The sequence below is a fragment of the Phyllobacterium bourgognense genome (assembly GCF_003337575.1).
GTDB lineage: Bacteria > Pseudomonadota > Alphaproteobacteria > Rhizobiales > Rhizobiaceae > Phyllobacterium > Phyllobacterium bourgognense.
In genome coordinates, this window is record NZ_QPJM01000020.1 from 1 (window position 1) to 57,671 (window position 57,671).

At 55.8% G+C, this 57,671-nt stretch carries 53 protein-coding genes (1 of these 53 running past the window's edge); 25 read left to right on the forward strand and 28 right to left on the reverse strand.

Features of this window, described 5'->3' with window-relative positions; translation table 11 throughout:
* Positions 1-679 precede the first annotated feature (679 nt).
* From C7476_RS23555 to C7476_RS23590, 8 genes are all read left to right on the forward strand, one after another.
* Complete coding sequence (locus tag C7476_RS23555) at positions 680-1,633, forward strand: alpha/beta fold hydrolase (RefSeq protein WP_114432315.1); 954 nt, start codon at positions 680-682, stop codon at positions 1,631-1,633.
* On the forward strand, positions 1,630-2,817 hold the full coding sequence (locus C7476_RS23560) for a CaiB/BaiF CoA transferase family protein (RefSeq protein WP_114432317.1): 1,188 nt from the start codon (positions 1,630-1,632) through the stop codon (positions 2,815-2,817). Before C7476_RS23555 ends, C7476_RS23560 begins: the two co-directional genes overlap by 4 nt.
* Positions 2,801-4,450 (forward strand): thiamine pyrophosphate-binding protein, encoded by a 1,650-nt coding sequence (locus C7476_RS23565; protein WP_114432319.1) that lies wholly within the window; start codon positions 2,801-2,803, stop codon positions 4,448-4,450. Before C7476_RS23560 ends, C7476_RS23565 begins: the two co-directional genes overlap by 17 nt.
* A gap of 103 nt (positions 4,451-4,553) precedes the next feature.
* Entirely contained in the window at positions 4,554-5,285 is a 732-nt protein-coding gene (locus tag C7476_RS23570) for a glycosyltransferase family 2 protein (RefSeq protein ID WP_114432320.1), read from the forward strand.
* Positions 5,278-5,598: a lipid-A-disaccharide synthase N-terminal domain-containing protein gene (locus tag C7476_RS23575; RefSeq protein ID WP_114432322.1), complete on the forward strand. Its 321-nt coding sequence runs from the start codon at positions 5,278-5,280 to the stop codon at positions 5,596-5,598. The genes C7476_RS23570 and C7476_RS23575 overlap by 8 nt, the downstream gene beginning before the upstream one ends.
* A gap of 13 nt (positions 5,599-5,611) precedes the next feature.
* Positions 5,612-7,297 (forward strand): ArnT family glycosyltransferase, encoded by a 1,686-nt coding sequence (locus C7476_RS23580; protein ID WP_114432401.1) that lies wholly within the window; start codon positions 5,612-5,614, stop codon positions 7,295-7,297.
* 79 nt (positions 7,298-7,376) lie between these two features.
* On the forward strand, positions 7,377-8,435 hold the full coding sequence (locus tag C7476_RS23585) for a hypothetical protein (protein ID WP_114432323.1): 1,059 nt from the start codon (positions 7,377-7,379) through the stop codon (positions 8,433-8,435).
* Between the two features lie 2 nt (positions 8,436-8,437).
* Positions 8,438-9,100, forward strand: a complete 663-nt coding sequence (locus C7476_RS23590; RefSeq protein WP_114432324.1) for a hypothetical protein — start codon at positions 8,438-8,440, stop codon at positions 9,098-9,100.
* Positions 9,101-9,110: 10 nt separating this feature from the next.
* Here C7476_RS23590 and C7476_RS23595 read toward each other — a convergent pair whose 3' ends face one another.
* The 10 genes from C7476_RS23595 to C7476_RS23640 all read right to left on the reverse strand — a co-directional run bounded on the left by C7476_RS23595 (position 9,111) and on the right by C7476_RS23640 (position 18,678).
* On the reverse strand, positions 9,111-10,430 hold the full coding sequence (locus C7476_RS23595; RefSeq protein ID WP_114432325.1) for a UDP-glucose dehydrogenase family protein: 1,320 nt from the start codon (positions 10,428-10,430) through the stop codon (positions 9,111-9,113).
* A gap of 37 nt (positions 10,431-10,467) precedes the next feature.
* Entirely contained in the window at positions 10,468-11,514 is a 1,047-nt protein-coding gene (gene mgrA, locus C7476_RS23600; RefSeq protein WP_114432326.1) for an L-glyceraldehyde 3-phosphate reductase, read from the reverse strand.
* 262 nt (positions 11,515-11,776) lie between these two features.
* Positions 11,777-12,166, reverse strand: a complete 390-nt coding sequence (locus tag C7476_RS23605; RefSeq protein WP_114432327.1) for a type II toxin-antitoxin system HicB family antitoxin — start codon at positions 12,164-12,166, stop codon at positions 11,777-11,779.
* The gene (locus C7476_RS23610) at positions 12,109-12,366 is read right to left on the reverse strand and encodes a type II toxin-antitoxin system HicA family toxin (RefSeq protein WP_342633358.1); all 258 of its coding nucleotides are present in this window, start codon (positions 12,364-12,366) and stop codon (positions 12,109-12,111) included. Before C7476_RS23610 ends, C7476_RS23605 begins: the two co-directional genes overlap by 58 nt.
* Positions 12,367-12,411: 45 nt before the next feature.
* Positions 12,412-13,413, reverse strand: coding sequence for an ABC transporter ATP-binding protein (locus tag C7476_RS23615; RefSeq protein WP_114432329.1), 1,002 nt, complete (start codon positions 13,411-13,413; stop codon positions 12,412-12,414).
* Positions 13,414-13,441: 28 nt separating this feature from the next.
* Positions 13,442-14,500: a Gfo/Idh/MocA family protein gene (locus C7476_RS23620; RefSeq protein WP_114432402.1), complete on the reverse strand. Its 1,059-nt coding sequence runs from the start codon at positions 14,498-14,500 to the stop codon at positions 13,442-13,444.
* Entirely contained in the window at positions 14,500-15,339 is an 840-nt protein-coding gene (locus tag C7476_RS23625) for a carbohydrate ABC transporter permease (RefSeq protein WP_112531782.1), read from the reverse strand. Before C7476_RS23625 ends, C7476_RS23620 begins: the two co-directional genes overlap by 1 nt.
* A gap of 12 nt (positions 15,340-15,351) precedes the next feature.
* Positions 15,352-16,302, reverse strand: coding sequence for a carbohydrate ABC transporter permease (locus tag C7476_RS23630; protein WP_114432330.1), 951 nt, complete (start codon positions 16,300-16,302; stop codon positions 15,352-15,354).
* 150 nt (positions 16,303-16,452) lie between these two features.
* A complete protein-coding gene (locus C7476_RS23635; RefSeq protein WP_114432332.1) occupies positions 16,453-17,712 on the reverse strand; it encodes an ABC transporter substrate-binding protein in 1,260 nt (419 codons plus the stop codon).
* Positions 17,713-17,766: 54 nt separating this feature from the next.
* Positions 17,767-18,678 carry an N-acetylmuramic acid 6-phosphate etherase gene (locus tag C7476_RS23640; protein ID WP_114432334.1) on the reverse strand — a complete coding sequence of 304 codons (912 nt, stop codon included), beginning with the start codon at positions 18,676-18,678 and terminating at the stop codon, positions 17,767-17,769.
* A 200-nt stretch (positions 18,679-18,878) separates the two neighbouring features.
* On the opposite strand from C7476_RS23640, the gene C7476_RS23645 reads away from it, so the two are divergent.
* From C7476_RS23645 to C7476_RS23685, 9 genes are all read left to right on the forward strand, one after another.
* Positions 18,879-19,787: a glucosamine kinase nucleotide-binding domain-containing protein gene (locus C7476_RS23645; protein ID WP_114432404.1), complete on the forward strand. Its 909-nt coding sequence runs from the start codon at positions 18,879-18,881 to the stop codon at positions 19,785-19,787.
* A gap of 242 nt (positions 19,788-20,029) precedes the next feature.
* A complete protein-coding gene (locus C7476_RS23650; protein WP_112531778.1) occupies positions 20,030-20,818 on the forward strand; it encodes a GntR family transcriptional regulator in 789 nt (262 codons plus the stop codon).
* 17 nt (positions 20,819-20,835) lie between these two features.
* Complete coding sequence (locus tag C7476_RS23655) at positions 20,836-21,846, forward strand: SIS domain-containing protein (RefSeq protein WP_114432406.1); 1,011 nt, start codon at positions 20,836-20,838, stop codon at positions 21,844-21,846.
* Positions 21,843-23,003 (forward strand): N-acetylglucosamine-6-phosphate deacetylase, encoded by a 1,161-nt coding sequence (gene nagA / locus C7476_RS23660; RefSeq protein ID WP_114432336.1) that lies wholly within the window; start codon positions 21,843-21,845, stop codon positions 23,001-23,003. Before C7476_RS23655 ends, nagA begins: the two co-directional genes overlap by 4 nt.
* 52 nt (positions 23,004-23,055) lie before the next feature.
* Positions 23,056-23,655, forward strand: coding sequence for a bifunctional nicotinamidase/pyrazinamidase (gene pncA, locus C7476_RS23665; RefSeq protein ID WP_114432337.1), 600 nt, complete (start codon positions 23,056-23,058; stop codon positions 23,653-23,655).
* A gap of 155 nt (positions 23,656-23,810) precedes the next feature.
* Positions 23,811-25,121, forward strand: a complete 1,311-nt coding sequence (ugpB, locus tag C7476_RS23670) for a sn-glycerol-3-phosphate ABC transporter substrate-binding protein UgpB (protein WP_114432339.1) — start codon at positions 23,811-23,813, stop codon at positions 25,119-25,121.
* A gap of 64 nt (positions 25,122-25,185) precedes the next feature.
* Positions 25,186-26,076: a sn-glycerol-3-phosphate ABC transporter permease UgpA gene (gene ugpA, locus C7476_RS23675; RefSeq protein WP_114432340.1), complete on the forward strand. Its 891-nt coding sequence runs from the start codon at positions 25,186-25,188 to the stop codon at positions 26,074-26,076.
* A 9-nt stretch (positions 26,077-26,085) separates the two neighbouring features.
* Positions 26,086-26,934, forward strand: a complete 849-nt coding sequence (gene ugpE / locus C7476_RS23680) for a sn-glycerol-3-phosphate ABC transporter permease UgpE (protein WP_114432342.1) — start codon at positions 26,086-26,088, stop codon at positions 26,932-26,934.
* Between the two features lie 7 nt (positions 26,935-26,941).
* Complete coding sequence (locus tag C7476_RS23685; RefSeq protein WP_114432343.1) at positions 26,942-28,012, forward strand: sn-glycerol-3-phosphate import ATP-binding protein UgpC; 1,071 nt, start codon at positions 26,942-26,944, stop codon at positions 28,010-28,012.
* Between the two features lie 59 nt (positions 28,013-28,071).
* Here C7476_RS23685 and C7476_RS23690 read toward each other — a convergent pair whose 3' ends face one another.
* The 3 genes from C7476_RS23690 to C7476_RS23700 are packed head-to-tail and all read right to left on the reverse strand — an operon-like array spanning position 28,072 to position 30,576.
* The gene (locus C7476_RS23690) at positions 28,072-28,851 is read right to left on the reverse strand and encodes a MetQ/NlpA family ABC transporter substrate-binding protein (RefSeq protein ID WP_114432408.1); all 780 of its coding nucleotides are present in this window, start codon (positions 28,849-28,851) and stop codon (positions 28,072-28,074) included.
* A 29-nt stretch (positions 28,852-28,880) separates the two neighbouring features.
* Positions 28,881-29,546 carry a methionine ABC transporter permease gene (locus C7476_RS23695; RefSeq protein WP_114432344.1) on the reverse strand — a complete coding sequence of 222 codons (666 nt, stop codon included), beginning with the start codon at positions 29,544-29,546 and terminating at the stop codon, positions 28,881-28,883.
* Positions 29,536-30,576 (reverse strand): methionine ABC transporter ATP-binding protein, encoded by a 1,041-nt coding sequence (locus C7476_RS23700; RefSeq protein WP_114432410.1) that lies wholly within the window; start codon positions 30,574-30,576, stop codon positions 29,536-29,538. The genes C7476_RS23695 and C7476_RS23700 overlap by 11 nt, the downstream gene beginning before the upstream one ends.
* Positions 30,577-31,346: 770 nt before the next feature.
* On the opposite strand from C7476_RS23700, the gene C7476_RS23710 reads away from it, so the two are divergent.
* Positions 31,347-33,638 (forward strand): putative bifunctional diguanylate cyclase/phosphodiesterase, encoded by a 2,292-nt coding sequence (locus tag C7476_RS23710; RefSeq protein ID WP_245426512.1) that lies wholly within the window; start codon positions 31,347-31,349, stop codon positions 33,636-33,638.
* Between the two features lie 29 nt (positions 33,639-33,667).
* On the opposite strand, the gene C7476_RS23715 is transcribed toward C7476_RS23710, so the two are convergent.
* The 9 genes from C7476_RS23715 to C7476_RS23755 all read right to left on the reverse strand — a co-directional run bounded on the left by C7476_RS23715 (position 33,668) and on the right by C7476_RS23755 (position 43,836).
* On the reverse strand, positions 33,668-35,488 hold the full coding sequence (locus C7476_RS23715; protein ID WP_114432348.1) for an acyl-CoA thioesterase: 1,821 nt from the start codon (positions 35,486-35,488) through the stop codon (positions 33,668-33,670).
* A gap of 270 nt (positions 35,489-35,758) precedes the next feature.
* Positions 35,759-37,228: an HAL/PAL/TAL family ammonia-lyase gene (locus tag C7476_RS23720; RefSeq protein ID WP_114432349.1), complete on the reverse strand. Its 1,470-nt coding sequence runs from the start codon at positions 37,226-37,228 to the stop codon at positions 35,759-35,761.
* On the reverse strand, positions 37,225-38,226 hold the full coding sequence (locus C7476_RS23725) for an ornithine cyclodeaminase family protein (RefSeq protein ID WP_114432411.1): 1,002 nt from the start codon (positions 38,224-38,226) through the stop codon (positions 37,225-37,227). Before C7476_RS23725 ends, C7476_RS23720 begins: the two co-directional genes overlap by 4 nt.
* A gap of 8 nt (positions 38,227-38,234) precedes the next feature.
* Entirely contained in the window at positions 38,235-39,548 is a 1,314-nt protein-coding gene (locus C7476_RS23730; RefSeq protein WP_114432351.1) for an LLM class flavin-dependent oxidoreductase, read from the reverse strand.
* Entirely contained in the window at positions 39,545-40,618 is a 1,074-nt protein-coding gene (locus tag C7476_RS23735; protein WP_114432352.1) for an LLM class flavin-dependent oxidoreductase, read from the reverse strand. The genes C7476_RS23730 and C7476_RS23735 overlap by 4 nt, the downstream gene beginning before the upstream one ends.
* A gap of 31 nt (positions 40,619-40,649) precedes the next feature.
* Complete coding sequence (locus tag C7476_RS23740) at positions 40,650-41,582, reverse strand: ABC transporter ATP-binding protein (protein WP_114432353.1); 933 nt, start codon at positions 41,580-41,582, stop codon at positions 40,650-40,652.
* Entirely contained in the window at positions 41,579-42,220 is a 642-nt protein-coding gene (locus C7476_RS23745; RefSeq protein WP_114432354.1) for an ABC transporter permease, read from the reverse strand. The genes C7476_RS23740 and C7476_RS23745 overlap by 4 nt, the downstream gene beginning before the upstream one ends.
* A 1-nt stretch (position 42,221) precedes the next feature.
* Positions 42,222-42,842: an ABC transporter permease gene (locus C7476_RS23750; RefSeq protein ID WP_114432356.1), complete on the reverse strand. Its 621-nt coding sequence runs from the start codon at positions 42,840-42,842 to the stop codon at positions 42,222-42,224.
* Positions 42,843-42,954: 112 nt separating this feature from the next.
* A complete protein-coding gene (locus tag C7476_RS23755) occupies positions 42,955-43,836 on the reverse strand; it encodes a glycine betaine ABC transporter substrate-binding protein (protein WP_114432358.1) in 882 nt (293 codons plus the stop codon).
* Positions 43,837-44,083: 247 nt separating this feature from the next.
* Between C7476_RS23755 and C7476_RS23760 the strand changes: the two genes are divergently transcribed.
* A complete protein-coding gene (locus C7476_RS23760; protein WP_114432360.1) occupies positions 44,084-44,578 on the forward strand; it encodes a cupin domain-containing protein in 495 nt (164 codons plus the stop codon).
* Here C7476_RS23760 and C7476_RS23765 read toward each other — a convergent pair.
* Entirely contained in the window at positions 44,575-45,072 is a 498-nt protein-coding gene (locus tag C7476_RS23765; RefSeq protein WP_114432362.1) for a peptide deformylase, read from the reverse strand. The two genes, C7476_RS23760 and C7476_RS23765, sit on opposite strands and share 4 nt — an antisense overlap.
* Before the next feature lie 123 nt (positions 45,073-45,195).
* Between C7476_RS23765 and C7476_RS23770 the strand changes: the two genes are divergently transcribed.
* Positions 45,196-47,379: a sensor histidine kinase gene (locus C7476_RS23770; protein WP_114432364.1), complete on the forward strand. Its 2,184-nt coding sequence runs from the start codon at positions 45,196-45,198 to the stop codon at positions 47,377-47,379.
* Positions 47,380-47,865: 486 nt separating this feature from the next.
* Here the strand turns inward: C7476_RS23770 and C7476_RS23775 are convergent, their stop codons facing one another.
* Positions 47,866-48,309 (reverse strand): hypothetical protein, encoded by a 444-nt coding sequence (locus tag C7476_RS23775; protein WP_245426515.1) that lies wholly within the window; start codon positions 48,307-48,309, stop codon positions 47,866-47,868.
* A gap of 193 nt (positions 48,310-48,502) precedes the next feature.
* On the opposite strand from C7476_RS23775, the gene C7476_RS23780 reads away from it, so the two are divergent.
* Positions 48,503-49,924, forward strand: a complete 1,422-nt coding sequence (locus C7476_RS23780; RefSeq protein ID WP_245426517.1) for a PAS domain S-box protein — start codon at positions 48,503-48,505, stop codon at positions 49,922-49,924.
* Positions 49,925-50,009: 85 nt separating this feature from the next.
* Positions 50,010-50,408 (forward strand): hypothetical protein, encoded by a 399-nt coding sequence (locus tag C7476_RS23785; RefSeq protein ID WP_114432368.1) that lies wholly within the window; start codon positions 50,010-50,012, stop codon positions 50,406-50,408.
* 246 nt (positions 50,409-50,654) lie between these two features.
* Here the strand turns inward: C7476_RS23785 and C7476_RS23790 are convergent, their stop codons facing one another.
* The 3 genes from C7476_RS23790 to C7476_RS29175 form a co-directional block, all read right to left on the reverse strand.
* Positions 50,655-51,239: a GNAT family N-acetyltransferase gene (locus tag C7476_RS23790; protein WP_181872580.1), complete on the reverse strand. Its 585-nt coding sequence runs from the start codon at positions 51,237-51,239 to the stop codon at positions 50,655-50,657.
* 843 nt (positions 51,240-52,082) lie between these two features.
* Positions 52,083-52,577: a DUF3455 domain-containing protein gene (locus tag C7476_RS23805; RefSeq protein WP_181872581.1), complete on the reverse strand. Its 495-nt coding sequence runs from the start codon at positions 52,575-52,577 to the stop codon at positions 52,083-52,085.
* 56 nt (positions 52,578-52,633) lie between these two features.
* On the reverse strand, positions 52,634-52,762 hold the full coding sequence (locus C7476_RS29175) for a hypothetical protein (RefSeq protein ID WP_281032744.1): 129 nt from the start codon (positions 52,760-52,762) through the stop codon (positions 52,634-52,636).
* A gap of 784 nt (positions 52,763-53,546) precedes the next feature.
* On the opposite strand from C7476_RS29175, the gene C7476_RS23810 reads away from it, so the two are divergent.
* The 3 genes from C7476_RS23810 (at position 53,547) to C7476_RS23820 (ending at position 57,134) form a co-directional block, all read left to right on the forward strand.
* On the forward strand, positions 53,547-54,506 hold the full coding sequence (locus tag C7476_RS23810) for a sugar-binding protein (RefSeq protein ID WP_112527662.1): 960 nt from the start codon (positions 53,547-53,549) through the stop codon (positions 54,504-54,506).
* Between the two features lie 78 nt (positions 54,507-54,584).
* Positions 54,585-56,126, forward strand: a complete 1,542-nt coding sequence (locus C7476_RS23815; RefSeq protein ID WP_114432414.1) for a sugar ABC transporter ATP-binding protein — start codon at positions 54,585-54,587, stop codon at positions 56,124-56,126.
* Positions 56,127-56,150: 24 nt separating this feature from the next.
* The gene (locus C7476_RS23820) at positions 56,151-57,134 is read left to right on the forward strand and encodes an ABC transporter permease (RefSeq protein WP_114432375.1); all 984 of its coding nucleotides are present in this window, start codon (positions 56,151-56,153) and stop codon (positions 57,132-57,134) included.
* A 459-nt stretch (positions 57,135-57,593) separates the two neighbouring features.
* Here the strand turns inward: C7476_RS23820 and atzF are convergent, their stop codons facing one another.
* Positions 57,594-57,671, reverse strand: the 3' portion of a protein-coding gene (gene atzF, locus C7476_RS23830) for an allophanate hydrolase (RefSeq protein WP_114432379.1). The gene runs 1,725 nt beyond the window's last position; only the last 78 of its 1,803 coding nucleotides appear in the window; the start codon falls outside the window, past its right edge; it ends in the stop codon at positions 57,594-57,596.

Here is a 57,671-nt window from a genome sequence, read left to right on the forward strand (position 1 = left end):
GCTCCCCATGGAAAGGACGGGCATAGGATAGCCCAGGTTCGGGGAGCGTGGATAAGTGGCCACGATTATTTTTGTTCGGAGGTTGATCGGGGTGCGTTGAAGGGTGGTGATTTGCCGGATGGCAATGCTGCTGCGCCCTTCGACAGGCTCAGGATGAGGCTCACCATGAGGGAGGTGGGTGGGTTGCAGGGGGGATTCTGCAATGTTGGCGATTGTCGTTGCAACACTCTACCTCCCTCATGGTGAGCTTGTCGAACCACGCACAGTGCCTTTGCCAAAAATCCGAATGAGAGATTTGATGGACCACGCACAGCAGCATCATTGCCATCCGGACATCCAAAACGAGCGAAACCGGGCGCGGATATTTCCGTCACCCGGTTTCCCCTCTGGTGCCGCATTCGGGGAGCGTCCTCTTCTCCCCTGAACGGCCATATAACTGGTAGAAACCGAGTGCCTGCGGTTGTTGCGTTTATAACAATCGCGCATTTCAGTCTCTTTCGGAGTGAAGTTCTGAGGCAAGTTTTTATCGATTGCAAGAGCCTTTGCAAAATAAAATTGCATATGTTTTTTCATGATTATTTATTGTGCAGGAACGAAGAAAATTAAGCGGATTTTATCGGAATTTATTGCGCATTGACTATTCGTGCGCCACCACTTCAACTGCGACGGGAGGCAGAGAATGGCATTCGAGGACGTAGAAACGATTGCAAGCGCGACAGGGGCAAAACTTGCGATGCGGTTTTCCGCGGCCGAGGGTCAGGCGCACGCCATCGTCCAGATTAGTCACGGCGTCAGTGAACATTCCCTGCGCTATGCGCGGTTTGCCCGATTCTTGAACGGACAACGTTTTCACGTCTATGCTCACGATCATCGCGGACATGGGCTTACCAAAGCAACTGGCGCTCCGGCAGGACGATTTGCGCAAAGCGACGGGGTCATGCATCTTCTGGACGACGTCGATGCCATCAACGGCCTTGCCAGCAAGCGTCATCCCGACCTTCCCATGATCCTGTTTGGGCATTCTCTCGGCGGATTGATCGCAATGAACTACGTGCTGAAGCATGCAAATAAAGTGGACGCAGCGGCGATCTGGAACGCCAATTTCTCCACCGGACTTCTCGGCCGGATCGCGCAAGGAGTCCTGCGCGCCGAGCGCATGTTTTTAGGATCGGACGTTCCAAGTATGATGCTACCGAAATTCACCTTCCAGCAGTGGGGCCGCAATGTTGCAACCCCCCGTACGGCGTCTGACTGGTTATCGCGTGACCCTGACGAAGTAGATGCCTATCTTGCCGACCCGTTATCCGGCTGGAACCCGACAGTGAGTATGTGGCGCGATATTTTCGACCTCATCTTCACCGGTGCAAATAATTCGCTGTTGGCCAACGTCCCTCGCGACTTACCATTCAATCTCGTCGGCGGTGCCGAAGATCCGGCCACCGAGAAGGGCAAAGCTGTCAGGCAGCTTGAACGCAGAATGAAACAACTTGGATTTTCCAATGTCACAACCAAGATCTACGAGGGTACACGGCATGAAGGCCTCAACGAGATCAACAGGGAGGTAATCATGCGGGATTTTGCGGATTGGGCGAGGGGAACGGTTTCGAAACGAACGAGAGTGCTTGAAATATGACTGATGCTCCTCTGAAGGGTGTGCGCGTCATCGAACTCGCTCGCGTTCTGGCCGGGCCATGGGCCGGACAGGTTCTCGCCGACCTTGGCGCCGATGTCATCAAGGTGGAAAACCCTGCCGGAGGGGACGAAACGCGTGGGTGGGGACCGCCGTTCATCGCGAGCAGCGAGGGCGAAAATCTCGATGCCGCCTATTTTCACTCATGCAACCGTGGCAAGCGTTCGATTACCTTGGATTTCACGACCAAGGAGGGACCGGAAACGGTCAAGGCACTCTGCCGTACGGCAGATGTCGTGCTCGAAAATTTCAAGGTAGGCGGCCTGAAGAAGTACGGCCTCGACTACGCATCTTTGAGCGCCGACAATCCGCGTCTCGTCTATTGTTCGATCACAGGCTTTGGTCAGGACGGTCCGTACGCAGCCCAGGCGGGCTATGACTTCATCATTCAGGGCATGTCCGGGCTGATGTCGGTTACCGGCGAACCCGACCGCGAGCCGCAAAAGGTTGGCCTCGCGGTCGCCGACGTCTTCACCGGGCTCTATTCCGTTATCGCCATTCAGGCAGCGCTGGCCAATGCCGGGAAGACAGGCGAAGGCCAGATGATCGATATGGCCCTGTTCGACGTGCAGTCCGCTGTCATGGCCAACCAGGCGATGAACTATCTTGCGACGGGCAAGAGTCCGCACCGCATGGGCAACGCGCACCCGAATATTTCGCCTTACGAAGTCGTACCGACATCAGACGGTCACATGATCCTGGCCGTCGGCAATGACGGGCAGTTCGCCCGGTTTTGCGGCATTGTCGGGTTGACAAATCTCGCCAGCGATCCTCGCTTCCTGACCAATCGGGCACGACTGGAAAATCGTGGAGCACTGACGGACCTGATCCGGGTCGAAACGCAGAAACGTACTCGCGCCGAGTTGCTCGATGCCTGTTCCCGAAATGCTGTTCCCGCTGGCCCGATCAACCAGATCGGCGAGATGTTCAACGATCCGCAGATCGTGTCACGGCAATTGCGGCTTGACCTCGACGATGGTCACGGCAGCACCATACCTTCGGTGCGCACGCCGATCGTCATGTCGAAAACCCCGCTTTCCTATCAACGGCCTTCGCCACGTCTTGGCGAGCACAGCGCTGAAATACTCGAAGAACTGAAGGATATATCCAATGAAAACGGGCGGTGAATTGATCGTCGAGGCTTTGGCTGCTAATGGCGTCGAGCGGTTGTTTTGCGTGCCGGGTGAAAGCTATCTTGCGGTGCTCGACGCGCTTTACGACGCAAAGATAGGCGTCACCGTTTGCCGGGCCGAAGGCGGAGCCACGATGATGGCGGACGCCTGGGGAAAGCTCACAGGCAAGCCAGGCATCTGCTTTGTCACACGTGGTCCAGGCGCAACCAATGCCTCCCCCGGAATCCACATCGCCAAGCAGGATTCGACGCCACTGATCCTTTTCATTGGCCAGGTGCAACGCGACGCACGTGAGCGCGAGGCCTTTCAGGAAGTCGAGTACCGCCGCTTCTTTGCCGATACAGCGAAATGGGTGGCAGAAATCGACGATGCGCGGCGCATTCCGGAATTCGTCACGCGAGCATTTTCGGTCGCGACCTCGGGGCGCCCAGGACCTGTCGTGCTGGCCTTGCCGGAAGACATGCTGACCGACAAGGTCGAAGCAGTGGCGGCTCAGGGCTGGCAGCCGGTCGAGACGGGTCCTTCTCCGGCCAGTATCGAAAAGCTCGCCGATCTTCTTCAGGGCGCAACACGGCCTTTCGTGATCCTGGGTGGGTCGCGCTGGAATGAAAACGCAGTCCAGTCGATTACGCGCTTTGCCGAGAAATGGCACCTCCCCGTCGGCTGCTCCTTCCGCCGGCAGATGCTGTTCGATCATCTGCATCCGAATTATGCTGGCGACGTCGGGATCGGTATCAATCCGGCTTTGGCGGCGCGCGTGAAAGAAGCCGACGTGTTGCTGCTGATTGGCGGGCGTTTCGGCGAGATGCCGTCGTCCGGCTACACGCTGATAGACAGCCCTTATCCCAAGCAGACTCTGATCCACGTGCATCCAGACGCGGATGAACTTGGACGGGTATATCGCCCAAGCCTCGCGATAAACTCGGCACCTGACATGTTTGCCGAAGCTGTCGAACATCTTGCACCGCCGTCCCATATCAACTGGCCGGGGGAAGCGGAGAATGCGCACAAATCCTATCTCGCCTGGTCGACACCGCCGAAGACCGGACCGGGCAAGGTCGCGATGGGACCAATCATCTCCTATCTTGAGAGCGTGCTGCCTGAGGATGCGATCATGACCAATGGCGCAGGCAACTATGCCACATGGCTGCATCGCTTCCATCGATTCCGCCGCTTTGGCACACAGGCGGCTCCGACATCGGGATCGATGGGCTATGGCCTCCCGGCGGCGGTTGCTGCAAAACAGCTTTATCCAGAGCGAACGGTCGTCTGCTTTGCCGGCGACGGATGCTTCCTGATGAACGGCCAGGATTTTGCGACGGCAGTACAATACAACCTGCCGATTATCGTGCTCGTCATCAACAACAACATCTATGGGACGATTCGTATGCATCAGGAGCGCGAATATCCCGGGCGGGTATCCGCAACGGATCTCACCAATCCGGATTTTGCCATGCTTGCCCGGGCCTATGGCGGCCATGGTGAGACCGTGGACGCCACGGAGGAATTCGAAGGAGCATGGCAACGGGCCGTCGAAAGCGGCAAGCCGGCGATCATTGAAATTCGTCTCGATCCCGAAGCGATTACACCGGCGAAGACTCTCTCCGACATTCGCAACAAGCGTTGACCGAAGGGTTGGCATTACAGCTTCGTAATGCAAATGAGGATGGCACGGCGGCGCTTTCGATGTTATGGAGCGCGCCTGAAGTCCCACTACGAAAGCTTGCAACTTGAGCAATCCGGCAATTACGATCGTCATTCCGTGCCGCAACGAGGCCGCCAATCTAGCCTTTCTCCTCGATGAAGTGGATGCAGCCATGGAAGGCCGCAGCTACGAAGTGATCGTGGTCGACGATGGCTCTACCGACATGACGGGTGAAGCATTGGGCGAGCGGATCAAGGCGGGGAAGCCTCTGCGCCACATTCGTCATGACAAGTCTGCGGGGCAAAGTGCGGCCGTTCGCTCCGGCGTATTCGCGGCAAGGGGTAAGGTCGTGGTCACCATGGATGGCGACGGACAGAACAACCCTGCCTATCTGCCGCGGCTCGCCGATGCACTGCTGCAGGCCGGTCCGGCAATCGGGATCGCAGCCGGGCAGCGTCTAAAGCGTACCGACACGAAACTGAAGCAGTTCGCATCAAAATATGCCAATAAGCTGCGCAGCGCGATCCTGAAGGACAATACGCGCGACAGCGGCTGCGGCCTCAAGGCACTGCATACCCAGCTTTTCCGCGAATTGCCTTTCTTCGATGGCTGGCACCGCTATTTGCCTGCATTGGTGATCCGTGAAGGCTATGGCGTCGTGCATGTCGATGTCCTCGATCGCGAACGCCGTCACGGCAAATCGAACTACGGCATTCTCGATCGCGGTCTGCGCGGTGTCCTCGACCTTTATGGCGTCTGGTGGCTGCGCAAGCGCCGCAAGACCGTCCCAACGATTACGGAGATCAGTCATGGCTGATGCTATTACCAATTGGCTGCACTCGGTTTTCGTGGCCCAATTCGACGCCTGGATTCTGCTGGGCTTTTTTGCGCAGGGCTGTTTCACCATGCGTTTCGTCGTGCAGTGGATTGCCTCCGAACGCGCCAAGCGCAGCGTCGTACCGGTGACGTTCTGGTTCTTCTCGCTGTTCGGCGGCATGCTGCTTTTCGTCTACGCAGTTGTGCGCAAGGATCCGGTGTTCATTGCTGGTCAGGGTCTCGGGCTTATTGTCTATATTCGCAATCTCTGGCTTATCGCGAATGAGAAGAAGGCGATGACGCTGGACACGTGAGTAAGCGATGTTGATGACCTCTTCGGACCTCGTTCCCGGCGGTGGCACAAAACTTCGCGCCAGCCATTATTTGCTGCTGGTTTTCATCTGCCTCGTCTCCTTCGTACCCGGCATCGCCTCGATACCGCCTTTGGATCGGGATGAAGCACGATACGTCCAGGCGACGCACCAGATGGCTGAAAGCGGCGACTATGTCGACATCCGCTTTCAAGATGCATCGCGCTACAAGAAGCCGGTTGGCATTTACTGGCTGCAGAGCGCCGCGCTCAAGCTCACAGGCTACAATAACGATGCGCCGGTATGGGTCTACCGGCTAGTCTCTGTGGCCGGCGCTACGATTGCTGTGCTCGGCACGGCTGCTCTGGGAGCATTCCTTTTTGGCCAAAGCGCCGGCCTTATGGCCGGTGTCGCTCTTGCAGCAATCGTCATGCTTGGTTTCGAGGCCCGGGTGGCAAAGACCGACGCAACGGTGCTGGCGACTGTCGTCATCGCACAGGGTGCGCTCGCATCGATCTGGATGGCAAGCCGCAAGCAGGCCGCAGCCAAATGGGCACCAGCAGTGATCTTCTGGGTGGCAACGGCAGCCGGTGTGTTGATCAAAGGCCCGATCACGCCCTTTGTCAGCCTTTTGACGATGGGCTCTCTCAGCCTTTTCTACCGCGAGTGGCGATGGCTGAAACGCCTGAAGCCATTAAGCGGTATCCTCATCCTGCTTGCAATCGTGCTGCCATGGCTCATCCTGATCACGCTGAAAAGCGGCGGTGCCTTCTTCAACGAATCCGTCAACAAGGATTTCCTGTCGAAGGTTGGCGATGCGCAGGAAAGCCACGGCGCGCCGCCAGGCTATTTCGCCCTGATCTTCGTCGCGTTCATCTGGCCATTTGGCGTGCTCGCTATTCGCGGCGGTCTGCAGGCGTTGAGCCGGCTGCGTGAGGATCCACGCCTTGCTTTCCTGACTGCCTGGTACATCCCATTCTGGCTGGTAACCGAGCTTATCCCAACAAAGTTGCCCCACTATATCCTGCCCGCTTACCCGGCCCTGCTGTTGATGATGGCTTGGGCCATCGACACCGGCGTCGCCGCCCAGCCCTATCGCGGCCGCTGGCAAATCTGGGTCGAGCGGCTGACGCTTCTTGGCCTTGCCGCTGCGACACTAGGCTTCATGGGCGCGGGGCTTGTCCTGCCCTACGTCATGACCGGATCATTTTCGTTTCCGGGGATCATTGCCTTCTTTACGGCAGCTGCCGCCGGTGTCTTTGCCAGCGGTCTTGTGTTGAATCAGAATCTCAAGCGCGCGCTGCAAGCCTCTGCAACCTTTGCGATTATTACGCTCACGCTGCTTACATGGGGCGTCGTTCCGGCGCTCACGCCGATCTGGCTCAGCCCAGCCGTTGCCAATGCGTTCAATGCTGCCAAGCCGTGCGACAACAGCGTACTGGCTTCTGCCAGCTATGCCGAGCCGAGCCTGGTGTTTCTTGCCGGTACGAAGACGGTCCTCACCGACGGTGCCGGAGCAGCCAAGCATCTCGTCGACCATCCGGCCTGTGCGATTTCAGCAGTCGACGAACGCGAACACGACACCTTCATCAAGGCTCTGCCGCAGGGCGAGAAGTCGGTTGCCGCAGTCGGGACTGTCAGCGGCATCAACTACAGCAAGGGCCGCAAGACGACCATTACGCTGTACAAGGCCGTGCAATAATCGATTGACTTGCGACTAATGTCGAATTGACGGCTCTGTTTCATCATAGGAATATAGTCCTTTCGAAAGGACCGTATTCATGCATCGATCACCCAAGGAAAGCCCGGCCTACCACAAGCTGCTATGGCAGATAAGAGCCAACGATTCTCGCTTGAGAACACCAAGACGCGGGTGCTCAGCGGCGCAAGCCAAGCAGGACAATCTGCCCCTGCAACAGAAGCAGGATTTTCTCTACAAGCAACTTGAGTTTTTGGACGAACTTGACCTCTTCCTCAAATTCGACCCAGATCAACCCCGCGTGCCTGCTGGAAATTCTGACGGGGGGCAATGGACGGACGGCCAGGGTGGGATTGATCCAATCACCGCGGGCGCCACATTGGCGCAGAGTAGTTCGAGCCCGCAGAGCAGCTCATGGATAAAACGGACCGAGCAACTCGGACAGCGGATCGACCGCGAAACTCCACTGAGGGCCATTGTCAGAAACAATCCCGTTGTCCGTTCTGCCAAGGCGCTACTTTCGTTCCTGAAAGCACCTGAACTTGAATACCCGCTAGCGGACGCAGTTGAGCAATACAATACAATTGCCGCTGTCAATGACCCTTATGTCGTGCCAATCCTTTCGCTGCGCGCAAGGCAATTCAGCAAGGGCGATTCCGATACCAAAATCTGGGCGAGCGTTCGCGCGGTGGATATGGATACGGTCAGCAAGTTTTGCCCCAGATACTGGACTATACAAACTATAGCGGACAATGTTGCATCGACGATGGGCCCCATTGGTTCCTATGGAACACCCCAAAACTATGGAACCCAGTTTCACCTGCGTGCGGCAAATATGGTGAACGGCTTAAACGACAGCACTTTGAAAGCAGAACTATTTCTTATGGCTCCACTGGCCGGCGCTCCATCCGACTACTACCGAGACAAAGTCGGAACCAGGGAAAAAGGATCACTAGGGCTCGATGTTCATGAGACAGTCAGGAGCGATCTGACTTGCATCTACGATTTCAAGACAGGAATAAAAGAGCTTGATCTTACGCGGATGGGGAATTTTGCCCATTCAACCGCAAAGACCTATCCCAAGACAAAGGAGTTCTTTGTCATCCAGATCAAGCCAAGTGCCGGTTCCATCAGGAGATAATCATGACCACCATCAAAGACGTACGTGATGCAGTGCGCCCGCTCATCGAGCGGCGGAACGATCTGATCTCCACGGGACGATTCGTCTTCATCAAGCCCGTGCAGCACTTGCTGCGCGGTTTCTATATTGGAAGCTCTATAGATCCGAGTGTCTTCGTTCCGAACATTTCAGTGCAATTGCTTGTCCCTAAAACGGAAATCAGAGCTCTTGGCTGGGGCCTGCGGTTCAGGCAAGCCCACTATGGCGAATACATCAGGAAGTACGGCTGGACGATGAGCAAGCCAGACATAATCGCGCAAATGCTGGACATAATCGAGGGCGCTCTGCCGGAGCTCTATGCCATCGCAAGTCTGGACGATTATTTTGCCTTTCTCTCTGCCATGACGGTGCCAGAGGTCAGCTCGACAACGATTGAACTTTTCGAGGTATTGATACCAGCCATGAAAGGGGAATTCGATATTGCACTGAGCTTTTTGCAGAAAAATAGGTCGGTAGCTGAGCATGTGGATCGACTTTCGCCGGAGTTCTACCCAGCGCTTTTGGCTGGAGATCGAGCCGAAATCGCCCGAATTCTCCATGAATGGGAGGCGATCACTGTCAAAACCTACAAGATCGAAAAAATCTGGGAGCGAACGCCATTTCCATTGGAATTGCGGGACGGCTAGCGTCGAGCGGCTAGCCGCCCTTCCCCACCAGCGGTCGTCCGACAGAGTGGTATTCCAGGCCAGAGCCTTCAAGGTCCTGCGCGTTGAAGACGTTGCGCAGATCGAACAGGAGATTGCTGCTCATCAGCGTAGAGACCCGCTTAAGGTCGAGTGCCCGATAGGCATTCCATTCGGTCAGCAAGAGTGTGATCCCTGCCCCGTCGACAGCTTCGTAGGCAGACTTGCACCAGGTGACATCGTGCAGGAGAGACTCTGCGGCCTCGCGTGCCTCAGGATCGTGCGCTCGCACACTCAAACCCGCCTTCTGCAGGGCTGGAATAATGTCGAGTGCCGGCGACTCGCGAATGTCGTCCGTGTTGGGCTTGAAGGCAATGCCAAGTACGGCAACGGATTTCGCCCCGGTGCGCCGCGCTGCTTCGATCACCCGCTCGGCCATGGAACGCTTGCGCTGTTCATTGACGGTGACGACCTGCTCGATAAGGGTTTGAGGTGCATTGACCTTGCGTCCGGTCGCCGCATAGGCACGTGTATCCTTCGGGAAACACGACCCGCCAAATCCCGGCCCTGCATGCAGGAACTTCGATCCAATGCGGTTGTCCATGCCGATGGCCCGTGCCACGTCCTGCACGTTCCCTCCAGCCTTTTCGCATAGGTCAGCCACTTCGTTTATGAACGTGACCTTCATGGCCAGGAAGGCGTTGGCTGCGTATTTGATGATCTCGGCATTTTCCAGCGTCGTGACGATCATCGGTGTTTCGCGCAGATAGAGCGGACGATAGACGCGCTTCATGGCCGCTGCACCGGCATCATCATGAACGCCGACCACGACGCGATCTGGCCGCAGGAAGTCTTCGACGGCCGAGCCTTCGCGCAGGAATTCCGGATTGGAGACCATCGAGAACGGCACTTCGGGCCGCGCCTTGGCGATACGGGCACGCACATCGGCGTTGGTACCTACGACCACAGTCGATTTGATGACGATGACAGCGTTCGGCTTCATCGCCGCAGCGATTTCATCGGCAGCCGCATGGATATATTGCAGGTCAGCTTCACCATCGCCGCGCCGTGAGGGTGTACCGACCGCGACGAAGATAACATCGGCATCGGCGACGGTCTCGGCGAGTTCAGTCGTGAATGTCAGGCGGCCGTCGCGCACGTTGCGTACCAGCAGTTCATCGAGGCCGGGTTCGTAGATCGTAACCTCGCCAGCCTGCAATCGGTCGATAATCGCCGGGTTTTTATCGACACAAGTGACCTGAAAGCCGAATTCGGCAAAGCAGACACCCGACACCAGACCGACATATCCGGTCCCGATCATCGCAATCTTCATTGAACGGTCCAATCCTTATCTTGCATTGCGTGTTGCGTTACTTGCGTGCAGGGCCCTTGCGTTCGGCCGAGGCTGCCCAAAGGTTGACGTTCGCATCGGTTGCATAGCTGTCGATCTCGGCCAGCTCGGCGTCTGTGAATGCAAGATTATCCAGCGACTTGACGCAATCGATCACCTGCTGTGGCTTGCTGGCGCCAATCAGCGCGGTGGTGATGCGACCCTTCCTGAGCACCCACGCGATTGCCATTTGCGCGAGTGTCTGGCCGCGTTTTGAAGCGATCTCATTGAGTGCACGAATGTTTTCGATGTTGCGCTCGTTGAGGAAATCCGGATTGAGCGACTTGCCCTGTGCCGCACGGCTCTCTTCGGGCACACCCTTGAGATATTTGTCTGTCAGCATTCCTTGCGCCAATGGCGAGAATACGATGGAACCAATGCCGAGATCTTCCAGCGCATCGATCAATCCGTCTTCCTCGATCCAGCGATTGATCATCGAATAACTTGGCTGATGGATGAGGCATGGCGTGCCAAGCTCTTCGAGAATCGCTGCAGCCTCGCGGGTGCGATGGGAGTTGTAGGATGAAAGGCCGATATATTGAGCCCGACCGGATCGTACAATTTGATCCAGCGCCATCATCGTTTCTTCGAGCGGCGTATCCGGATCAAAACGGTGCGAATAGAAAATGTCGACATAGTCGAGGCCGAGCCGTTTCAGGCTCTGATCGCAGCTGGCGATTACATATTTGCGGCTTCCCCATTCGCCATAAGGCCCGGGCCACATGTTATAGCCTGCTTTGGACGAGATGATCAGCTCATCGCGATAACCCTTGAAGTCATTGCGCAAGATTTCGCCGAACGCTTCTTCCGCAGAACCGGGAGGTGGACCGTAATTATTGGCAAGATCGAAATGCGTGATGCCGAGGTCAAAGGCCTGACGGCAGATCGCCTGCTTGACATTATGCGGGGTATCGTTGCCAAAATTGTGCCAGAGCCCAAGAGAAATGGCCGGCAGCTTGAGTCCACTCCTGCCGCAACGGTTGTATTTCATGGTGTCGTAGCGCTTGGAGTCCGGTGTCCAGCTCATAATATTCGTCCTGCTCTTGTCCTTAGAGCCCGCTTTGAAACTCTACTGCGGCAGCCATCTGACGCGATTTTCTGCGCTTCCGGTGCTCACGTACTTTAAGTACGCTGCGCTCCGGTTCTCGAAAATCACGTCATATCCCTCACCGCAGCGACTTTCCAAACGGGCTCTTACATTATTGACGCGGGAGGCGACTCCACACGCGCCGGACTATGCCCCATACGCATGGTGATGTCATGACATGAATAGTGGTTGTTCTGTAATCTCAATTTTCCAGAGTGAGATGAGCAATATATCCCGAGCGGCTTTCTCCCGCCGCTTGAGCCAAGGCATCGAGGCGACGCAGGACACGGCGGGGAAGAGTTATATTCACGCGCTCGATCGTATCATCCAGAAGAGCGGGATCAAGGGTGATAACTCCAATCATCCATCCTGCATATTCAGGATTGGTTCGCAGCGCCTCCAACCCGGAAGGAGCAGGAATTGACTCCCCGGCATCAAGAGCGGCATCGATCCATGCGGCTGCGGCCTCTTCGGCACCGGACATTGCTTCATCCAGGGTGTCGCCTGCAGAAAAGCACCCAGGTAAATCGGGAACTACAACCCCGAAAGCTCTGGTATCGGTGCCCGGTTCAATGGCGATGGGATAACGCATATCTGCCTCCTACAAGCCGGCCTGTTTATAGATGGCCTGACAAGACCCATGCCCAGATCCTTCTTTGGATGTGGTACAACAACATGACCAGGTCGATCCGGGTGTTTGAAAACGTGGTGCGAACCACGTATGCGATCCAAAATCCATCCTGCCTTGACAAGTTCCCGGATAATGTCCGCACTCCTCATGATGCGCATCATACACACTCAGACCAAAGCTGTCAATTTGGAGTGCTGAAGGGCGATCTAACCCTTAATGACCTGCCCCTGGTCATCAAACCGATACGTCCGGCCGGCATCCGGCGTGGCATAGAGCACACCGTCCACATCGTAATTGTGCTCGCCGAAGAGGCGAACGGTCAGCGGGCCGAAGTCTGTCTGGAGGTAGATGATCGTATCGGCGCCGAGATGTTCGACATGGATCACCGAGCCCTTCCATTCGCCGGACGTCTTGCTGACCTGAATGTGCTCTGGACGGATGCCGATGGTTTTCGCACCGCTCTGGCCAAGCTTTGTCGCGTCGATCAGGTTCATTTGCGGCGATCCGATAAAACCGGCGACAAAGACCGTCTGCGGCGAATTGTAGAGCTCCATCGGCGAGCCAACCTGTTCGATCCTGCCCTGGTTCAGCACTACGATCTTGTCGGCAAGTGTCATCGCCTCGACCTGATCATGCGTCACGTAGATCATGGTCGCCTTGAGTTGCCGGTGCAGACGCGCGATCTCGATACGCGTATTGACACGCAGCGCAGCATCGAGGTTCGACAGCGGCTCGTCGAAAAGGAACAGTTGCGGCTCGCGCACAATGGCGCGGCCAATGGCGACGCGCTGGCGCTGGCCACCCGACAGTTCTGCCGGGCGGCGTTCGAGATAGTCACCGAGCGACAGCATGTTCGAGGCGATCCCGATGCGCTCCTTGATTTCGTCGGCTGGCTTACCTGCCTGCTTCAAGCCGAGGCCCATATTGTCGCGAACGGAGAGGTGCGGGTAAAGCGCATAGGTCTGGAAAACCATGGCAATGCCACGTTTCGCAGGCGGGGTGCTGTTCACTTTCTTGCCATCGATCAGTATGTCGCCTGAAGTGGCATCCTCGAGTCCCGCGATCACCCGCAGCAATGTGGATTTGCCGCAACCGGAGGGTCCGACAAAAATCACAAACTCGCCATCCTTGACCTCAAGGTCGATGCCTTTCAGCACGTCGACCTGACCGAAGGACTTGCGGATATTTTCAATCTTCAAAGAACCCAATGTCTTGTTCCCGTTTCTTGATTCAAATTCATAGATTAACTGGTTGACCCGTCCGCACGCTTTCATCTGCTGCCAGGCAGACGCTGAGCGAACGCACGGCATCCTGCATGTGGCGGTCGAGGTCGAGATCTTCGCGGATAGCCTTGAGGACAAACGCCTGCTCAAGATCGCAAAGTTCCTGATGTCCAGGTTCGCCAGCCATGCTCAAGAGCTCGTCAGGCTTTGCGAAGCGGCCATCCGGTCCGAGCTTTGCCGAGTGCAGACGAATAGTCGACGTTTTGGTGTGTGAATCGATGTCATCCGACTTTGCGTTCTGGTCCATGACGATGGAAACGCAACCGTTAGGCGAAATCACATCCTTAACGAAGAACGCCGTCTCCGACATCATCGGGCCCCACCCGGCCTCGTACCAACCAACGGTGTTGTCATCGAACAGCACTTGCAGGTGGCCGTAATTGTACATGTCCGGATCGATCTCATCGGTGAGACGCACGCCCATGCCGCGCACCTGAACCGGCTTGGCGTCGGTGATCTGCAGCATCACATCGAGATAATGCACACCGCAATCGACGATGGGCGACGTGGTCTTCATCAGCGACTTGTGCGTTTCCCAGGTAGCTCCACTCGACTGCTGATTGAGGTTCATGCGGAAAACGTAAGGACCGCCGAGCTTGCGGGCCTCTTCGATAAGCCGCATCCAGGACGGATGGTGGCGCAGGATGTAGCCTATCACGAGCTTGCGGCCGTGCTTCCTGGAGGCGGCGACGACCCGCTCTGCATCGGCAACCGTCGTAGCCAACGGCTTTTCGACGAAGACATCCGCGCCCGCTTCCATGGCAGCAATCGCATAGTCTGCATGGCTGTCGGAATAAGTGTTGATGGAAACGAGGTCAGGCTTCAACTCGGCGAGTGCGTCGTTGAAGGAGGGATGGATCGTGTAGGCGCTGAGTTCTTCCGGCAGGGGCACAACGGAGCGATTGACCAACCCGACGATCTCGAAACCGGGATTGTGGTGATAGGCGAGCGCATGGCTGCGGCCCATATTGCCGAGCCCCGCCACAAGAACACGCACTGGCGTTTGAGCCATCATTTGACCGCTCCCGAAGTGATGCCGCGGATCAACTGCCGCGAGAAGATAAGATAAAGAACGAGGACCGGGACGATCGCCAGCGTCAGCGCCGCGAGCACTGCATTCCAGTTGGTGACGAACTGGCCAATAAACACTTGGCTACCGAGCGTCACGGTCTTGGTGGCGTCACTCGGCGCAAGAATGAGCGGAAACCACAGATCGTTCCAGATCGGGATCATCGTAAAGACTGCGACGGTCGCCATCGCCGGCCTCACTAGCGGTAGCACCAGGCGGAAGAAGATCGAATATTCCGACAGGCCGTCAATGCGTCCGGCATTCTTCAGATCATCCGAAACGGTCTGCATGAATTCGGTGAGAATGAAGACTGCGAGCGGTAGACCCTGAGCAGTGTAAACAAGGATGAGTGCGGTGAGCGTGTTGACCAATCCCGCCGCGACCATGCCCTGCAAGATTGCCACGGTTCCCAAACGGATCGGGATCATGATGCCGAGCGCGAGGTAAAGTCCCATCAACGTATTGCCGCGGAAGCGATACTCCGACAGCGCAAAGGCCGCCATTGCCCCGAACAGCAGAACGAAGAAGATCGAAACACCGGTGACGATAAAGCTGTTCTGGAAATAAAGAACAAAATCGCCCTGTCCGAGAACGGTCTGATAGCCGATGAGGCTGAACGTCGAGGGCGTTGGCAGACCCAGCGGATCACGGAAAATCGAGCTCCGGTCCTTGAACGAATTGATGACAGTCAGGAACACCGGAAACAATGCGATCAGCGTATAGATGATGAGCGCCAGATGAACGAGACCGGTGCGGACGGGCGATGCTGTTGGCTTTGCCATGGATCGCTGCTCCTAGAACTGGTAGCGGCGCATACGCCGCTGGATGGCGAAAAGGTAGAGGCAGACACCCGACAGGATGATGAGGAACATCACCGTCGCAATGGTCGCGCCCATGGATTTGTCACCAATCTGCAGCTGGAAACCGAAGAAGGTTCGGTAGAGCAAGGTACCGAGAATATCCGTCGCGCCGTCCGGTCCGGCGAGTGCGCCCTGCACGGTATAAACCAGATCGAACGCATTGAAATTGCCGACGAAAGTCAGAATGGAAATGATGCCGATGGATGGCAGGATCAGCGGCAGCTTGATCTTCCAGAACTGGCTCCATCCGGTCACGCCATCGCATTCGGCAGCTTCCAGAACTTCCTCGGGTATGTTGAGCATTGCAGCATAAATCAGCATCATCGGAATACCGACATATTGCCAGACCGAGATCAGCGACACGGCGATCAGCGCACTGCCCGGCTTGCCGAGCCATGGCGAAAAGAGAGATTTCAACCCAACCAGATCGAGCAGGAAAGGCGAAACGCCCCATATTGGTGACAAGATGAGCTTCCAGATAAAGCCAACGATCACGAAGGATAGAAGCGTCGGCAGGAACATCGCCGTGCGATAGAAGGCACCAAAGCGCAGCTTCGGCACGGACAGCAGTGCGGCAAGTGCCACACCGATTGGGTTCTGCACCAGCATGTGGATCAGGAAGAAAACGAAGTTGTTGCGCAGCGCATTCCAGAAACTGGCGGCCCAACGCGGATCGCCGAAGAGCACCTGGAAATTGGCGAAGCCGACGAAGATGCTCTGGTTGTCTTTGACGTTGAACAGGGAAAGTCGCAGCGTTTCGATGAGCGGCAGGATCATCACAGCCGTATAGACGAGCAAGGCGGGCGCCAAAAACACCAGAATGTGCCAGCGCCGACGGTGTCTGTCCTCAGCTCGATCAATCGATATTTCTGCGACTGTGGTCATTAAATCCGAGACCCCTGCTTTTGATTTTTTGGTCGTGCATTACGCGGCACACGACTGCCGTTTTTTTGGCAATGATAGCGCAACGACGCGCATCGCGCCCAGATGAAGAAATAGCCGGAGCGATCGTCAGATGCCCCGGCTATCGATCACTTACTTGGCAGGCTTGTACCAGCTGTCGAGACCGTCCTGCAGCTTCTTGGCCGCAGCTTCCGGCGTGTCGGTGCCGTTGATGACATTGGCCGATTCAACCCAGGTTTCGTTCTCGAGGTTTGGCGTACCGCGCGACAGAATCTGGTAAGTCGAGCGGATGGTCGGCTTACATTTCTCGCGCCATGACACGAATTCCTGCGCGAGCGGATCCTGCATCTTCACCGGTGTTGAATTCAGGCTGAAGAAGCCTGGCAGCGCGTTGGCGTAGATCTCTGCAAATTCCGGCGAAGCAACCCAGTCCAGGAACTTCTTGGCTTCTTCTGCATGGCCGCTCTTGGCATTGAGGCCGACACCGATGTCGTTGTGGTCGGAAATATAGCAGGCGTCACCGGCATTCTTTACTGGAGGCGGGAATGCTCCCATCTTGAACTGGGCCTGTGTGTTGAACAGACCGATTTCCCACGAACCGGCTGGATAAATCGCAGCACGTCCGAGAGTGAACAGGTTTTGGCTGTCCGGATAGGTCTGGGCTTCAAAACCATCGCCCAGATAGTCTTTCCACTTGAGAAGAACCTTGTAAGGCTCGACCCACTCCGGATCGGTCAGCTTTGCCTCGCCCTTGATAAGCTTGGCGCGGCCTTCCTCACCCTTCCAGTATGTTGGCCCGATGTTCTGGTAACCCATGGTCGCGGCTTCCCAGAGATCCTTTGTACCCATGGCCATCGGAATGTAGGTTCCATCAGCCTTGATCTTGTCAAGCGCGGCGAAAAACTCCGCTTCCGTGGTAGGAATAGCAATACCAAGCTTGTCGAATGCATCCTTGTTGTAGATGAAGCCGTGAATAACCGAAGCCATTGGCACGCAGAACGTGTCCTTGCCATCGTCGGTCGTCCAGGCAGACTTTGCTACGTCCGAGAAGTTCTTCATCCCCGGAAGATCATTCAGGCTGGTCAGATTGCCGCGCTTGAACTGCTCCAGCGATTTGTCGAAAGGTCGGCAAGTAATGATGTCGCCGGCACTGCCGGCGTCGAAGCGCGCACCAAGCGCAGCATCATATTCCGTCGGAGGCGTCGGAGAGAACTTCACCTTGATGCCGGGATTCTTGGCTTCGAAAGCTGGAATGAGCTTTTCCTGCCAGACGGCCAGATCGTCGGTACGCCAGCTCTCGATCGTCAGCGTGGTATCGGCGGCATGGGCATAACCGGCCGTAGCCAGAACGCTTGTCGCCATAAGCAATGTTTTTAAAGTCGTGCTTCCCATTTTAGTCTCCTGTTGCACCCTTTTGAGCAGTGCCGTTAATGAGAGCCCGGGTTCCTAGCGGGAACCATGACTCTCTTTGAGTTCCGAAAGCGCCGGGCGAAGCCTCTGTTGATTGCTTTCGAGAAGTTTTGATGCATTTGCAGCGCTCGTTGCCCCAGCGGCGAGCAGGATCGCTGACTTCACCGAGCCGCCGCTGGCCTCGAGCAGTTTTGCTGCGTCGCCCATATCACAAGCGCTGATCGCGGATACGATACGCGCTGCGCGCTCGCGCAGTTTGATATTGTCCGCGACGAGATTGACCATATACCCGTCATGCACGTGACCAAGACGGATGGCCATCAAAGTGGACAACAGATTGAGTGCGATTTTCTGCGCGGTGCCCGCCCCCATTCGCGTTGAACCCGCCACCATTTCCGCCGGTGTTTCCAGCGCAATCGCTACGTCGGCCTTTTCAAACATCGGCACGTCGGGATTATTGGCAATCGATATGATCTTGAGACCGCGTTTCTTCGCTTCGTCGATTGCGGCGAGTGCATAGGGCGTTGTGCCGCTAGCGGAAATCGCGATCAGGCAATCACCAGCCATCAACCCTGCCGCCGCAATGTCGCTTGAGGCCTGGTTCACATCATCTTCGTAAGTGCCAGCCAACCGGCTAAGACTGGCGACACCGCCAGCAAGCAGAATGACGACACGGTCGGGAGCAATGCCGTAAGTACCGGGTAATTCCAGCGCATCCGCCATGGCCATCAGCCCTGAACTGCCCGCGGCGGCGTAAGCGAGACGTCCACCCGACGCGAGCGTGTCGGCAGCAAGCAGGGAGGCTTTTGCAATGGAATCCCTGGCGCGCGCAACCGAAGCGGCAGCTTCAAGCTGTGCTTCATGCAGCAACCGCAAAACATCTTCTGGCGACTTCTCGTCCAGTCCCAATGCGTTCTTGTTGCGCTGCTCGGTGCGGGTTAGTGCCACTGCTCACTCCTCGTTCTCATAATTAATGCCAAAAAAATACCACTTGTCCAGCAATTCCTTAAAAAATTTGCACGACGATTTGGGGCAATGGATTTTTATTCAATAATTTCAACGAGATTTAGAAAAACCCGACGAGACACAAATTAACGCTTGGCTATTGGTATTTTATTGGTATTCTGAATGCTGGAGGACGATTGAACGTGACTTATCTCCTTGGAATTGATGGTGGCGGCACAGGTTGCAGGGCGGCATTGGCTGATCTCAGCGGCAATGTTCTAGGCACTGGCAAGAGTGGTTCGGCCAATATCATGACCGACATGAATACAGCACGTCTGAACATTCTCGATGCAACTGAAGCAGCATTCAAAAAGGCTGGAATCGACGCTGGCCAGAGCAAAACGGTCTTCGCGGTCCTGGGCCTCGCCGGCGCCAATGTCGGCGGCAATGGCGCAAAGCTGGAGGCTATGCTGCCGTTTCAAAAATCGCTTGTTTATTCAGATGGCGTGATCGCGCTCCAGGGTGCACTTGGCGATCATGATGGCACTGTGGTGATCCTCGGCACTGGTTCCGCCTATGTTACGCGGCTCGGCAATGACATTCGTTTTGCCGGCGGCTGGGGCTTCAAGGTCAGCGATCTCGGCGGGGGTGCGAGGCTTGGCCGGGACCTGCTCGAAGAAACATTGCTCGCCTATGACAAGTTTCATATGAGCTCGCCAATGACAGCGGCAGTTATGGAACGGTTCGGAGGCAATCCGCATCGGATAGTCCAATTCGCCCATTCGGCGACACCAAGTGATTTCGGCACGTTCGCGCCAACTGTCTTCGAGTATGCGTCGAAAGATGACGCTGTCGCCGTTGCTCTTTTGGACAAGACCATTGGCCAAATCGAGGAAGGGCTCGACGCCATCATGTCTCCAGTCCCGGTGCGTCTTTCCCTATTGGGCGGTCTTGGTGCTTTTTATGGTCCGCGCCTTTCACCTCGCTATCGGGCAATACTGCAAGCACCGTTGAATGACGCTCTGACAGGCGCAGTCCAGCTGGCAGCACGCAATTTCGCTTCGTCATCGGTGGAGGCGAGAGCCCTTTCCGGCCATATTGACCTATTCTGACGGAGGCATGTTGTGACAAGAACAAGCAAAGACAGGAAGACCCGCACCCTTCGTGCGGGCGAGTGGCTTTGCACCGGGATTGGCGCAAGAGGGCCCGTCCCTTCGGGTTTCCAGCTGGCGGCCAACCACTTTGTCAGGCGGCTTCGTCCGATGAACCACATCGACCTTGCCACCTTCCGCGTGGATTGTCTCGCCAGCCGAGAAACAGAATACGGCCAATATGGCCGGAAAGGGCTCTAGTCATGGGTGACGGTCTGATCGATATTCTGCCTTCACTCAACGAAAGTTCTGCTGTCGGTGGTCCGCTCTACGTGAAATTGCAGCGGTTGATCGAAAACGCCGTTCGTGAAGGAAAACTTCTACCTGGAGACGCATTGCCGCCAGAACGAGAGCTTGCTGCAATGGCGGAGATCTCGCGTGTAACTGTTCGCAAAGCCGTCCAGGGTCTCGTCAATGATGGCCTTCTTGTCCAGAGGCATGGTTCAGGCACATTTGTTGCACCGCGTTCCGCACGCGTCGAGCAATCCTTGTCGCACCTCACATCTTTTACTGAGGATATGGCGCGGCGCGGGATGATCGTCCGCTCGACATGGCTCGACCGCGGCGTCTATGCGCCTTCCCCCGAAGAAATGGTGACGCTCGGCCTGTCCTCCGGCGAAAAGGTGGCGCGGATCAGCCGATTACGCGTGGCCAATGACACGCCCATGGCAATCGAACGTGCTGCCCTGTCCATTCATGTGCTGCCAAATCCGGAACTCGTCACCTTATCGCTTTATGCGGTACTGGCGGAGAGCGGCAATCGTCCAGTCAGGGCAATACAGCGCATTTCTGCGGCCATTTTGAAAGAGAATGATGCTAAACTGCTCCAGGTTCCGGCGGGTTCCGCCAGCCTGAATATAGAGCGGATATCCTACCTCGAATCGGGGAAGGTGATCGAGTTTACCCGATCGATCTACCGTGCCGACGCCTATGAATTTGTCGCCGAACTCAAACTCGGCGAGTCTTCAGAAATTTCAGGAGCAGTGCTGTGAATACCAAAACGACCCTCATGCGGGAAGAAATACGCTCCATTCCCGATGTGACAGCAAAGTTCCTTGATGCCTCCCGCGACACGCTTGCTGCCGCCGGCGCGAAGTTGCGCGAGAAAAACCCGCCCTTCCTTGCGTCGATCGCCCGGGGCTCGTCGGATCATGTCAGTGCCTTCCTGAAATATTCGAGCGAACTCACCGCCGGTATTCCCGTTGCTTCGCTTGGGCCCTCTGTCGCCTCGATCTATGGCGTGAAGCTCAAACTTGGCTCTGCTGCGACCCTATCCATCTCGCAGTCTGGCAAGAGTCCTGACATCGTCAGCATGACAAACGCAGCCCGTGAAAGCGGCGCACTGACCATCGCCATCACCAACGTCATCGAGTCTGACCTTGCGCGTGCCAGCGACTTTGCCATCGATATCCTTGCAGGACCAGAGCGCAGCGTCGCCGCCACTAAGTCTTTCGTCAGCTCGGCGGTTGCCGGTCTCGCGCTGATCGGACATTGGACCGAAGACAGCAAGTTGCTCGCCGCAATCGATGATCTTCCAGCCGCGCTCGCCAAGGCCGTCGCTTGTGACTGGTCAGCCTTCGCAGGCGCCGTGACTGACGAAAACTCGCTGTTCGTTCTTGGACGCGGACCATCTCTGGCAATCGCCAACGAAATGGCGCTGAAATTCAAGGAAACAAGTGCGGTTCATGCCGAAGCCTTCAGTGCCGCAGAAGTCATGCACGGACCGAAAGCCATTGTCGGCGAAGGCTTCCCGATTCTCGTGCTCGCCGCGCGCGATGCAGCCGAAGATTCCCTCGTGGACGCCGCCAATCGCCTGGCCGACCAGGGCGCTGCGGTGTTCCTCACATCGTCCAAATCGTCTAAAGCGACAGCCCTGCCCTTCGTGGCCACATCGCACCCGCTGACTGATCCACTGGCACTGCTTGTCTCCTTTTATGCTTTCGTAGAAGGCTTTGCCCGCAGCCGTGGATTGAACCCGGATGAACCGCCGCACTTACGAAAAGTGACTGAAACCCTATGAGCACTATCTATGCCCTCACCGGCGCCGAGATTTTCGACGGCGAAACCTGGCACACCGATTCAGGTCTGGTTGTTGATGGCGATGTGATCAAGAGTATCACGCCGTTGTCGAACTTGCCCGATGACATTCGGCGGGTCGAATTGAAGGGCGGTAAGCTTGTACCGGGCTTCATTGATATACAGGTCAATGGGGGTGGTGGCGTCCTCCTCAACGACGGCCCAAGCATCGAGGCAATCCGCACCATATGTGATGCGCATTTCGCCTTCGGCACGACCGCCCTGCTGCCCACGTTGATCACCGATACGCCGGAAATAACCGCGGCTGCTATCGCTGCGGGCAAGGCCGCGGCACAAGAGAAAGTGGCTGGATTTATCGGCTTGCATCTCGAGGGTCCGCATTTGTCTTTGACACACAAGGGAACGCACGACCCGAAGCTGATCCGTCCGATGGACGACGCTGACCTCCTTGCCATCATCGAAGCAGTGCAGGAATTGTCGGTTCTGCTCACCACAGTCGCACCGGAAACGGTATCGGCCGAAAAGATCCGGGCGATGGTCGATGCCGGAGTGATCGTCAGCCTCGGCCATAGCGGCGCATCCTATGAAGTAGCGCTAGCAGCCAAGGATGCGGGTGCAACCATGGTAACACACCTGTTCAATGCGATGAGCCAGCTTGGCCACCGCAGCCCCGGCATGGTCGGCGCGGTGCTTGAATCAGGTGAACTGTCCGCGGGGCTGATCGCCGACGGTTTTCATGTCGACAAAGCCTCGATGGCGATCGCGCTGCGTGCCAAGCAGGGTCCGGCGAAGATATTTCTCGTTACCGACGCGATGTCCACGATAGGCACCGATATTACATCGTTCACGCTGAACGGACGCAAGATCACACGCGCCGGTGGACGTTTGACACTGGACGACGGGACACTGGCGGGTGCTGATCTCGATATGATCTCGGCCGTTCGTTTCGTGCATCGCGAACTCGGTCTGTCTCTCGACGAGGCACTACGCATGGCATCGCTCTACCCGGCCCAAAGTATTCGTATCGATCACCACTATGGACGCCTCGCGCCGGGCTACATCGCCAATATCGTGCATCTCGACGAGAAGCTCGATGTCAATCATGTCTGGATCGGTGGCGGCTCGCACTACGCACGTTGACGGAACAGTTCGACTGGTCATACTAGAGCCTTCACCTTACTGGAGAACCGGGATGGCCAAGGACGCGCTGATCGTCGTCGATGTGCAGAATGACTTCTGTCCTGGGGGGGCTTTAGGAGTCGATGGCGGGCACGAGATCGTCCCGATCATCAACAAGCTCATGCAGCGTTTCGATCGCGTCGTCCTCACCCAGGACTGGCACACACCCGGGCACTCAAGTTTTGCATCGTCGCATCCCGGCAAGGCGCCGTTCGAAACAGTCATGATGCCCTATGGCGAGCAGGTGCTCTGGCCCGATCATTGTATCCAGGGATCTTCAGGTGCGGAGTTTCATCCGGATCTGGTATGGACAAAAGCCGAGTTGGTGATCCGCAAGGGTTTTCATCCGCATATCGACAGTTATTCGACTTTCTACGAAAACGATCGCAAGACCCCTACCGGACTTGCCGGCTATTTGCGCGAGCGCGGCATCACCAATGTGACCTTTGCAGGTCTTGCGACTGACTATTGCGTCGCATATTCCGCGCTCGACGCTATCGCGCACGGCTTTACTGCCGAAGTACTGCTTGATGCCTGTCGCGGGATCGATCTTGGCGGTTCACTTGCTGCCATGACCGCAAAGATGCGTAAGGCCGGTGTTGTGCTCGTTTAACGGGCCCCCTCAAAATGAACAGCTGAGCATTTTTTCCACAGCCTTGAACCAAGGTATGAGCTTCCAGTCACAAAACTGTTGTTTCCCTGTCACATAATGGCGATACTGCCCTCAAGCGCACTTCAGATGACGCCTTACGTGTATGGGAGATTCACATGACTTTTCGCGGCACTTCACTGAGCCTTGCTCTCGGCATTGTCCTCGCCTCCTCCACCTCGTCTTTCGCCGTCACCGAGATCAGCTGGTGGCATGCGATGACCGGCGCCAACAACGAGGTCGTCAACACGCTTTCCAAGGAATTCAACGAAAGCCAAAGCGACTACAAGGTGGTCCCTGTGTTCAAGGGCACATATCCCGAAACGCTGAATGCCGGCATTGCCGCCTTCCGCGCCAAGCAGGCGCCGGACATCATTCAGGTGTTTGATGCGGGCACCGGCGTGATGATGGCTGCCGAGGGCGCTATCAAGCCGGTCGCAGACATTCTTTCGATGGGCGGCGCCAAGTTTGACAAGAGCCTCTATTTGCCTGGAATTGTCGCCTATTATTCCAAGCCTGACGGCACGATGCTGTCCTTCCCGTATAACAGCTCCTCGCCGATCCTTTACTACAACAAGGACATCTTCAAGAAGGCTGGACTCGACGAAAACAAGCCACCCAAGACGTGGCCGGAAGTCTGGGACGCTGCGAAGAAGATCAAGACAAGCGGCGCAGCCAAATGCGGATATACCTCGGCCTGGCTGACCTGGATTCACACCGAAAACTTCGCCGCCTGGAACAACCTGCCTTGGGGTTCGAATGAAAACGGTATCGGCGGCGTCGATGTCGAGCTGAAGATCAATGCGCCAATCTATGTCAAGCATTTCCAGGAACTCGCCGATCTCGCAAAGGATGGTACTTTCCGTTACGGAGGTCGTACTTCCGAAGCCAAACCGCTCTTCCTTTCCGGCGAATGCGGCATCTACAACGATTCATCGGGCGGGCTCGGTGACGTGATCAAATCGGGCATGAACTACGGAACAGGTCCGTTGCCCTATGACCCTGAGGCCAAGGATGCCCCACAGAACACGATCCCCGGCGGCGCCAGCCTCTGGGTTTTTGCGGGCAAGAGCGAAGAGCAGTACAAGGGCGTCGCAGCCTTCTTCAACTTCCTCTCCAAGACCGAAATTCAGGCGCGCCTGCATCAGGTGTCGGGCTATTTGCCGGTAACGTTGGCCGCCTATGAGGAAACCAAGAAGTCCGGCTTCTACGACAAGAATCCCGGTCGCGAAACGCCGATCCAGCAGATGATGGGCAAGGCACCGACTGAGAATTCAAAGGGTGTCCGCCTCGTCAACCTGCCGCAGGTTCGCGACATCCAAAACGAAGAGTTCGAAAATATGCTTTCGGGTAAACAGACTGCCCAGCAGGCTCTGGATAATGCCGTCAAGCGTGGTAACGCTGCGATAAAGCAGGCAATCGGCCAGTAATCTTCATTTCATGACAGCCCCGTCCGTAATTTTACGGACGGGGCTATTTCAAAACGAGGCATTCATGGCATCGTCAACACGCGTCACTTTTCCAAACAAGTTTTTGCCCTATCTGCTGCTGGCACCACAACTCGCCATCACCGCAATATTCTTCTACTGGCCCGCGTCACAGGCGATCTATCAGTCCGTCTTGCGCGAAGACCCTTTCGGGCTGTCAACGCAATTTGTCGGTCTCGATAATTTCCGGCGCGTCCTCGGAGATCCGAACTATCTGAACTCGCTTCAGGTCACGGTTATATTCTCTGTAGCCACAGCGCTCATCGCGATGGCGCTTGCCCTTCTGCTGGCCGTCATGGCCGATAAGGTTATCCGCGGCAAAGGTATCTACCGTACCCTGTTGATCTGGCCCTATGCAGTCGCACCGGCCATCGCCGGCATGCTCTGGCTGTTCCTCTTCAATCCATCGATGGGAACGCTCGCCTATCTCTTCCGCTCGACAGGCTATAATTGGGACCCCCTGCTCAACGGCGATCAGGCAATGGTGCTGATCGTCTCAGCCGCAGCGTGGAAGCAGATCAGCTACAATTTCCTGTTCTTCGTCGCCGGTCTGCAGTCGATCCCCAAATCGCTGATCGAAGCGGCCGCCATTGATGGCGCAGGCGAAACGAAACGCTTCTGGACCATCGTTTTTCCGTTACTGGCTCCTACGACCTTCTTTCTGCTCGTCGTCAACACGGTCTATGCCTTTTTCGACACGTTCGGCATCATCCATGCGGTCACCGGGGGCGGCCCCGGCAAAGCCACTGAGACGCTCGTCTACAAGGTTTACAATGACGGCTTCGTCAACCTCATCTTGGGTGACTCCGCCGCTCAGTCGGTAATCCTGATGATCATTGTTATCGGCTTGACGGCTATTCAGTTCCGCTATGTCGAGCGCAAAGTGCACTACGGCTGAGGATAAATCATGATTCAGAACAATCCCGTCGGCCGTCTGATCGCCCACGTGATATTGATCATCGGTATTTTGATCGTGGCTTTCCCGATCTACTACACCTTCGTCGCCTCGACCCAAACGCTCCAGGAAATATTGCGCCCACCCCTGTCATTGCTGCCAGGTGGACACTTCTGGGAGAACTATTCCGCAGCGCTCTTCGGCGGCGTAGGCCGTATTGGTGGGGTGGGTGTAGATCGGCTCCTGTTCAACACACTGGTCATGGCGCTCGGCATTGCCATCGGAAAGATCTGCATCTCGATCCTTTCTGCCTATGCGATCGTCTTCTTCCGCTTTCCGGGGCGCATGATCTTCTTTTGGCTCATTTTCATAACCCTGATGCTGCCGGTCGAAGTTCGCATCTTGCCAACCTACAAGATCATGGTCGACCTTGGCCTGATCGATACCTATACGGGGTTGATCCTGCCGCTCATGGCGTCTGCAACCGCCACGCTGTTGTTTCGGCAGTTCTTCATGACCATCCCCGGCGAACTTGTCGAAGCAGCCCGCGTCGATGGCGCAGGACCATGGCGATTCTTCAAAGATATTCTGCTGCCGCTATCCAAGACCAACATCGCCGCCCTGTTCGTTATCCTCTTCATTTATGGCTGGACGCAATATCTCTGGCCGCTTCTAATGACGAACCGCAACGACATGTCGACCATCGTCATTGGTCTGCGCAAGATGATTTCCTTCGCCGATGCCGATACCGAATGGCACCTGGTGATGGTGACCTGCATTCTCGCCATACTCCCTCCAATCGTCGTTGTCGTTCTCATGCAACGCTGGTTCGTGCGTGGTTTGGTCGAAACGGAGAAATGATACCGATATGGCAAATGTAGAATTGACCAATGTTCGCAAGGTTTATGGTAGCTCGGTCGAAGCGGTCAAAGGCATCAACATTGCCATCGAGGATGGTGCGCTATGCGTGCTAGTCGGTCCATCAGGCTGCGGTAAGTCCACCTTGCTGCGCATGATCGCGGGTCTGGAGTCTATCACCGACGGCACGGTTAAAATCGACAACAAGGTGGTCAATGAGCTCGGGCCTGCCGAGCGCGACATAGCAATGGTATTCCAGAACTATGCGCTCTATCCGCATATGAAGGTCTACGACAACATGGCCTATGGTTTGCGCAACCGCGGTATGCCAAAGGATCAGATCGATAAGCGTGTAAAAGACGCAGCTCAAATCCTTGAATTGACTCAGCTTTTGGAACGTCGTCCGAAAGAACTTTCAGGCGGTCAGCGTCAGCGCGTCGCCATGGGCCGTGCCATAGTCCGCAGCCCGAAAGTTTTTCTTTTCGATGAGCCGCTTTCCAATCTCGATGCCAAGCTTCGCGGGCAAATGCGCGTCGAAATCAAGAACCTGCAGCGACAGCTGGGCGTGACCAGCGTCTATGTAACCCATGACCAGCTTGAGGCTATGACGCTCGCTGATATCCTTGTCGTCATGAATGCCGGTTCCGTAGAACAGATCGGCGCACCGCTCGATATTTACGAGAAGCCAGCCAGCACCTTTGTCGCAAGCTTCATTGGCGCCCCGCCCATGAACCTTGTGCCGGTCAAGGCCGACCATTCGGGGTTGGTTTTGAAGGATGGTACACGCATCGGTGCAGAGGGGCTATCCATTCCAGCGACGGGAGCCTTGATCGGCTTCCGTCCAGAAGATCTTGAGGTGTCCGCTGGCACCGATACGCATATCGGCGGACTGGCGCTTGATCTCAAGGTTCTGGGTGTAGAGCCGGTCGGCGCCGAAAGCTATGTGTATGGCATCATCGGCGGAGAAAGGGTTGTCGTGCGCGTTCCAGGGCGGTCAACATCGAACACTGATGATCAATTGCGCGTCATTATCCCGAAACAAAAACTGCATCTGTTCGGTGCGGACGGCAAGCGAATCTAATCGATTGCCGCCCGCTGTTTCTTGCACCTCGCATTGCGACGGCCTTCGCTTGCCGGCATTTACCAGCTTGGGACGGCAGCACCCTTGTACTTGTCGAGAATGAACTGCTTCACCGGCTCCGAATGATAGGATTCGATCAGCGTCTTCACCCAGGGCTTGTCCTTGTCAGCAGTACGGACAGCGATGAGATTGACGTACGGAGCCTTCTCACCTTCCTTCAGGATCGTACCGTTCATGGGATCAAGTCCGGCCTCAAGGGCATAGTTCGTATTGATCGCCGCGGCATCGACATCGTCGATCGAACGAGGCAGCTGGGCGGCATCGAGTTCAACGAACTTGAAGTTCTTCTTGTTTTCGGTGATGTCGGCAGGCGTGACCTTCAGGCCGGCACCGTCCTTCAGCTTGATCGCACCCTTATCGGCGAGAATGAGCAGGGCACGGCCGCCATTGGTCGGATCATTCGGAATCGCAATCGTAGCCCCATCCGCTAACTCATCGAAACTCTTCACTTTTTTGGAATAGACGCCCATCGGAAAATTGACGGTATAGGCCACATCGACGATGTCGAATTTCCGGTCGGCAATCTGATTGTCGAGGTAAGGCTTGTGCTGAAAGGAATTGGCATCGAGCTCACCGTCATTCAGTGCCTGATTCGGCACCACATAATCCGAGAACTCGAGGATCTGGATATCTAGGCCCTTGGGCTTGGCGACCTCGGCGACCTTTTCGAGAATTTGCGCATGCTCGCCCGGTGTAACTCCGATCTTGATCGTTTCGGCAAGCGCACCAGTCGCGCCGAGGATCGCCGCCAAGGCTGCTACACCAAGTATTTTCTTCAACATTTCATTCTCCTGCTTCTATAACAAATTCAACGGGGACGGCTGCGCTTGTCGAATTGCCGCGCCAACCGGTCGCCGGCGCTCTGAACAAGCTGAACAAGCACGATCAACACCACAACGACGACGGCCATGACATCTGGCATGAAGCGTTGATAGCCGTAGCGGATGCCAAGGTCGCCGAGACCACCGCCGCCAATCGCGCCAACCATTGCCGCATAACCAATCAGGCTGACGATCGTCAGGGTCAGTGCAGAGGTAATTCCGGGCCGCGCCTCGGCAAGCAACACCTTGAAGACGATCTGCATCGGGCTTGCACCCATTGCGCGCGCTGCTTCCGTCAGACCAGGATCAACTTCACGAATTGCCGTCTCGACCAGACGCGCAACGAAGGGGATTGTCGCAATCGTCAATGGCACTATCGCGGCAGTGGTTCCTATTGATGTGCCGGCAACGAGCCGGGTGAACGGGATGATGGCAACGACCAGAATGATGAACGGCGTCGAACGTGTGGCATTGACGATGGCGCCAAGCACCTTGTTCACCCAAGGCGCCGCGAAAAGCTCGCCTCGCCCGCTCGTCGCCAGAAACACGCCGAGCGGAATACCCAACAATGAACCAATCAGTCCAGCAACTGCTACCATATAGAGTGTCTGGCCCGTCGCCTTGACGATGAGAGCGATGATATCAGCGGACATAGCCGACGACCTCCGATGAAAGGCCGTGATTGGCAAGGAACTGCTGGGCCTCGGCAATTTTCGCTTCATTGGAACGCAAGGAAACTACCAGCATGCCGAAAGGACGCCCCGCGATTTCATCGACTGCACCGGCCATGATATTGACCTCGATGCCAAGATCGCTTCCAAGCCGCGCCAACATCGGTTCCGTGGCATTTTCACCCTTGAATATGACACGAAGAATAGTCCGGGAGCCGGGCTCCGGTAGCTGCGACATCCGACTAGTCAAGAACTCCGGCAAATGCATGCCTGCGAGGCCACCGAGAAGCGCCTTGGTGGTTTCGTGCACATGCCCGGTGAACACGTCGAATGTCGGCCCCTGTTCAACGATGCGGCCGCCATCAATCACTGCCACATGGTCGGCGATGGCCTTAACCACCTCCATCTCATGAGTGATCAGAAGCACGGTCAGACCCAGTTCCTTGTTGATCTTCCGAAGCAGGGCAAGGATCGAGCGCGTGGTTTCTGGATCCAGGGCCGATGTCGCCTCATCGGAGAGCAGCAGCTTTGGTTCGGTTGCCAAAGCGCGCGCGATGCCGATGCGCTGTTTTTGGCCGCCCGAAAGCTCGGAAGGATAACGGTCGCGTTTGTCGGAAAGGCCAACCAGATCAAGCAAGGGCGCCACGCGCTTTTCGATGTCCTGCGTGCCCACGCCGGCAATTTCCAGAGGCAGTGCAACATTGCCGAAGGCAGTACGCGAGGAGAGCAAATTGAAATGCTGGAAGATCATGCCGATCGAGCGGCGCACAGGGCGTAGACTCCTTTCGTCCAATCCGGCGATGTCCACGCCATCAACGAGGATGCGGCCAGAACTCGGCTTCTCGAGCCCGTTGACGAGCCGTATTAGAGTCGACTTGCCCGCCCCCGAACGGCCGATGATCCCGGTTACCGATCCACGCGGCACGACGAGGTCTATATCGTTCAGTGCCACCACTTCGGCGCCGGTATTCCCTGCCGCAAAGCGCTTGGCAACGCCTTCGAATACGACCATGGGATTGGGCGCTTCGGGCACAGTCGCTTCATTACCTGGTAGCACTTGCGGCGTACTCGTTGCCGTATTTCTCAAAACAGTCATGTTCATTTGCGGAGCTCGCACGTCCGCCCTGTTGCCTTTTGAGGGCGGTCTATACAGACCATCTTCGCGTTTCGATAGACCTTGACGACAGGCATCAACATTTTCAGCTCTGTTTGAGACATCTTGGGTGGCCGAAAGGCCTCGGTAGAGCTGACGATACGCAATGTTATCGCCCGCTGACACGCAGCCGGTTTCATATTTGTATCAATTGCGGGAATGTCTTTCCAAAACGGCCGCTTCGGTCAGCACACCCATCCTCCGTACCTGGACAAATTTCCGCTCTGGGCGCTTGAAATTTGGCCGATAAGAGCTAATTCTAAAGAACTACTTACTTGACCGCATGGCAAATCGAGTAAATTGACTCGCGGAATACTTTTGAATGGAAAAAGTCGTTTTCGGAAATATTACTTCCAATTTTATTGCATAGATTATAGGTATACTTATAGGCGTAGCAGGTTTGTGTAGTTTTTATCACTAATACCCTGTAGTCACAAAATTTTATCTTAACCACAGCGTGACACCGGGACATAAAGACATTGGTAACTAATAGAAAAAATGCTAAGTATATTAACCAATGCCGAACGTAAAAAAACTAACATGGGTCAAAGATGAACTCACCTGCCTGAGGTTTGTGCGTGCAATTGTCCAATTTCCATACTTTTGACGCTATCCGATCGATATTCGGTATGCGGGGTGCTATCAACCCGGCAGTGAAGCGTCGGGTCTATGCGGAACAGATGGACGTTGCACTGAGACTGGCGCCTTTTACGGTTCTCGTGGCGATGTGCGTTGTGTTTGTCGTCGCGTTCGTTTTCTGGGATCTCGGCCCTCGCCCCTATCTCGCAGGTGTGTCGATAATGGTCGCACTGATGACTGCGGGCTCACTTTTCGCCTGCTGGCAATGGTACACGGTGCCCAAGGTCAAAGAGCTTGGCTTTGATGCGATCAAATATCTGATTATCATATCAGCCCTCTACGGCATCTGCCTTGCGAGCATTCCGCTGATGCTGTTTCTCGACGCTGATCCCTACCACCGGCTTCTGATCGCATGCACCGCAGCAGGTCTCATGGCAACCGGTATTGGCGTGGCAGTGGTACCCCTGGCTGCGATCGCCTATTCGGGCACGATCATTACCGGTTCGTTCTTCGCGCTTGCGTCGACCGGCGAAGATTTCTTTCTGTTCATCGCGATCCTGCTCGCGTTCTATGCGCTCTTCATTCTGTTCACCATCGTCCACATGAGCAATCTTATCGTTATGCGTACGCTGGACCAGATCAAGGTGGAGCAGCAGAAGGAGGTTATCAGCCTGTTGCTGTATGACTTTGAAGAAAACGCCAGCGACTGGATTTGGGAGACCGACGCCGACCTGAAGCTTCAGCATACCTCGCCGCGTCTGGCGCAGATCGCCGCGAAAACGACCAAAGAGCTGCAAGGCATGCCTTTTGCGCAACTGTTCAAGATCGACCAGTCTCACGCGGAAGAGGCCGTCAAGGTTGGCTCAATCTGGCAGGCCATCGAAAATCGGACGACATTCCGCAATCATATCCTGCCGATAAACATCAAAGGGGAGACCCGTTGGTGGTCGCTCACCGGCAAGGCGATATTCGATAACGCAGGCCAGTTTGTCGGCTACCGAGGCGTTGGCTCCGACGTGACCGCGGCAAAGCAGTCGGACGATCAATTGTCCTATCTCGCCCGCTATGATGTGCTGACCGATCTGCCGAACCGTACGCTGTTTACCGACCAGCTCTCGCAAGCCACCAAGGACCTAGAGAAAGGGCTGCGCAGCTTTGCGGTGTTTTGCATCGATCTCGACGAGTTCAAGACGGTCAATGACAGTTTTGGTCATGGAATCGGCGACCAGTTGCTTAAACAGGTGGCGGACCGCCTGCGCGGCGCAGCTCCCGCAACCTATGTCGTTGCCCGGCTTTCCGGCGATGAATTCGCCATTCTGGCGCGCGGTGCGGACCAGACTGCGGCGACAGAGCTCGCCGAGCAACTCGTCCAGAGCATCGCACAACCCTTCTGGATTGACGGTATCCAGATCAACATTCACATCAGCGTCGGCATAGCCATTGCGCCGACCGACAGTGTCAACGACATCATGCGCTGCGCCGACCTGGCGCTCTACCGGACCAAGAATGAGGGCCGCAACAGTTTCCGTTTCTACGAGGTGGAAATGGATGCGCGTATCGAAGCCAAACGTGCGCTTGCCATGGATCTGCGTGGCGCTCTGGCACGGGACGAATTCATCCTCCATTTCCAGCCCATCATTTCGGCGCAGACACTCAAGACGGTAGGGTTCGAGACGCTGCTGCGCTGGAAGCATCCGGTGCACGGCTTCATCTCTCCGACTATCTTTATCCCGATCGCAGAAGAGACAGGCAATATCATTCCGCTCGGCGAGTGGATCATCCAGGAAGCGTGCCGTATCGCCGTGTCATGGCCGCAGGAAATCCACGTTGCAATCAATATCTCGGCGATCCAGTTCCGGCATTCCGATCTCGCGTCCATCGTTCGCGACGCCTTGACCAAGAACAAGCTCAAGCCAAATCGGCTGGAGCTGGAAATCACTGAATCGGTCTTCCTCGAGGCGAATGTCGCCGCGATTTCATTGTTGCGCCAGTTCCGCGCCATGGGAGTCAGCATCGCGCTCGATGATTTTGGCACCGGCTATTCCAGCTTGAGCTACCTGCGCAAGATGCCATTCGACAAGATCAAGATCGATCAGTCCTTCGTGCGCGACCTTCCGCACAATCGGGGCAGCCTTGCAATCATTCGTGCAGTGATGGGCCTTGGAGCCAGCATGGGCATGAAGATCACTGCCGAAGGAGTCGAGACCCGTGAGCAACTAGCCTGCCTGCAAAAGGAAGGCTGCGATCAGGTACAGGGGTTCCTGTTCAGCCCGGCAGAGCCCGTCGAGAAAACTTTCGAGTTGCTCGCCTTCGACCGTGACCGATACCAGGTTGCCAGCTAGAGCCTTTCATACCCAATAGTTCGCTGAGATTATGCCTGCCGCTTGGCAGCATCCTGAATATTTACTGGCCGGTAGTTCGCCGATAAACGCGACTCCTTCGGCCAGTATGGCAGGAACCCTTTGATCACTTCTCCCGGAATATCGAGTGGATTGTAGTGGTCTCGGTCGACGAACATCAATGACTGCTCGCCATGCCCGAGCAATCCTTGCGCAGCGCTGTGGATCTCATGCTGCAACGTCACGAACTTCCGATTGTGGCGCGCAATCTTGATGCGCACGGTAATCTGCTCGAACTCCTTCGACTCGCGACGGTAATCATGGGTGAATGAACGCGTAAGGATATAGAACCGCGTCGTTGCAAGGTCGAAATCGGGCATGCAGACGTTGAAGAACAATTCGCGTGCTTTGCCGACCCAGCGCACGTAATTGGCGAAATAGACGTTTCCGACGGAATTCGTATCATCATAAGTGGGAACGAGCTGCATGACGAACCACTCACCGTCGAATCCATGCGATGGCGAAACTTCGTCGCCTCCCGCGACGTTGGCAAGTGGTATGGGCGACATCATCCGGATAGGTTGATCGACTATCTCAACGGGAATGGCCTTCGAGGCCGGTCCGAACAGTTCGATGATGACTGGCAAGGCGCCTATCAGACCGATGAACGGAGATATGAACAGGAATCCCGGCACTGGCTCGATGTACCCGATGATGAATATCAGCGACGAACCGCAACCGATCATAAAGCTCAGCACCGGATCAAACTTTGGCTTCGCGCCCAGCGCCTCGCATACCAGGTTCGCCGACGCACTGACGAACAGGGTTGCAAACGGCATCATGAAATACATCAGCGAAAAATTCGCAGGCACCGCCGTGAAGGCAATCCAGGCAGCGCCAAGCAATAGCCAGAGCGGCGATGAAGCGACGCCGTCGGGGATGAGAGCAAGCAAGGGACTGTTGCTACGCAGATTTTTGCCCTTCAGGAACCACGATGTTGCGCAATAAAAGCTGTCCACGGTTGAAGCCAGGGCAATGACAGTCCAGATGACAAACGCAACCGCCAGATATGGCTGGCCATTTTCAGCAGCAAGCACCGTGGCTGCCGAGACGGACCCTTGGGCGCTTGGAAGGCCGTCGATGGACAGTATGCTGCCTATCGGGCCCACTGCCGAAGCGGTGAGTGCATTGAGGAACAAAAAGCCAAAGAACAAAAGGGCGCCGCCGCCGTAGGCCATGCCAACATCGCCGCCTTCGCGTTTGATGGTAACCGCTCGCTGCCAATGCTGAATATCGAGCCACGGTCCAAGCAGGAACCCGATCAGCGTTGGCATGATCAGACCATAGAAGCGGCTATCGAACTTTTCGAGTGGCACACCCGGATAGTCTGATGTCTGTCGCAGCCCAATGAGCAGGACAATGCCCGCAGCCACCCCGACGACCGTATAAACGATATGCAATAGCTTGAGTTGCTGTAATGACAGCGCATGGCCGATAGCACACGCAAACAGCAATAACAGCGCAACGCCGAGCGCTGAGCCTTCGCCCACGATCGGCTGCCAGAGATAGGCGACGAACCCGAAGATCGTCACAACAAGCGCGGCCATCTGAAACAGCAAAAACACGCCAGCGTAGCGGCCTTCAATATCTTTGATGATCTGGTCGGGCGGCCGCTTGGTCCGCCCGAGAATAAATCCAAACAGCCAGAGCCCCGCAACATTTGCTATGGCAAAACCAAAAAACCCCAGCCAACCATAGGTCAGAGTGACGTGGATGGAATAAAAGAAACCCAATCCCCACAGCCAGGATAAGCCTATTGTTGGCGCCCACAAAAGATTCCGCACGACCGTCATGACTATCCAGCTTTTCAAGAAACGCTGATTTTACAGCACCCTACTTTAGTCGATGTTATTCGCGGAAATAAGTCAAATGTTCTGTTCTTGGACTGGCATCGAGAGTTTAGCGTTTCGATAGTGTTGCGAAAACTTGGCGGCAGACGATGAGCAGATCATGAAACTTGTCGGTAACGAATATACAACTCATTCACCATCCTAGCGTGTAAAGGTGTCCAAACCGTTGCATTCCGGCGACGTGCGGCCAATCGTTAAACGACGGCACATCAATCATTGGCGCAAGCTGTCCACCAATGCCAAAACATCTGCCCCGAGCGCCCTGTCCGCTTCCAGTTTGGGTGAAACTGCCCGAACGAGATTATAAGTCTGTCTCGTCCCTCTGCCGCAGCGAAGCTCCGGCTTCAGGTCCATGGCCTGTGCCGCGGCCAGCATCTCGCAGGCAACAAGCGGTCGCCACAAATCGACAATCTCCGCACATTTTGCCACTGCGAGCGGCGTCTGCGTTGCATGGTCCTCCACCCCTTCTGAGACAGCAAGGAAATCGAGCAGGACCGGATTGACCTTGTGGCGGATGACACCAACGAGCGCGGCTACCGTCTTCTGCAAAGGTACAAACCCAGCCGAAGCCCCACCGACAGGACTGAGATACCGCGGCAGGCCATGACGCCCAGAGGCAGTAAGTTGGATGAAGCGTGCAGCACTGGCGAGCGCCACTTGTGCGATGGCGAGCCCAAGTGTTTCGAATGCTAGCGCCAGCGACGGCGTATGGAAATTTCCAGTCGACAGTACGCGCTCTTCTTCAATGATCACCAGCGGATTGTCCGCGGCCGAATTGAGTTCGAGTTCGATCGCGTCTGTCGCAGCCCTCAAGGCATGGGCAAGCGCTCCTTGAATGGGCGCCACGCAACGCAGGCTGAGCGGATCCTGAATGGCTGTCGTCGCTTCCAGCAATGACGAGCCTTCAAGCAATGCAAAAAGCTTTTCCGCCTCTTCCACCTGACCCGCAGCTGGACGCGCAATCTGGATCGCAGGTATCAGAATGTGTGGGTTGCCGCCCAGAGCTTCGAAACTCAGGGCAACTGCCCGACGCTGAAAATCCAGAAGCAGAGCAGCGTCTGTCGCAACCAGCGCCCCCCGTCCGACCGAAACCGCTGAGGCGTTGAGCAGCGACAACCCGTCTTTCGGGCCAAGCGCCGACGGTTCAAGACCCGCCTTTTTCAAAGCCTGAGCAGATGGGTAGACCTTGCCTTGATACTCTGCAGTGCCCTCGCCGATCAGAGTCGATGCCATAGCAGCCAGCAGCACGAGATCACCAGCTCCTATGGAACCAATGGATGGGATAACAGGATGAATCTGTTTATTGAGCAACACCAGCAAATCATTGAAAACTGCCGGAGAAATTCCGGATCCCCCGACGGCCAGCATTGAAAGCCGCGTGGCCATGACCGCGCGGGTAACATCGCGCTCCAGGGATGGGCCAACGCCCATGCCGCGCCCGCGCACCAGTTGCTGCTGGAATGCGCTGATATCCTCGGTCACAGATGTCTTCAAATTAGCGCCAAGCCCAGTATTCAAACCATAGATTTGCTGTCCCGATGCTGCAGCTTTGTCGAGAATCACCCGCGCCTTTTCCAGCCTGTCGTACACATGCGGCTCGACTTCGACCGCTGCATTTTCGCGGGCAATCGCTGCGATATCAGCGATCGTGGTGGTCGCTCCACTGAAGACGACGGGGCTCATGCAAAGCGCAGCCGCTGGCCGATATTGGAGGCTTTGGCCTTTTCCAGCATGGCGTAGCCAAGCGCGATATCACTTAGCGACAAGCCCCGATGCCAGAACAGGATTGTCTCATTTTCATTCTCACGTCCGGACTTGTGTCCGGCAACGATCTGGCCAAGCTCCGCATGCAACGTCTGTTCCGACAGCTTGCCGGCCTCAACATGTACGCGCAGGGACCCAAATTTTCCACCCTTGCATTGACCCCAGTCATCGACGACCAGCTTGTCCATGATGTCAGTCAGTGAAAGCTCCACAGCGCTCATTGTTCCGTACGGAACGACGAACGCGCCGGGCTTGATCCATTCCGTTTTCAACATCGGCTGTGGCTCCGGCAGGCGCGATGCTTCAACGACGATGTCAGCGCCTTCGACACAAGAACGCCAATCATCGGTGACGATGATCCGCTTGCCAAGATCATGGGAGAGCTTCTCGGCAAAGGCGTTGCGGCTCTCGGGACGACGCGAATGTACGCGAATCTCATCGAAATTGTAGAGGTGATCAAGGAGCCTCACGTTCCAATAGGCCGTGCCGCGCGCTCCGATATGGCCAAGGATCTTCGAATTCTTGCGCGCGAGATATTTTGCGCCGAGTGCAGTCACGGCGCCGGTGCGCATATCAGTGATGACCGTTGCATCAAGGATAGCGCGAGGCGCACCGGTACGTGGATCGAACAGATTGAGCACACCGAATTCTGACGGATAGTTCAGCTTGTAATTATCGACAAAGTCCCCGACGATCTTCACGCCTGCCAGATTCAAAGGCGCAACATATCCCCGCAACACGTTGAAATGGCCATTGAAAGTCGCATCCGGTTCAAGATGCACCCGCGGCTCTATGACGGTCTGGCCATTCCCTTGCGCGGCAAGCGAGGTTTCGATTGCACCGAGAATTTCGGCATCCGTCAGCGCCAGCGCATCGATGTCGAGCGCATTCAGATAGTCGATATAAATGGGTTTCATGTTTTTGCTCATGCTGCACGCGCCGGGATTGTGATTCCGAGATTTTCGCGCAATGTGCGCCCTTCATACTCATTGCGAAAGAGGCCACGGCGACGCAATTCAGGAACAACCAGGTCGATGAAATCCTGAAGTGCCCCCGGAAAATAGGCGCCCATCACGTTGAAGCCATCCGCCGCCTTGCCATGAAATCGCTCCTCCAGTTCATCGACGATCTGTGCCGGGGTACCGATCAATTGCCAATGGCCACGCGCTCCGGCGAAATTGCGAGCAACCTGCCGGATCGAGAGGTTCTCCCGTCGCGCAAGTTCGATGATCAATTGCTGACGGCTTTGAATGCCATCGGTCGCCGGCATTTCTGGCAATGGTCCTTCCAGCGGGTACTGTGACAGGTCCTTTATGCTGAGATAGCTGGCAAGCAACGCCACACCAACCTCGTCGGGAATGAGTTCCTGCAAGGCATCATATTTCGCCCGCGCTTCGCTTTCGGTTCGGCCGACGATGGGCGACACACCAGGCAGGATTTTGAGATCATCCGGATCACGCCCGAAGGCCGGCATGCGCGATTTCAAATCGGCATAATAGGTCTGCGCTTCCTGCAAGGTCTGCGCTGCGACGAACACCACATCCGCTGTACGCGCTGCAAGGTTTTTGCCCGCATCCGAAGCACCAGCCTGCACCATCAATGGACGGCCCTGCGGCGAACGCGGGCTGCCCAGAAGTCCGCTGACATTGAAATGCGTACCGTGATGCTCGACGGGATGTAGCTTGGACTGGTCGGTGAAACTTTTTCCGTCGACGACATAAGCGCCGGTATCGACGCTGTCCCAGACCGCCCTTGCTGCTTGTTCGAATTCCTCGGCGCGCTCATAGCGCTGCGCATGGGGCCGCAAGCCGCTTGAAACAAAATTCTCCGCTTCGAGTTCGCTCGCCGACGTGACGAGGTTCCAACCAGCCCGGCCACCGCTCAGCTGATCGATGCAGGCCAGTGTCCGCGCAAGGCCATAAGGCTCGTTGTAGGTCGTGGAGGCCGTAGCGACCAGGCCGATATGAGAAGTGTTGACCGCCAGCGCCGCGAGCAGGCTCAACGGCTCGAACATGGTCGAACGCGCAGCCTGGCTCGCGGTGTTGATGTTGCGCTCGCGGATCGCGGCAGCATCTTCAAAGAAAACCATGTCGAATTTGGCAGATTCTGCGAGGCGCGTCAGAGCGATGAAGTGGTCGACATCCACACCGGCTTCCGCAACCGCGTCCGGATGCCGCCAGGCCGCGATATGATGGCCGCCTGCCATCAGAAAGGCGCCAAGCTTCATATGTTTGCTCATAATGTTTGCTCCGCTGCTTGGCTGGCCGGATGGCGCGGACGTTGCATTCCAAGATGCTCGCGCAGTGTGTTGCCCTCATAGGAGTTGCGGAACAGTCCGCGCTTTGCGAGCTCAGGTATGACGTGATCAACAAAGACGTTGACACCTTCCGGCGCCACCGGAGGAACGACGGTGAAACCGTCGACAATGCCCGACCACGCCTGCAACGCATCCGCAATATCGAGGGGCGTGCCGATGACCTCCAACCCGACAGGCCTTTCTCCGTCAGGTGACAATGCATCCAGCCTGTCACGGAGTTGCTGTGCGTCAGATTTGGTGGCACCGATGAACGGAATGACGTTTGCGAGAACCCTCACATCAGCCCGTTTGCGATCATGACGTTCGAGCCGCTGCGTGAAATCAGAGACAAGCGTCCTCGCCTCGTCCACCGACGCCGGATCAATGAAAACAAGTTCAGCCGAGCGCGCGGCAATTTCGGCGGTATCAGCCGTCAGCACGTGCGAAACAACAGGCTTGCCTTGCGGCGAACGATTGACGTTGAGCGGACCACGCACGGTGAAATACTCACCTTTGTGATCGAGAAGGTGCAATTTCTCCGGCAGGAAAAAACGGCCTGAGGCCTTGTCATAAACAAAGGCGTCATCCTCCCAGCTGTCCCAAAGCCCGCTGACCACGTCGAGATATTCCTGGTCGCGCGCGGTTGCGCCCGGCGAAACCACGACATTCCACCCGGCCCTGCCCTTGCTGATCGTATCAAGCGAGGCAAAGCGGCGCGCGAGGTTGTAAGGTTCGTGCTGGGTGGTTGCAGCGGTTGCGATCAGCCCGATCCGGTGGACGACAGTGGCAAGCCCCGCAACCAGCGTCGTCGGCTCGAAAGGCACGGCCTGCGGCGACAGATCGTTCAGGGGCCGCTGGCCAAGCCGATCGGCAAAGAATGCGAAGTCCAACCCGCCTTCTTCTGCTTTCTTCACCTGCGCTGCCAAAGCGCTGAAATGAATCGCATCTTCCGACTTCTCACGCCAGGCGGCGGGATGATGGCCAAACGGCGTGATCGATATTCCGATGTGCATTGCTGGGTTACCCTTGCTTTCGTACCGGCCGTCAGACCGCAAAAATAGCGTCCCGTGTCAATTGCCCCTTCACTGCGCCGCTCTCGTCAACAACGGCAAGAACATCGCTATTGGCGGCAACCATCAACGCCAGTGCGTCGCGCAGACTACTGGTCGGTGCAACCGTACTGACACCCGTGCTCGGCGTGGTAGTGTTCATCGCATCGTGTACAGTGAACAGGCTGAGCCGCTTGATCGCTCGGTCTATCCCGACGAAATTTTCCACAAAAGCGTCCGCGGGGTGAGACAGCACTGAGTCCGGCGTATCGTACTGGACGATCTTGCCGCTTTTCATGATGGCGATGCGGTCTCCAAGCCGGATGGCCTCGTCGAGATCATGGGTGACGAGCACAACAGTCTTGCGCACGCGACGCAATATCTGGCGAAATTCGTCCTGAAGTCTCGTCCTGGCGATCGGATCGATCGCGCCAAAGGGCTCATCCATCAACAGCACTGGCGGATCGGCTGCAAGCGCGCGTGCCACGCCGATACGCTGGCGCTGCCCGCCGGAGAGCTGGCGCGGGTAGCGCTTCAGCATTTCGCACGGGTCAAGCCCGACCAGATCCAGCAGTTCTTCCGTACGGCTGGTGATTTTCGCCTCGGTCCAGCCGAGCAATTTCGGCACCGCCGCAATGTTCTGAGCAATGGTCATATGCGGAAACAGACCGACCTGCTGGATCACATAGCCAATGTGCCGGCGCAGTTGGACCGGGTCGACCTTCGTAACGTCCTCGCCATTGACTATGATCTTGCCTTCCGTTGGGTCAATCAGGCGGTTGATCATGCGCATTGTCGTGGTCTTGCCGCAGCCTGATGGACCTATGAGCGCCGTTGTCGTCCCTTCCGGCACTACCAGCGAGAGATCATCAACTGAGGCGGGTCCGTCCGCAGCAAAACGTTTGGTCACATGTTCCATGTTGATCATGCGGTAGATCTCTCTGCAAAAAAGACTTTTTCGGCGATGCCGAGAGTAAACTCGGTCGTGAGCGCGAGCAGCGCAATGGGAATGGCGCCAACCAGCAGCCTCGACATATCCATCATACTGATGCCGACGGCGATGAAATCTCCGAGGCCGCCGCCACCTATGAAAGGAGCAAGCGTCGCACCGGCCAGCACCTGAACGGCGGCGGTGCGTGCACCCGCGAACATGGCAGGTGCTGCAAGAGGAATGCGTATCTTACGCAGGACCTGCCCCCTGCTCATGCCCATTCCCGTTGCCGCTTCGACGGCATCGGGATCGACATCGCGCAACCCGATAAAGGCATTGAGCAGGATCGGCGGCAAAGCGAGAATGGTCAGGGCCACGATGGACGGCCACAATCCGATGCCAAGGAGCGGCATCATGATCGCGAGGATTGCGAGACTGGGAATAGTGCGCAGTGCGTTAATTGTGTTGATGACTGCAAAGGCGAGGCCGCCCCGGTTGATGATCAGGATCGCCAGCGGCAGTCCAATGGCCAGTGCGAAGGCCAACGAGACGCCTGACATGATCAGATGCTGGCCAAGCGCCTGGTAGAATTCCGGCTGATGATTGATGATCCAAGTGAAGGCGGTAATCAACATATCATGCCCTCCCCCGAACCAGATATTTCTCGGCCTGACTGAGCACGACATCGAAAAAGATTGCCATCAAGGATGTCAAAATGCCGCCGACGAGTATTTTCTCGGTATAGTTTTGATCGATCCCCATCAAAATGATCGTGCCAAGCCCTCCACCGTCGATGAAGGCAGCTACGGTAGCGATGCCGATCACGGTAACAAGTGCGATGCGTATGCCCGACACAATGAGCGGCAATGCAAGAGGAAGCTCGATGCCGACAAGCCGCTGCCAGGAACTGTAACCCATGCCGTCTGCGGCATCGAGAACATCGGCCGGTACACCGCGCAATCCGGTTACGACATTGCGCAGGAGGATGAGCAGGCAATAGGATGAAAGGCCAACCAGCGCTGGCTTTGTGCCGAGGCCAAGCCAGGGAATTAAGAGTGCGAATAGCGCCAGACTGGGGATGACGAAAATGAGGCCGGTTATCGTCAGGACGACCGCGTACAGCTTTGGCCTTCGCGCGCAGATGATCCCGAGGATCAATGCGATCACCAGTCCGATAAGTACCGAGGAAACCGAGAGCACCAGATGCTGCCAGGTCGCAGTAAGTATTTCCGGAATGTTTTTGGGAGCCCAGTTCAAGGGTGCCGTCCTGCCTGCATGGTCGCTTCAGCAATGAAATAGCGGAGATGTGGCCATCTCCGCCATACACGTTCAAATGATCGGCGAAACCGTCCGGTTCCGCCGAGTATAATCAAATACCTTTTTCTTTCAGGAACTCTGCAGCCACTTCCTTTGGTTCCTTCTTGTCGCGTTCGACGGCGGCATTCAGGTCGCGCATGATCTCGTTGGTCAAAAGCGGACTGACCTTGTTGAGCACTTCAGCAATCTTCGGGTTTTTCGCCAAGGCGTCCTGGCGAACGACAGGCACAAGATAATAGGGGGGGAAAAGATGTTTGTCGTCGTCAAGAACAACGAGGTTGCTATCAGCGATCTGCCAGTCCGTGCTGAAACCATAGGACACGTCGATGTTCTTGCTCGTCAGCGCGCTGTAGCGAATACCAAGCTTGGCAAAGATGCGGAAATCCTTGAACTCGATCCCGTAGACCTGTTTCAACCCCGGCAGACCATCCTTGCGTTCGCCAAAGCCGCCTTCGGCACCAAAGGAGAGCTCCTTGGAGGCTGGACCGAGATCCGTCAGCGTCTTGAGCTTGTATTTTTCGGCGGTCTCGGGAAGCGTAATGATGGCATAGCCATTGTTGATCTGCGTTGGCTCGAGCAGTGTTAGTTGCAGGTTCTTCTCGTAGTAATCCTTGACGTCCTTGTAGATCTTGTCGGCCGAGCCAGACAGGTCACCCTTGACCACCGCAGCGAGCGCGGTTCCGGTGTATTCCGGATAAAGATCGATTTCGCCACTCGTCAGTGCCGAATGTGCGATGAGCGTAGCGCCAAGGTTCAGCCGGCGCTCGACCGTGATGCCGGCCTTCTCCAGCGCCTGCGCATAGATTTCAGCAACAACGAACTGTTCAGTGAAATTCTTGCTGCCAATTTTCACTGTCTGCGCAAAGCCGGACGTTGCCGCCGTCAATGCAACCAAAACGCCAAGCCCAATCGAGGCGACACTTTTCAAGATCATGGTTTTCCCTGCAGCTACTGTAGGATTTCATCCGTATCCTACTGGTTTCGTTGTCGAATTCGTATGCTAGCAATCTCGCGTACTAAGTTCGCAGAACAATATGCCAATGTTCCAGGAGAAGTAGAAATTATTTACTATGCGTTTGCAACCGCCGATACGCGTACATCCTGACAGCGGTTGATCTCTGGCGTCGTTGCGTTCTCCTCGCTACATTGCCGGTCACATCGCGAAGAGGCAGGAGGCATTGATGTCAGACGATCATCAACAGGGCAACGCGCACCCGGATGACCGTCCAGTCGACTGGCGGGAACATGGGGTCAAAGTTATTCCGGGCGATTCGCTTGATCCGAACACAGCGCAGACGCCGGGTATGAATCGGGCCGCTGCCATCAACCGCGCCCGGGCCGGAGCCGAAAAAATCTGGGCGGGGACCGTTGTTATTCATGCCAACGCCAAGACCGGCGCGCATCACCACGGCGATCTGGAAAGCATCATCTACGTGGTCAAAGGCCGCGCGCGCATGCGCTGGGGCGAAAGGCTGGAATATGTCGCGGAAGCCGGTCCCGGCGATTTCATCTTCGTGCCGCCATACGTTCCACATCAGGAGATCAATGCCAGCCCGGACGAAGCACTTGAATGTGTTCTTGTCCGCTCCGGTCAGGAGCCCGTCGTCGTCAATCTCGATATCGAGCCGGTGGAAAAGCCGGAGGGTGTTTTATGGAAGGATCCGATTCACCGCTAACTGCGCGACAACTTCTCATAACGCTTGATCAATCTGTCACGCTTGAGTTTCGACAAACGGTAGACCCAGAATATGCCATCGAGCTGATCTATTTCGTGCTGCAGACAGATGGACAGGAGACCGATCGCTTCTTCTGTCTGAGACATGCCCGAAAGGTCCTCATAGCGGAGCCGAATGGAAGTGGGCCGCTCGACCTCGTCCGAAACGCCTGGCATAGAAACACTGCCCTCTTCGTGCCTGACGGTGTCAGCCGAAAACCATTCGATTTCCGGATTAACGTAGAAGCGAGCTGGTTGCCCCCGATCAAGTTCAAGAACGACAATGCGCTTCAAAAGGCCGATATGTGGAGCAGTTATGCCTATTCCCGGCGCCGCCCGCATTGTCTCCAGGAGGTCATCGGCCAGCAAACGGAGATCATCCCCAAACTCTGTAACGCGTTCAGCCGATGAACGCAGTGCGGGATGCGGATATTTCAGGATTGGGCGTATCGTCAAAACTTGGACCTTTCAAACTGGCACGTGGCACATCAGCAACGCTGCTAAAGCCTCGTGCCTCAAACCGCATTCGGAGCGCAAGCTTCCTTTACAAGCAACGCTGCGACCGATAATCGACAGCAAATGAGCAAGACCGTAGTCAAACCGCAGGTTCTGCCGAAAGGCGCGTTGATCATGACGCTCCTGACGCTGGCGACAACGATTGTTTCGTTCATCATCATGATGGGCATTACCGACATCTCGCCTACCAAACGGACGACGCAAATCATTATTGCAGCCAATGCGGTTTCGATTCTGGTGCTGGTCTATTTGTCCTACGCCACACTCCGGAAGCTGTTTTTGTTCAAGAGCAAGGAAAAGCACCGGGATCTGCATACCAACATAACGATCATCTTCGCGCTGATCGCGTCGATCCCTTCAATCATTGTCGCCTGTTTTTCACTCATTGTTCTCGACAATCGTTTGAATTCCTGGATCAATCCCGAGAACAATCAAATCATTGATATGTCGATCAAGGCCGCGCAGTCCTACACCGAGGACAATGCGCAAAGTCTTTTAACCACAACGCTTTCCATGGCGATCGATCTCGACCAGCGGCGTATGCTCTACAGTCTCGATCGAGGTGCCTTCGAAAATTGGCTGACCTATGACGCAGGCCGCAACAACCTGCTTGGCGCATCCCTGGTCAGATCCAACGGTGAGGTCGTCGTCAGTGCCCAGCTCTTCAACGATCATACCCTCCCCGAAGCGCCGCTGGAGGCGTTGAAAAGCGCAGCAGGCGACAGGCCGGTGCTGATACCGCCGGCGGCCACCAATCTTGTCGGCGCAATCGTCAAGACGCAGGCGCTGCCGGATTTGTATCTCTATACGATCCGCGCCGTGGATTCTTCGGCGTTGGATAACATGCGCATCATGACAGACAACAATGCCGAATATCAGTCGCTGGCGAGCAACAGGAAGAATACGCAGATTGCTTACGCGCTGCTCTATATTGAGCTCACACTGTTGCTGCTTTTGACCGCCGTCTGGACTGGTATTGCCGTGGCCAATCGTGTGGTCAGGCCCATTCGCCTGTTGATCGGCGCCGCCGGCGACGTTGCCACCGGCAATTTTGACGTCTCAGTGCCCGTCCGCGCTTCGGATGGCGATATTGGTTCACTGTCCCACACGTTCAATAATATGGTCGAGCAGTTGAAAACCCAGCATAACGATCTGATCTCGGCAAAGGATGAGATCGACGAGCGCAGGCGCTTTACCGAAGCCGTTCTGTCCGGCGTGACCGCCGGCGTCATCAGCGTCAACTCACAAGGCGATATTGCCGGTCTAAACCGGCCAGCCGAACACATGCTGTCGATCGATGCTGCATATGCCATCGGCAAGAACCTCGTTCACATCCTTCCGGAAATCGGTGCTGTATTCGAAGCGGCGCGGGAAAACGACAGACCTTCCAGCCGCCAGCAGATAGGGATTACCCGCAATGGTATCGTACGCTCTTTCAACGTGCAAATTACCCGGGAAGATGCCGGCACACACAATACCTCCTACGTGGTGACGGTCGACGATATTACAGATCTGGTCGCTGCCCACCGCTCATCCGCTTGGGCGGACGTTGCACGCCGCATTGCGCATGAAATCAAAAATCCACTGACGCCAATCCAGCTCTCCGCCGAGCGTATTCGCCGCCGCTACGGCAAGGTCATTATCGAGGATCGCGAGGTCTTCGACCAATGCACTGAAACGATCATCCGCCAGGTCGGCGATATAGGTCGTATGGTCGATGAGTTTTCTGAATTCGCTCGTATGCCCAAGCCGCAACTCGCCGCAACAGATATCCGCGCTGTGCTGCGTGACGCGTCCTTTCTCGTGGAAATCAGCAACAACCAGATTAAGTTCGAGCATGACTTTGCCGACGAGCCGCTCGTTGGAAATTTCGACAACCGGCTCCTTGGCCAGGCTTTTGGCAACATTATCAAGAATGCTTCGGAATCCATTGAGACGGCGCTCCAGACAGGAGCGATCGAGAAAGGTTTCATTCTCGTTCGCGCTGCCAGCACCAGTTCGTCCATCATTGTGGAAGTGCTCGACAACGGCAAAGGGTTGCCCGCTGACAACCGTCATCGACTGCTCGAGCCCTATGTGACAACGCGCGAAAAGGGCACCGGACTCGGCCTCGCCATCGTCAAGAAAATCATCGAAGATCATAGTGGGCATCTGGAAATGCTGGATGCGCCCGAGAGCTTCCATACTGGTCGCGGGGCGATGGTGCGAATGACCTTTCCAAGGCTCGTCGAGGCCAGTGCGGGGTAATTCGTTACCCAGTATCACTTTCCTTTCACTCGATATCAAAATGTGATGAAACCAAGGCATGGCGCAAATTGCGCTCTACATTGAAAGCGCTATAATCCTTTCCAGTGAAGCCGGGATGATGGGACTAAGCCTTCCATGATTTGGGTAAAGCACATGATCACGACAATTTGAATCGATCGCTGGCAACTCAAATCAGCGACGGGTGTTCATGATTTTTTGAGAACGCGCCGGTCCTATCCGGCTACGCTCAGGAGGAGTCAGGCGATGCGACACACGAAAGAAAACGGCGATATCTCCAACTGGATGACATGCTCGATGATTTTGTTCGGCGCGCTGGCAGTTGCCGCCGTCGTCTTTGCAGTTTGACTATCGGGATTTGACCCGATCAACATGAAACTCTGAGGATTTGTGTGCGTCTGACAGAACGCGCAGGGCTTTGGTATGGGCTGGTTTCCACGCGAAACTGGCCCGTTGCATATTGGGCCGTTAGTCCGTTCTCACTACGGAGAGAAGTAAAACGAAAAGCGCCACGAAATTCAAAATGGCGCTTGCTGCATGCGAATACTCCCATTGATAGCGTAGCGTTTGCCAGGCCTCTGGCAGGACGGTCCAGTTTTGAGTCGCTTTGTTGGCGGGAAATGTAAACAGCCAGAAAATCACCTGCGTTGCCGCAATGCAAAGAAATGCCGTCGCCGCCAGCCAGTGAGGTTCGCCCGAACGGTTAAGCCAGATTGACAGGGCGAGCGTCGAAACCAGCGCAGCAATGATGACAATGGAAAAAAGGCTCCAACCGTCATAGGCACGTTGTGAGATAAGATATTCGGCGCGATCGAGGTGAAACTTGTTGATCATCGCAAACAGATGCGCACCCGCCGGAATAAGGGCAAGCGCGACCAGGAGCACGCTGGTCAATCTCAGGGTATAAATCATAACGATTTCCTCCATTCACTTGGTTGAATGGAAACGCAAAAGCTCTGCCGTTGATCCCTGATGCACGGCTCCGTTGGAACCAAAATCATCACAGACAGTTTTGATCGTGGGGTGAACTGAAATGCCGTTGTCAACTGGTCCCCCTTGATTCTAAAACCCGACTGGCAAGAAGTTACTTGAAGCAGGAAAAATAGTGGATATTGCGCAAAGCAACCTTAGTTCGTCACTTGCAGCTTTGCACAGCATGGACAGCTTCAGCCGTGATTCACTGATCATGGAACTTCCTATTCCGGTTTATACGACAGACAAATCCGGCATAATTACATTCTACAATCGCGCGGCGGCTAAGTTCTGGGGCCGCGAACCGCGGATCGGCGAAGAGCATTGGTGCGGATCATGGAAATTATACTGGCCTGACGGTACTCCCATGCAGCATGACGAGTGCCCCCTGGCAATGAGCTTGCGCGAAGGTCGGGATGTGCGAGGGCTGGAAGCCATAGCCGGGCGGCCCGACGGCAGCCGCGTTGCGTTTCGTCCATTCCCCGTCTTGCTTAGGGACAACAGTGGCGAAGTCGTTGGCGCCATGAATATGCTGGTTGATCTCACGGAACAGAAGCATAATGAAGAGTCGGCACAACACCTCGCGGCGATAGTGGAATCGTCCGATGATGCGATCGTTAGTAAAACCCTCGCAGGCATTGTCAGGAGCTGGAACAGGGGCGCCGAACGCGTATTCGGTTACACAGCCGAGGAGATGATCGGCCGTTCGATCACCACTATCATTCCCGCCGAAAGACTGGGGGAAGAAGCGTCCATTGTCGACAGAATTCGCAAAGGTGAGCGCCTGGATCATTATGAGACAATTCGGTTGCGCAAGGACGGAGTGCGTATCCATGTCTCGCTAACCATATCGCCAGTCAAGGATTCGACCGGCCGTATCGTTGGCGCGTCCAAGATTGCACGCGACATTACCGAGAGAAAAGAAAAGGAGGAACGGATCGTCATGTTGATGCGCGAGGTAAACCACCGCGTCAAAAATCAATATGCGGTCATTCTGTCCATGATCCGGGAAACCGGCAATCGCACTGGAGACAGTACCGAGTTCGAGCAGCAGGTGCGGGAAAGGATCATGGCTCTCGCGCGATCACATGATCTTCTTGTCCACGCCGAATGGCGCGGAGCGACTGTATCGGATCTGCTTCTGGCGCAAACTAAGCCGTTTGGCGATGAATCCAGCGTCGCAATTTCAGGTCCCCTCATAGTCCTGCAGCCCAATGCCGTTCAGTATCTGGGGATAGCGTTCCATGAATTGGCCACGAATTCGGCTAAATACGGCGTGTTTTCTGCTGACCAAGGGAATATCGCTGTCGACTGGTATGTCGGCGATGATGGTAAAACCTTTTACCTGACCTGGACTGAATCTGACGGGCCACCTGTGAGGCTCGGACGCACCCATGGATTTGGCAAGATCGTCCTGGAGCGGGTGACGCCATTGTCACTCGGAGGGACAGGCACGTTGGAACAGACCCCAAAACGCCTCGTCTGGACTCTGCGCGCACCAATGGAAAACATCGCAGCGTCCATCACTGACCAAGCATACAAAGCTCATTCTTAATGCTTAATTCAGATTGCTGGAAACCACTATCGCTCGCGTGTATTGTGCACGGTATCATTGAATTCTGGTTCAGGGGGAGCCAAAAATGCCAAAGATTTCTCAGCTTTTCTTCAAGACAGCCATCATATGCCTTATCATCGGGCTGGCGATGGGTCTGCAAATGGGCATGTCCGGAAACCATACGGTGATTGCTGCTCACGCGCATCTCAACCTCTTGGGCTGGGTTTCCTGTTCCATTTTCGGCGGCTATTACGCACTAAACGCATCCAAGGCGGCCAAGAGATTGGCCATGGTTCATTACGTGGTCTATACGCTTGGTCTGATCGTCATGCTGCCGGCGCTCTACTTCATGGAGCTGGGCAATCGACAGTTGGAACCGATCGTCGGGATAGGATCACTAATCATTTTTGCTGGCGTATTGATCTTCGCGGTGGTGATGTTATCTAAGGAGATCGCGGCCATGTCCGAAGCCAGACGGGTCTGAACCGGCTTATCCTCACGAGGGCCTATCAACAAAAGGCTCAGCAATTTCCTCCCAAGCCTTTGTTTAAGCGCAGCGTAACCGCGATTCGCACAAGTGTTTGATTTTGCTGCGTCGGCCATAAACTGCCGAATCTCCTGCCAACCTAAGCGCCCGCCGGTAAACGGTCTCGCAGGCCGATTCCATCTTCGTTTCGCGGCTGAGCCGCGCACAACGCCCCTGGGCGACAACTGTGTGATCGAATAAAGCTCAACGCGCTCGCCGCAGCATCGGGACGAGCGTCGGCGACGAACCGACTTGGATCGCGCCGAGCGGTTCGAAGCCGTAGCGCCGGTAGAACGGAATGTTGCGCGGGTTCGAGGATTCCAAATAGGCTGGCGCGTGATCGAGATCGCACCGTGCGAGTGCGTACGCCATCAAGGCGTCCCCGTGACCTTCGCCTTGATGCGCCGGGTCTACGCCGATCAGGGGCAGGTACCAGTGTGGTTCGGTCGGGTGGAACGTGGCCATTTGCTCGAATATGGCCGTTGTTTCGGGGGCAAGAGAATGCGCAACTGTGCTCTCGAGCACCGCACCAAGCCCTTCCTCGTCGGAATGCGCGCCGGGCGATAGCCATAGCGCCGTTCCGGCGTAGCCGTCGGTGCAAAAGGCAGTTCCGTTAGAGAACGCGCTGCTCCCGAACGCTCGGATCATTCGCGGCATCGCCGCAACGTACTGGTGTGCATGCGGCCAGGTCCATCGCGCCATTGGGTCCGCTGCAAATGCCAGCATGACCGTTTCGACCGCCACATCTTCCTCGGCCGCGTCCATAACTCTCACGGTTTGCGATGTCACATTGCCCTCCTGAGTAGGTGGTCCGAGGCGGCGACCGCCGTTCTCAGCTATGCATCATAACCCGGATGACGGAGTGCGCGCTACCAGTTGCTGCTGGCTCACAGGTAATGTAGCTGAAGTCGCCCGCTTGGGAGTGAACGCCTAGATGCTGTAACAATTATATGCGTCAACGTCGCGATGTTACCGACATTTGATGTCGCTGGGCCGCGCTGCGTTTCCTTGGTGCGGGCCGTAATCGGCGGGAGTTTGACCCCGAAACCCGCAAACCAATACCTAATGACAATCGACGATCACCATGGAGTGGCGCATCATTGTTATACTGCCTGAAAGAGTATGTATGATGTTCTTGTGCTCTTCTGTTTGTCTTTGGTAGTTCCCCTTCGATGGAGCCTCGTCGCTGAAGCTGCAACGGCCATGCAGAATTCGATGATCAAGTATAGAACTGACTTCACGGACTCGACGTCCATCGTTTTGCAAACGCCGAAGTCTTCCTGGCTCCAAGAGACTCCGTCGAAATTGACTGCCTGATAACGGATGTGCAGAGCGATGGAATGGGCGGGGTAGAGCTGTTCAATATCTGGGTAAAGCCGGCGACACTACACCGGCCACATTCATTACGGCATTCGAGGATGAGCGGATACACAGGCAAGTCATGGCAGCCGGGGCTACTGCCTATTTCAAAAAACCTTTTGATTGCGAAGAAGTGATCGAATGCATCGAAAACTTGGCCTTGTAAACGTTATTGCAGGGAGACTCTCCGGATTGGTGGTTTGGGGAACACAGATACTCCGGCGGGGTCGCCGCAATAGACGCAATCCACGAAGCCGATTCCGGAGAACATGATCACTTATAGAAGATGTAGTCGGCGGTGTAATCGGCACGCAGCTCTGACCCGACAGTCGAACACGCGCCGGTCGGTCCAGCTCCGCCGACGGTGTTCACCCGTTGGACAAAACGCACCCCGGCAAGTATCCCCGTTGCGGAAGAATCCGCCGACAGTAACAGCCAGGGAACTGCGCCTGGCTTTGGTGCGGGTTCGGTTACCAAGACCTTGCCGACGGCCTTGGAGCCGTCGTCTGCTTCCCATGTCGGGCCGCCATAATGTTTGGCGAATGGCCTGCCCTGTGCATCGGTCAGCTCGGCCTCAGGGGCTTTGAAGTCCCATTCGCGTGTGGTCCCTTTGACACGACAGACATATATCTGGACGCCCCTTGCCGCATACCTGCCTAGCAGCGTGGCACCTTGCAGAGGCGCAAGCTCTGCAGGAAAGTCCTGAGCGACCGCGGAAACCGAAAAAACCGTAACAGCAGCAAAAGTGAATAGCGAGCGAGTGAACATTGGGGCATTCCAATCCCGAAGATCGATATTACGAAACCTCTGTCTAACCTGGCGTCTCATGTCTGTCCCGTTGATTGCACCCGGCCATGGTGAACGTTGTGTCCGTGCGGATGGGCCCATGCTCCGGAGAGCAAGACACCAATATCAGGATCGAGTGCAACACAGATTGCAAGTTTCTGCTTCATCTTGTGCTTCCTTATTGTCCCCTTCATAGGAACAAAAGACCGCCCAGGGGGAGGACCCAGGCGGTCTTTTGCGGACACGGTGGGAATGTCCGCGCTTCAGCCGGGGACCGCTGAAGTTTTGGTAGCCGGGAGAACTACCAGGCCTATCGGTGTTAGACAGGCACCATAGAAGGGATACAAACAACTAGCCCGATGCGTAAGTATACATCGGTATGATTTGCCTAAACGTGTCAGTAACTGGCGTCCGCTTGCCCAACTGGATCTCACATAGTTATTATGCGGCGACCCTGTCGAAAAGTCCCAGCTTGGCATGAAGAAGCTGCCACCATTGGCGGGCGTTTCGACAGATGATTCGATCATGAACCGATCGTGTTGGTGGCACCCCTATCTGAGGCTGCGGCCGGACTGGTTCGGATATAGCCAAGCTCTTTCGCCGCGGTCGTCAATGGTATGCGTCCAGAGCGCATTCTCGCCATTGAGATTTCGCATGTGCTTTCGCATTGCCTGAATGCATGGTCCGCTCCGGATGAGCGGATTTTCACTTGGCTTTCACGTTGAGATTTAGCGGTTTTCCAAGAGTAGTGCCTTCGCCATTCGAATGGAACGCAATGATAATACTATATGATAATTCTATTTACTATTGAGAATCGGCTCATTAAAGTCTCCAGGCTGAATGGTGGAACGCCTTTCACCCGTTGCCGGTAACCATAGGAGGTGGCCCGGCTTCGATCACCGATTGAAAACTCGGATCAACGACTGCGTTGAGCCAAATGGGAGGTTAGACATGAAATCCGCAATATCTATTGCCGCACTTTGCGCTGCGTTGATGTTTAGCGCGTCAATGCCAACTATGGCCTATGCCGCCGACAAGCCAACGCTGGCTTTCGTGGTGAATGGGGCCTCCGATTTCTGGAAAGCTGCCGAGGCGGGCGTCAAGAAGGCGCAGGCCGAATTGCCCGATTACAACTTGGAGCTCAAGTATCCCGAGCAGTCCTCGGTGGCCATCCAGCAGCGTCTGATGGATGATCTCGTCACAGCCGGCGTCAAGGGCATCATGGTGTCGGCCGTAGATCCGAAGACGTCCACCGATGGTCTCAACAAGATTGCGTCCGAGACTGCCCTCTTCACCACGGATAGCGATGCGCCTCAGACTAATCGCGTCGCCTATATCGGTTCGTCCAACGTTGATGCAGGTAAACAGGCTGCAGAAATCGCGAAAAAAGCCATGCCTAACGGGGGCAAGTGTCTCGGATTTGTCGGCCTGCTTGGCGCTGACAATGCCAAGGAACGCATCCAGGGTATGAAGGATGGTCTCGCAGGCACCAAAATTGAGCTAGTCGATGTTCGCGGAGACGATATTGACCAGACGCGCGCCAAGAAGAACGTCGAAGACGCCCTGGTGGCGAGCCCCGACGTGACGTGCATGGTTGGCTTCTACTCTTATAATACGCCCCGCATTTACGAGGCTCTCCGCGATGCAGGCAAGTTGGGGCAGATCACCGTCGTTGGATTTGATGACGATCCGATTACGTTGGGTGGCGTCAAGGAAGGCACTGTCGCCGCTACTGTCGTGCAGCAGCCATTCGAATGGGCCTATCAGGGTATGAAAATGATGGCCGCTTACCTTGCCGGTGACAAGTCGAGCATTCCGGACAACAAATTGCTGATTATCAAGACTGTGATTGTCGGCAAGGACGATGTCGATGCATACGCTGCCAATCTAAAAAAGATGGCTGGCAACTAAGCTGTTTTCGAACAAGAGCTCGACGCGATGACTGGCAATGGTTTTACCGCAACAGGTGGCGTTAATCGCGCCGAATCCATGCCGGGCACAATCGATACTTCTTCTGACGCACGTCATCAGGCAGCCTTCCTCAGCTTGCATGACGTGCGAAAGACCTATCCCGGTGTTGTGGCATTGGATGGCTTTTCCATTGAGATCAGACCTGGCGAGGTAATCGGCCTTGTCGGCGAAAATGGCGCTGGCAAATCAACGCTGATGAAAATTCTGGGCGGTGTGGCGGCCCCGGACCGCGGTCTTATCAGGATCGACGGCGTCGATCATGACCGTCTTACCGTCGAAAATAGCCTCCAGTCCGGAATTGCCTTCGTACATCAGGAACTGAACCTATTTGAAAATCTTGACGTCGCCGCCAATATCTTCCTCGGCAGGGAGCCCTTGCGCGGTGGCCCTCTGAAACTGGTCGATCGCGCTAAATTGCGCGAGATGGTTTTACCACTCCTCAAACGGGTCGGCGCTAATTTTACGGCCGACACCCCAGTATCGGAATTGTCGCTAGCCCAGCAGCAGATGGTCGAGATTGCCAAAGCTCTTTCGATCAAGGCAAGGCTTGTTATCCTGGACGAACCCACCTCAAGTCTTCCCTTGGCTGAAACTGAAAAGTTGCTCGGCGTGATCAAGGGCCTAAAGGCAGAAGGTATCAGCGTTATCTTTATTTCGCACCGACTCCACGAGGTCGAGAGCGTCGCTGATCGAGTTATCGTCCTTCGAGATGGAATGCTGGCAGGCACACTTGCAAGCGACGCCATCAATCACGACCAGATGGTCAAGCTCATGATAGGCCGCGCTTTGAAAGCCCGTACAAATACCTCGGAGCGCGAGGCTGGTGCAGTCGCGCTGTCCGCCAAGGGCATTCGCACAGCTGCTTACCCCCATCGGACCGTCGATTTGGACGTGCTGCATGGCGAAATCCTCGGGCTAGCAGGACTTGTAGGTTCGGGCAGGACTGAATTCGCCCGCGTTGTCTTCGGCATAGACAGGAGCCTTGGCGGAGAGCTTTATCTGGATGGCAAACGTGTCCTGCTGTCTTCGTCCGCTGATGCGGTGGCCAATGGCATCTTTCTCGTCCCCGAGGATCGAAAGCTGGCTGGCATACTCCTTGATTTCGCTGTTGCACAGAATATTTCGCTACCTAATCTTTCGGCGCATTCGGCCAATTCGATAATTTCAACCGCCAGTGAAAATACGACGGCGGAAGCACAGAAAAGTAACCTTGGCATCAAGGCTCCATCGGTAAAAACGCGTGTCGGCACCTTGTCGGGCGGCAACCAGCAAAAAGTCGTGCTGGCCAAATGGCTGGCGATGAAACCAAGGATCATGATTTTCGACGAGCCGACTCGCGGGATCGATATTGGAGCCAAGGCTGAAATCTACAGACTCATGCAGGCGCTCGCCGACACGGGTGTCGCGGTCCTCATGATTTCCAGCGACATGGAGGAAGTCATCGGTGTTTCCGACCGCGTCGCAGTTATGCATGAAGGCCAGATTTCCGGCATTCTGGCCAAGGATCAACTGGATCAGGAAAATGTGCTTTTGCTGGCGGTGGGCAAGTCAGCACGATAGCGTCTATCAGGGTTGGAGATCACGATGAATAAAAAAGATATTGGCTTGTTGATCCTCATAGTCGTCGTGGGAGCCGTTGTCGCAACAATCAATCCTCGTTTCTTGCTGCCCATCAATCTCGCCAATACGTCGAATCTCATTGGTCTCTTCGGTATCCTGTCGATAGGACAAGCGTTTGTTATCATAACCGGCGGTATCGAACTCTCGGTGGGTTCGTTAATTGCGCTGCTCGGTGTTCTGTTCATCGATTTGATTGCAAATCATGGCATGCCGTGGCCATTGGCTTTCATGCTCATCCTGGTTCTCGGTGGGATCATTGGTTTGGCCCATGGCTGGCTGATCACGCGGCTGAAGCTCCAGCCATTCGTGGTGACGCTGTGTGGCTTGTTGATTTATCGCGGGATCGCCCGGTTCTATACTGCCGATGGGACCGCCGGCTTTGCTTTCGGCCAGAACTTTCCCACTCTTGAATTCCTTACGGCCGGCCGCACCTATGGCATTCCCAACAGCTTTATAGCCCTTCTCATTATTATGGGCGTGACGTGGGTAGTACTGCACCGGTCAGTTTTCGGGCGTTATCTTTATGCCATCGGCAAAAATGAGGAAGCGGCAAGATATTCCGGGATCAGGACAGGTAGAATGGTGATGGCTGCCTATGTCATTTGCGGTGTATTGACGGCACTCTCGGCTATCTATTTTGCAATGTATACCCGCTCGATTTCCCCCGCCAGCCACGGCAATTTTTATGAACTCTACGCGATCGCGGCCGCAGTCCTCGGTGGCTTTTCGCTGCGCGGCGGTGAAGGGTCAATCGTTGGCGTGATCCTCGGCACCATACTGCTGCAAGAATTGCAGAATCTGGTCAATCTCCTCGGCATTCCATCGTCGCTTAATTTCGCAGTAATGGGAGGGGTGATCCTTATTGGCGTGCTGGTCGATCAGCAATGGGACGTTTTTCGAGCGAAACGCCGATTAAACAGAGCGACGCACTCCGCACCATCAATTTGAAACGCCGAACACAGGAGGTTGGCTCGACCGGCACCACTTGCAGCTCAAGGATGAGGCCGCTATTTCACCGGCATTTCCAGGCCGCCTGTCTGCGGTGAAGCTCGCCGCCTTGTTGCACTTCCGGCAACGGGATCGCACGAGCTCCCATGTCCGGCAGCCAGACCTCATGTTCGTCTTGTTCTTGTCATAGAACAAAATCCTAAACCGTCCAGGGTGCAAACGTGAGTGCGATACGCTTGCAGACAGATCGCAGTTCCATTCGTCACTGCGGCCAACCGCCTGCGCCTCCCGATCTCGACGACTCGGCAGCCGTGTTTCTATCCGGCGCTCTTGGGGTGTCCTGCGTTCCACTTCTGGCAGGCAGCCACATGGCTTCGGCCCGAGCTTTAATCCCTTCGAGGAGCAACCGCGCTATATTCTTGGCAAACGACATATTGTGGCCTTTCATTAGCAAAAGCTTCATTTTGGTGAACGCAGATACGTGCGCCAGCCGCCGATATGAGTAATATCTTCAGCTCCACGGACCGCATGTGCCTC

Excerpts from the sequence above, each read along its gene's own strand:
- C7476_RS23555 (WP_114432315.1), top strand. The coding sequence starts at position 680 with ATGGCATTCGAGGACGTAGAAACGATTGCAAGCGCGACAGGGGCAAAA.
- C7476_RS23560 (WP_114432317.1), top strand. The coding sequence starts at position 1,630 with ATGACTGATGCTCCTCTGAAGGGTGTGCGCGTCATCGAACTCGCTCGC.
- C7476_RS23565 (WP_114432319.1), top strand. The coding sequence starts at position 2,801 with ATGAAAACGGGCGGTGAATTGATCGTCGAGGCTTTGGCTGCTAATGGC.
- C7476_RS23575 (WP_114432322.1), top strand. The coding sequence starts at position 5,278 with ATGGCTGATGCTATTACCAATTGGCTGCACTCGGTTTTCGTGGCCCAA.
- C7476_RS23580 (WP_114432401.1), top strand. The coding sequence starts at position 5,612 with ATGACCTCTTCGGACCTCGTTCCCGGCGGTGGCACAAAACTTCGCGCC.
- C7476_RS23585 (WP_114432323.1), top strand. The coding sequence starts at position 7,377 with ATGCATCGATCACCCAAGGAAAGCCCGGCCTACCACAAGCTGCTATGG.
- C7476_RS23590 (WP_114432324.1), top strand. The coding sequence starts at position 8,438 with ATGACCACCATCAAAGACGTACGTGATGCAGTGCGCCCGCTCATCGAG.
- C7476_RS23595 (WP_114432325.1), bottom strand. The coding sequence starts at position 10,430 with ATGAAGATTGCGATGATCGGGACCGGATATGTCGGTCTGGTGTCGGGT.
- mgrA (WP_114432326.1), bottom strand. The coding sequence starts at position 11,514 with ATGAGCTGGACACCGGACTCCAAGCGCTACGACACCATGAAATACAAC.
- C7476_RS23605 (WP_114432327.1), bottom strand. The coding sequence starts at position 12,166 with ATGCGTTATCCCATCGCCATTGAACCGGGCACCGATACCAGAGCTTTC.
- C7476_RS23610 (WP_342633358.1), bottom strand. The coding sequence starts at position 12,366 with ATGATGCGCATCATGAGGAGTGCGGACATTATCCGGGAACTTGTCAAG.
- C7476_RS23620 (WP_114432402.1), bottom strand. The coding sequence starts at position 14,500 with ATGGCTCAAACGCCAGTGCGTGTTCTTGTGGCGGGGCTCGGCAATATG.
- C7476_RS23625 (WP_112531782.1), bottom strand. The coding sequence starts at position 15,339 with ATGGCAAAGCCAACAGCATCGCCCGTCCGCACCGGTCTCGTTCATCTG.
- C7476_RS23630 (WP_114432330.1), bottom strand. The coding sequence starts at position 16,302 with ATGACCACAGTCGCAGAAATATCGATTGATCGAGCTGAGGACAGACAC.
- C7476_RS23635 (WP_114432332.1), bottom strand. The coding sequence starts at position 17,712 with ATGGGAAGCACGACTTTAAAAACATTGCTTATGGCGACAAGCGTTCTG.
- C7476_RS23650 (WP_112531778.1), top strand. The coding sequence starts at position 20,030 with ATGGGTGACGGTCTGATCGATATTCTGCCTTCACTCAACGAAAGTTCT.
- C7476_RS23655 (WP_114432406.1), top strand. The coding sequence starts at position 20,836 with ATGCGGGAAGAAATACGCTCCATTCCCGATGTGACAGCAAAGTTCCTT.
- nagA (WP_114432336.1), top strand. The coding sequence starts at position 21,843 with ATGAGCACTATCTATGCCCTCACCGGCGCCGAGATTTTCGACGGCGAA.
- pncA (WP_114432337.1), top strand. The coding sequence starts at position 23,056 with ATGGCCAAGGACGCGCTGATCGTCGTCGATGTGCAGAATGACTTCTGT.
- ugpB (WP_114432339.1), top strand. The coding sequence starts at position 23,811 with ATGACTTTTCGCGGCACTTCACTGAGCCTTGCTCTCGGCATTGTCCTC.
- ugpA (WP_114432340.1), top strand. The coding sequence starts at position 25,186 with ATGGCATCGTCAACACGCGTCACTTTTCCAAACAAGTTTTTGCCCTAT.
- ugpE (WP_114432342.1), top strand. The coding sequence starts at position 26,086 with ATGATTCAGAACAATCCCGTCGGCCGTCTGATCGCCCACGTGATATTG.
- C7476_RS23685 (WP_114432343.1), top strand. The coding sequence starts at position 26,942 with ATGGCAAATGTAGAATTGACCAATGTTCGCAAGGTTTATGGTAGCTCG.
- C7476_RS23695 (WP_114432344.1), bottom strand. The coding sequence starts at position 29,546 with ATGTCCGCTGATATCATCGCTCTCATCGTCAAGGCGACGGGCCAGACA.
- C7476_RS23700 (WP_114432410.1), bottom strand. The coding sequence starts at position 30,576 with ATGGTCGTATTCGAAGGCGTTGCCAAGCGCTTTGCGGCAGGGAATACC.
- C7476_RS23710 (WP_245426512.1), top strand. The coding sequence starts at position 31,347 with ATGCGGGGTGCTATCAACCCGGCAGTGAAGCGTCGGGTCTATGCGGAA.
- C7476_RS23715 (WP_114432348.1), bottom strand. The coding sequence starts at position 35,488 with ATGACGGTCGTGCGGAATCTTTTGTGGGCGCCAACAATAGGCTTATCC.
- C7476_RS23720 (WP_114432349.1), bottom strand. The coding sequence starts at position 37,228 with ATGAGCCCCGTCGTCTTCAGTGGAGCGACCACCACGATCGCTGATATC.
- C7476_RS23725 (WP_114432411.1), bottom strand. The coding sequence starts at position 38,226 with ATGAAACCCATTTATATCGACTATCTGAATGCGCTCGACATCGATGCG.
- C7476_RS23730 (WP_114432351.1), bottom strand. The coding sequence starts at position 39,548 with ATGAGCAAACATATGAAGCTTGGCGCCTTTCTGATGGCAGGCGGCCAT.
- C7476_RS23735 (WP_114432352.1), bottom strand. The coding sequence starts at position 40,618 with ATGCACATCGGAATATCGATCACGCCGTTTGGCCATCATCCCGCCGCC.
- C7476_RS23740 (WP_114432353.1), bottom strand. The coding sequence starts at position 41,582 with ATGATCAACATGGAACATGTGACCAAACGTTTTGCTGCGGACGGACCC.
- C7476_RS23745 (WP_114432354.1), bottom strand. The coding sequence starts at position 42,220 with ATGTTGATTACCGCCTTCACTTGGATCATCAATCATCAGCCGGAATTC.
- C7476_RS23755 (WP_114432358.1), bottom strand. The coding sequence starts at position 43,836 with ATGATCTTGAAAAGTGTCGCCTCGATTGGGCTTGGCGTTTTGGTTGCA.
- C7476_RS23760 (WP_114432360.1), top strand. The coding sequence starts at position 44,084 with ATGTCAGACGATCATCAACAGGGCAACGCGCACCCGGATGACCGTCCA.
- C7476_RS23770 (WP_114432364.1), top strand. The coding sequence starts at position 45,196 with ATGAGCAAGACCGTAGTCAAACCGCAGGTTCTGCCGAAAGGCGCGTTG.
- C7476_RS23775 (WP_245426515.1), bottom strand. The coding sequence starts at position 48,309 with ATGATTTATACCCTGAGATTGACCAGCGTGCTCCTGGTCGCGCTTGCC.
- C7476_RS23785 (WP_114432368.1), top strand. The coding sequence starts at position 50,010 with ATGCCAAAGATTTCTCAGCTTTTCTTCAAGACAGCCATCATATGCCTT.
- C7476_RS23805 (WP_181872581.1), bottom strand. The coding sequence starts at position 52,577 with ATGTTCACTCGCTCGCTATTCACTTTTGCTGCTGTTACGGTTTTTTCG.
- C7476_RS29175 (WP_281032744.1), bottom strand. The coding sequence starts at position 52,762 with ATGAAGCAGAAACTTGCAATCTGTGTTGCACTCGATCCTGATATTGGT.
- C7476_RS23810 (WP_112527662.1), top strand. The coding sequence starts at position 53,547 with ATGAAATCCGCAATATCTATTGCCGCACTTTGCGCTGCGTTGATGTTT.
- C7476_RS23815 (WP_114432414.1), top strand. The coding sequence starts at position 54,585 with ATGCCGGGCACAATCGATACTTCTTCTGACGCACGTCATCAGGCAGCC.
- C7476_RS23820 (WP_114432375.1), top strand. The coding sequence starts at position 56,151 with ATGAATAAAAAAGATATTGGCTTGTTGATCCTCATAGTCGTCGTGGGA.